44 protein-coding genes (1 of these 44 cut by a window edge) are annotated in these 53,397 nt (G+C 41.0%); 19 read left to right on the forward strand and 25 right to left on the reverse strand.

The features are described from left to right. A protein-coding gene (locus HQM11_07040; protein MBF0350770.1) for a hypothetical protein crosses the window boundary here: on the reverse strand, positions 1-344 show its 5' portion. Its footprint begins 10 nt before the window's first position; 344 of the gene's 354 nt are visible here — the first part of the coding sequence; the start codon lies at positions 342-344; the stop codon falls past the left edge of the window. 10 nt (positions 345-354) lie between these two features. Next, on the reverse strand, positions 355-963 hold the full coding sequence (gene pilO, locus HQM11_07045; protein ID MBF0350771.1) for a type 4a pilus biogenesis protein PilO: 609 nt from the start codon (positions 961-963) through the stop codon (positions 355-357). A 504-nt stretch (positions 964-1,467) separates the two neighbouring features. On the opposite strand from pilO, the gene HQM11_07050 reads away from it, so the two are divergent. Beyond that, positions 1,468-2,907 carry an LTA synthase family protein gene (locus HQM11_07050; GenBank protein ID MBF0350772.1) on the forward strand — a complete coding sequence of 480 codons (1,440 nt, stop codon included), beginning with the start codon at positions 1,468-1,470 and terminating at the stop codon, positions 2,905-2,907. Positions 2,908-2,911: 4 nt separating this feature from the next. Here HQM11_07050 and HQM11_07055 read toward each other — a convergent pair whose 3' ends face one another. From HQM11_07055 to HQM11_07085, 7 genes are read right to left on the reverse strand one after another with little or no spacing between them, the layout of a single operon-like run. Beyond that, complete coding sequence (locus HQM11_07055; protein MBF0350773.1) at positions 2,912-4,153, reverse strand: hypothetical protein; 1,242 nt, start codon at positions 4,151-4,153, stop codon at positions 2,912-2,914. Between the two features lie 28 nt (positions 4,154-4,181). Then, positions 4,182-4,961, reverse strand: coding sequence for a prepilin peptidase (locus HQM11_07060; protein MBF0350774.1), 780 nt, complete (start codon positions 4,959-4,961; stop codon positions 4,182-4,184). A gap of 2 nt (positions 4,962-4,963) precedes the next feature. Next, positions 4,964-5,962: a FecR domain-containing protein gene (locus HQM11_07065; GenBank protein MBF0350775.1), complete on the reverse strand. Its 999-nt coding sequence runs from the start codon at positions 5,960-5,962 to the stop codon at positions 4,964-4,966. A gap of 12 nt (positions 5,963-5,974) precedes the next feature. Next, positions 5,975-6,748 carry an alpha/beta fold hydrolase gene (locus tag HQM11_07070; protein ID MBF0350776.1) on the reverse strand — a complete coding sequence of 258 codons (774 nt, stop codon included), beginning with the start codon at positions 6,746-6,748 and terminating at the stop codon, positions 5,975-5,977. Positions 6,749-6,796: 48 nt separating this feature from the next. Continuing rightward, positions 6,797-7,561 carry a nickel pincer cofactor biosynthesis protein LarB gene (larB, locus tag HQM11_07075; GenBank protein MBF0350777.1) on the reverse strand — a complete coding sequence of 255 codons (765 nt, stop codon included), beginning with the start codon at positions 7,559-7,561 and terminating at the stop codon, positions 6,797-6,799. A 3-nt stretch (positions 7,562-7,564) separates the two neighbouring features. Further along, complete coding sequence (locus HQM11_07080; protein ID MBF0350778.1) at positions 7,565-8,566, reverse strand: hypothetical protein; 1,002 nt, start codon at positions 8,564-8,566, stop codon at positions 7,565-7,567. A 7-nt stretch (positions 8,567-8,573) separates the two neighbouring features. Continuing rightward, positions 8,574-9,956 (reverse strand): threonine synthase, encoded by a 1,383-nt coding sequence (locus tag HQM11_07085; GenBank protein MBF0350779.1) that lies wholly within the window; start codon positions 9,954-9,956, stop codon positions 8,574-8,576. Between the two features lie 176 nt (positions 9,957-10,132). Between HQM11_07085 and HQM11_07090 the strand changes: the two genes are divergently transcribed. Continuing rightward, the gene (locus HQM11_07090) at positions 10,133-10,690 is read left to right on the forward strand and encodes a hypothetical protein (GenBank protein MBF0350780.1); all 558 of its coding nucleotides are present in this window, start codon (positions 10,133-10,135) and stop codon (positions 10,688-10,690) included. On the opposite strand, the gene HQM11_07095 is transcribed toward HQM11_07090, so the two are convergent. Continuing rightward, positions 10,691-13,114 (reverse strand): hypothetical protein, encoded by a 2,424-nt coding sequence (locus HQM11_07095; protein MBF0350781.1) that lies wholly within the window; start codon positions 13,112-13,114, stop codon positions 10,691-10,693. It lies immediately after the preceding gene. A 58-nt stretch (positions 13,115-13,172) separates the two neighbouring features. On the opposite strand from HQM11_07095, the gene HQM11_07100 reads away from it, so the two are divergent. Next, positions 13,173-15,125, forward strand: a complete 1,953-nt coding sequence (locus HQM11_07100; protein ID MBF0350782.1) for a 1-deoxy-D-xylulose-5-phosphate synthase — start codon at positions 13,173-13,175, stop codon at positions 15,123-15,125. On the opposite strand, the gene HQM11_07105 is transcribed toward HQM11_07100, so the two are convergent. Further along, entirely contained in the window at positions 15,104-16,780 is a 1,677-nt protein-coding gene (locus tag HQM11_07105; protein MBF0350783.1) for a methyl-accepting chemotaxis protein, read from the reverse strand. The two genes, HQM11_07100 and HQM11_07105, sit on opposite strands and share 22 nt — an antisense overlap. A 402-nt stretch (positions 16,781-17,182) precedes the next feature. Here HQM11_07105 and HQM11_07110 point away from each other — a divergent pair, with 402 nt between their 5' ends. The 4 genes from HQM11_07110 (at position 17,183) to aroA (ending at position 21,375) form a co-directional block, all read left to right on the forward strand. Continuing rightward, positions 17,183-17,506: a hypothetical protein gene (locus tag HQM11_07110; protein MBF0350784.1), complete on the forward strand. Its 324-nt coding sequence runs from the start codon at positions 17,183-17,185 to the stop codon at positions 17,504-17,506. 616 nt (positions 17,507-18,122) lie between these two features. Then, positions 18,123-19,172, forward strand: coding sequence for a tetratricopeptide repeat protein (locus HQM11_07115; protein MBF0350785.1), 1,050 nt, complete (start codon positions 18,123-18,125; stop codon positions 19,170-19,172). Between the two features lie 6 nt (positions 19,173-19,178). After that, a complete protein-coding gene (gene lipA / locus HQM11_07120; GenBank protein ID MBF0350786.1) occupies positions 19,179-20,099 on the forward strand; it encodes a lipoyl synthase in 921 nt (306 codons plus the stop codon). Then, complete coding sequence (aroA, locus tag HQM11_07125) at positions 20,089-21,375, forward strand: 3-phosphoshikimate 1-carboxyvinyltransferase (protein ID MBF0350787.1); 1,287 nt, start codon at positions 20,089-20,091, stop codon at positions 21,373-21,375. The genes lipA and aroA overlap by 11 nt, the downstream gene beginning before the upstream one ends. A 2-nt stretch (positions 21,376-21,377) precedes the next feature. Here the strand turns inward: aroA and HQM11_07130 are convergent, their stop codons facing one another. The 9 genes from HQM11_07130 to HQM11_07170 form a co-directional block, all read right to left on the reverse strand. Next, entirely contained in the window at positions 21,378-22,463 is a 1,086-nt protein-coding gene (locus HQM11_07130) for a hypothetical protein (protein MBF0350788.1), read from the reverse strand. Positions 22,464-22,567: 104 nt separating this feature from the next. After that, positions 22,568-23,590 (reverse strand): glycosyltransferase, encoded by a 1,023-nt coding sequence (locus HQM11_07135; GenBank protein ID MBF0350789.1) that lies wholly within the window; start codon positions 23,588-23,590, stop codon positions 22,568-22,570. Positions 23,591-23,652: 62 nt separating this feature from the next. After that, on the reverse strand, positions 23,653-24,516 hold the full coding sequence (locus HQM11_07140) for a hypothetical protein (GenBank protein ID MBF0350790.1): 864 nt from the start codon (positions 24,514-24,516) through the stop codon (positions 23,653-23,655). A 49-nt stretch (positions 24,517-24,565) separates the two neighbouring features. Continuing rightward, positions 24,566-25,705, reverse strand: coding sequence for a DNA-protecting protein DprA (dprA, locus tag HQM11_07145; protein ID MBF0350791.1), 1,140 nt, complete (start codon positions 25,703-25,705; stop codon positions 24,566-24,568). 1 nt (position 25,706) lies between these two features. Beyond that, entirely contained in the window at positions 25,707-26,177 is a 471-nt protein-coding gene (smpB, locus tag HQM11_07150; GenBank protein MBF0350792.1) for an SsrA-binding protein SmpB, read from the reverse strand. After that, positions 26,159-26,488, reverse strand: a complete 330-nt coding sequence (locus HQM11_07155; GenBank protein MBF0350793.1) for a PilZ domain-containing protein — start codon at positions 26,486-26,488, stop codon at positions 26,159-26,161. The genes smpB and HQM11_07155 overlap by 19 nt, the downstream gene beginning before the upstream one ends. Positions 26,489-26,506: 18 nt before the next feature. Next, complete coding sequence (locus HQM11_07160; GenBank protein ID MBF0350794.1) at positions 26,507-28,801, reverse strand: DnaJ domain-containing protein; 2,295 nt, start codon at positions 28,799-28,801, stop codon at positions 26,507-26,509. Between the two features lie 10 nt (positions 28,802-28,811). Next, positions 28,812-29,750, reverse strand: coding sequence for an SDR family oxidoreductase (locus HQM11_07165; protein ID MBF0350795.1), 939 nt, complete (start codon positions 29,748-29,750; stop codon positions 28,812-28,814). A gap of 272 nt (positions 29,751-30,022) precedes the next feature. Then, the gene (locus tag HQM11_07170; GenBank protein MBF0350796.1) at positions 30,023-31,195 is read right to left on the reverse strand and encodes a glycoside hydrolase family 57; all 1,173 of its coding nucleotides are present in this window, start codon (positions 31,193-31,195) and stop codon (positions 30,023-30,025) included. A 144-nt stretch (positions 31,196-31,339) separates the two neighbouring features. On the opposite strand from HQM11_07170, the gene glgA reads away from it, so the two are divergent. Both glgA and HQM11_07180 read left to right on the forward strand, forming a co-directional pair. Continuing rightward, positions 31,340-32,812 carry a glycogen synthase GlgA gene (glgA, locus tag HQM11_07175; GenBank protein ID MBF0350797.1) on the forward strand — a complete coding sequence of 491 codons (1,473 nt, stop codon included), beginning with the start codon at positions 31,340-31,342 and terminating at the stop codon, positions 32,810-32,812. Positions 32,813-32,829: 17 nt separating this feature from the next. Next, positions 32,830-34,293 (forward strand): glycosyl hydrolase family 57, encoded by a 1,464-nt coding sequence (locus HQM11_07180; GenBank protein ID MBF0350798.1) that lies wholly within the window; start codon positions 32,830-32,832, stop codon positions 34,291-34,293. On the opposite strand, the gene HQM11_07185 is transcribed toward HQM11_07180, so the two are convergent. Next, positions 34,281-35,183, reverse strand: coding sequence for a response regulator (locus tag HQM11_07185; GenBank protein ID MBF0350799.1), 903 nt, complete (start codon positions 35,181-35,183; stop codon positions 34,281-34,283). The two genes, HQM11_07180 and HQM11_07185, sit on opposite strands and share 13 nt — an antisense overlap. Further along, positions 35,180-35,533 carry an STAS domain-containing protein gene (locus HQM11_07190; protein MBF0350800.1) on the reverse strand — a complete coding sequence of 118 codons (354 nt, stop codon included), beginning with the start codon at positions 35,531-35,533 and terminating at the stop codon, positions 35,180-35,182. Before HQM11_07190 ends, HQM11_07185 begins: the two co-directional genes overlap by 4 nt. A gap of 390 nt (positions 35,534-35,923) precedes the next feature. Between HQM11_07190 and HQM11_07195 the strand changes: the two genes are divergently transcribed. The 9 genes from HQM11_07195 to glpK are packed head-to-tail and all read left to right on the forward strand — an operon-like array spanning position 35,924 to position 49,977. Then, positions 35,924-37,267 carry a peptidylprolyl isomerase gene (locus tag HQM11_07195; GenBank protein MBF0350801.1) on the forward strand — a complete coding sequence of 448 codons (1,344 nt, stop codon included), beginning with the start codon at positions 35,924-35,926 and terminating at the stop codon, positions 37,265-37,267. Next, positions 37,264-40,542: a peptidylprolyl isomerase gene (locus HQM11_07200; GenBank protein MBF0350802.1), complete on the forward strand. Its 3,279-nt coding sequence runs from the start codon at positions 37,264-37,266 to the stop codon at positions 40,540-40,542. The genes HQM11_07195 and HQM11_07200 overlap by 4 nt, the downstream gene beginning before the upstream one ends. Positions 40,543-40,559: 17 nt before the next feature. Continuing rightward, positions 40,560-41,294 carry a competence/damage-inducible protein A gene (locus HQM11_07205; protein ID MBF0350803.1) on the forward strand — a complete coding sequence of 245 codons (735 nt, stop codon included), beginning with the start codon at positions 40,560-40,562 and terminating at the stop codon, positions 41,292-41,294. A gap of 25 nt (positions 41,295-41,319) precedes the next feature. Continuing rightward, positions 41,320-42,963: a 2,3-bisphosphoglycerate-independent phosphoglycerate mutase gene (locus HQM11_07210; GenBank protein ID MBF0350804.1), complete on the forward strand. Its 1,644-nt coding sequence runs from the start codon at positions 41,320-41,322 to the stop codon at positions 42,961-42,963. A 29-nt stretch (positions 42,964-42,992) separates the two neighbouring features. After that, entirely contained in the window at positions 42,993-44,363 is a 1,371-nt protein-coding gene (locus HQM11_07215) for a nucleotide sugar dehydrogenase (protein MBF0350805.1), read from the forward strand. A 9-nt stretch (positions 44,364-44,372) separates the two neighbouring features. Next, complete coding sequence (locus HQM11_07220) at positions 44,373-45,503, forward strand: DUF2322 family protein (GenBank protein ID MBF0350806.1); 1,131 nt, start codon at positions 44,373-44,375, stop codon at positions 45,501-45,503. Positions 45,504-45,520: 17 nt separating this feature from the next. Beyond that, positions 45,521-46,483 carry a KpsF/GutQ family sugar-phosphate isomerase gene (locus HQM11_07225; protein ID MBF0350807.1) on the forward strand — a complete coding sequence of 321 codons (963 nt, stop codon included), beginning with the start codon at positions 45,521-45,523 and terminating at the stop codon, positions 46,481-46,483. A gap of 50 nt (positions 46,484-46,533) precedes the next feature. Further along, positions 46,534-48,453, forward strand: coding sequence for a HEAT repeat domain-containing protein (locus tag HQM11_07230; protein MBF0350808.1), 1,920 nt, complete (start codon positions 46,534-46,536; stop codon positions 48,451-48,453). 30 nt (positions 48,454-48,483) lie between these two features. After that, entirely contained in the window at positions 48,484-49,977 is a 1,494-nt protein-coding gene (gene glpK, locus HQM11_07235; protein ID MBF0350809.1) for a glycerol kinase GlpK, read from the forward strand. 9 nt (positions 49,978-49,986) lie between these two features. On the opposite strand, the gene HQM11_07240 is transcribed toward glpK, so the two are convergent. From HQM11_07240 to HQM11_07250, 3 genes are read right to left on the reverse strand one after another with little or no spacing between them, the layout of a single operon-like run. Then, positions 49,987-50,694, reverse strand: a complete 708-nt coding sequence (locus HQM11_07240; GenBank protein ID MBF0350810.1) for an ABC transporter ATP-binding protein — start codon at positions 50,692-50,694, stop codon at positions 49,987-49,989. After that, complete coding sequence (locus HQM11_07245) at positions 50,694-51,482, reverse strand: ABC transporter ATP-binding protein (protein ID MBF0350811.1); 789 nt, start codon at positions 51,480-51,482, stop codon at positions 50,694-50,696. Before HQM11_07245 ends, HQM11_07240 begins: the two co-directional genes overlap by 1 nt. A 1-nt stretch (position 51,483) precedes the next feature. After that, the gene (locus HQM11_07250; GenBank protein MBF0350812.1) at positions 51,484-52,695 is read right to left on the reverse strand and encodes a branched-chain amino acid ABC transporter permease; all 1,212 of its coding nucleotides are present in this window, start codon (positions 52,693-52,695) and stop codon (positions 51,484-51,486) included. Between the two features lie 366 nt (positions 52,696-53,061). Here HQM11_07250 and HQM11_07255 point away from each other — a divergent pair. Then, positions 53,062-53,397, forward strand: a 336-nt coding sequence (locus HQM11_07255; protein MBF0350813.1) for an AAA family ATPase, incomplete at its 3' end; no start/stop codon positions are given.

Consider the following 53,397-nt stretch of genomic DNA (forward strand, 5'->3'; position numbering starts at 1 on the left):
ATCCTGAGTGTCGTTTGTGTTTCCTGATGCCCAAGAATAACGAATCCAGAATCTATTTTCAAAATCCTGTAGGATTTTGCTTCTTCTCCTGTTTTCAGAATATATTTTAGGTCGTTAATCTGAATATAAGCGTGTGCAATGCCATCAATTCTTCCAATCGCCAGAAGTTTTGGTTCTGACTGATTTGCTACAGATTTTGCTGAATCTGAAGGTTTTGGTGCACTTGCGGGAACAGGCTTAGTCGGTTGAATCAGGCTGGAAAAAGGATCCCTTTCCTGAGCCGATGTTGATGATGGGAACATTAATAAAAAAAGGATCAGCGTAGTTGGAATGAAGGGTATCATGGTTCAAGGATTATTGAAGGTTGATCGCATTCGGCGATTGAGTTTGGGATAAGGCATAACGATGATAGACACTCAGGGAAATGTTGATTTTTAAATCTGGTGTGACTGTTTTTGAAACCTGATTCTCAATGTGAAGTTTTCGGATGTTGATCAGGATAGGAAGTTCCTGAATTTTTTTAATAAACTGGATCAATTGACGGTATTGGCCGGTTAGTTCCAGAACAATGCTAAGTTCAGCATAATGTTCAAACGGTTTTTCAGGGGGGATAACCTGCCGTAACAGTTTGATTTGGCTTTCTTTGACTACTTTAAAAAGATGCTGATTTAATTCAGCAATATTCCATTCCAGCGGGAGCGCTCTGTCGATAAGTTGCATTTGCTCCTGAATCCTTTGTTTTTCAGCCTCAAAATGTGTTTGATGCCGCTCATATTGTTGTAGTTCATTCAGAGCCTGAACAGATTCCGTGAGTTTTTTTTCCAATCGGGTTTTGTCGTTTAATGCGGGTCTGAGTTTCAGATTATAAAACATCATCATGCATAATATAATGCCCAGAATGATTAGAAGCAGTTTTTTTTGTTCATGATTCCAATTGCCTGGAATTGATAAAATAGTATTCATCAGGATTGTTCAGTTATGTCAGTATTGATATTAGTTCAGCTTATTACATTTATGGGGATATTCTTTCTGGCTCGCCTGGTTTTCCTTATATATTACTGGGAATTTTTTGACAAATATTCTTTCAATGAATTGTTGTGGAGTTTTATTCATGGCGTCAGGTTTGATCTGGTTGTGATCCTTAAGTTATCACTCGTACTGCTAATACCAGTGTTGTTGAGCTATGGAAAGATTCAACGTATATTTCTCAGAATTCTCCCCTATTATCTTTGGGGATGCATGTTCTTTTTTCTATTATTGCATGTATCGGATCTGACATATTATCGTACAATCGGAAGACGACTTTCTTTTGAGTTTTTCACAATTGGGGGAGACATCCTGCCTGTTGCTAAGTTAGCGTTTACGTCATTTTTTTGGGAGTCCGCAGGGGGTGTGCTGGTTACAGTTCTGTTTACATGGGGCTGGTTTCGGTTATGGAGAGCAATCTCTCAGAATAGAAATTCTGGTTTGAAACCCTCCCTTGTGAACTGGGGGCAACGGTTGGTTTTACTTGTTGTTCTGGCTATCGGGGCTAGAGGTGGGCTACAGAGCAAACCGTTATCCCAATCAATGGCCTTTCAAAATGAACCACTGCCGCTTGGACATCTGACATTGAGTGCTCCATTCACGGTGATGGAGCAAATGACCATGGACAGGATCCATAAATTAGCATGGTTATCAGAGGATGACTCTTTGAAAATTGCCAGGAATCTGGTGAAAAATCACAAAACCAATGAGATTTTTCTGGACAAGGAACATGCGTTTTATCGGATATCCCAACAGGAACATACCACCGGACAAAAGCCATTGAATGTGGTCGTAATTATGCTGGAAAGCTGGACTGCACGGTACATGGCGTCTTTTGGGGGACCTGTTGCATCGACTCCAAATTTTGATAGTTTGTGTAAAAAAGGCCAGGTCTTTGATCAATTTTATGCCAATGGATCGCGTTCCATTATTGGTATTGCCTCAGTTCTGGCCTCTATTCCGGGATTCACGGACGCTCAGGTTATCATGGGGGCGTTCACACAAAATACCATGACTTCGTTTCCACAAATTCTGGAACAAAATGGCTATCAAACGCTCTTCCTTCATGGTGGGTTTGAAGGAAGCCTGGGAATTCATGATTTTGCGAGAAAACTTGGTTATGATAAGGTAATCGCTAAAGAAAATTTTGAAAATCCTGACAACAAATGGGATGGTTTATGGGGGATCTGGGATCATTTTCAATTTGAGAGATTCAAACAGGAACTGGATTCGTTACAGGAACCATTTCATGGGGCAATTTTTACATCATCGTCCCACCAGCCCTTTCATCTTCCTGATCCTGAATTTTCTGTTTTTGATTCTTCAGTTCCAGATTATGAATGGTTAAATGCCCTGCACTATTCAGATTGGGCTCTAGGACAGTTTTTTGAACAAGCCAAGTCTTCATCGTGGTTTAAGAATACGGTGTTTGTTATTACAGCGGATCACACCATCTGGGCACATCGTGGAAAGGCGGTCGAAAATGCTCACATACCGTTGTTGATATATTCACCCTCAGAAGTCATTGCTCCGGGAATAAATCATACCATAGGTTCCCAAGTGGATATATTGCCATCCATGATAGATTTGCTAGGCCTTTCGACGGCTCATTCGTCTATGGGGAAAAGCCTGTTTTCAGAAACCAGTGAGTCCTTTGCCTTGTTTAATTCTGTCATCTATTTGTGGATCACACCAGATTATGCACTCAGCTTTGTGGATAACAAGTTAGCATCCATCTATAATAATCATACAAAAGTTTTGCAGGAAAAAATCAATTTTACAAAACTGCCTTCGGACATTCAGTCTGAAATCCGCACATACCTAGGCTATACCCAGACAGCGCATAATACGCTCATTACCAATTCTATTGCGCCCTGGTAGGTTGTTATTGAAAAATTGTATGTTTCAATTCGATATTCAAAACAAATTCTGTGACTTCTCTCTGATAAAGTTCGACTTTTTGTTGTAATTTAAAATGAACGTTTTGGATGAGTGAATTACTTTTCAATGAGACAAGCACTTGCGGAATTAATTCCGGATCAATCGTGAAGAGTGCCACCTCTACTTTGCCATCCTGATAATCCAGCGATTTAACCCAGACACCTTGAATGGGCGAAATGATTTGATCCAGAACAGAGTGCGCCAGCGAAGAATAGGTCTTTAAATGTTGATAAAGCGCATTGACCTGAAGAAAATGGTTTTGCTGTGCGGTATAATCATTGAGAAGTTGGAGTTGAATTCGACGTTCATCCGTTTTAAGCATGGCCTGCGTCAATTCGGTTTTGATATGATCTATGGAATTGCGAGTGTATTGATGCCAAATAAGAATTCCTGAAATTAATAGGGAGGGGACTGCAATTAACAGGGATTTTTGATATTTTGCGAGATTCTGTGATTTCTGTACATTCCAGGAAAAAGGATGTCGGGTTGAGGTTTGGGAAAATTGCCCTTGGGAAATTAAATTTTCAATGGTCAGAGTATTTGTCGCCTCATCTTGATTAACAGAGATCGTTAGACAGGTTAGTTGTTGAGTCTCCAACTGTTTCATATCTGCGAGCAGCAGTAATGCCTGTTGCCGGTCAGTTGCATGGATATTTACCCATTGCTGAATTTTTCCTCGTTGGGTTTGGATAAACGTGTATTTAGCGGCTGTTTCGAGAAGAATATGATGGTTAGGATATTGCTGTAATTCTGGAATGCACAAATAAGTGAGTGGTATTGATTCAATAGGGGTTCGAGACAGTTTTTGCAGAACTTTAATCAATGCTTGTGTTGCGAAGGACATCATCGAACAGAATAACGCACCGAATTGTGTGCCATCTTCTAAAAAACAGAAACCCACAGAAGAATCCAGTATATGAGGGGTTTGGAACCGATTCCTGATATATTGGGTAATTTCTTCGTTGTTTAAGGATGTGAATAACTGTTCATGGGAATTCATCACCCAGGGATATTCAAGCAATAGAATAATTTTTGAATATTTTTTTTGAGGGAATAGTTCGGCAATGGATTGGGGTGAATTATCGGATGGATACGTGGTAGAAAATATTTGTTTTCCATTTGATAGCCCCCACACTTGGTGGGGCCCCAGGATCAGATAAAAAATATCTTTTGAGAATAACCGCATCAGTATTCGGCGTTAATATAAATCACAATTATTCAAAAATGAAAGGCTTCATGATATTGGTCAATGGATGATCAATATGTTGAATCAAATAGACCAAACTGCCTCCCAGACATAAAAAAGGAGCAAAAGGGATTTGAGTGCTTCCAACGGGCTGTTTTTTGATGATCAACACACCCACACCTATTATTAAGCCACTGATTGCCGCCAGTAAAACCACCAGACTTAATCCTTGCCAACCCGTCCATAGTGCAACCAGTCCCAGCACAGCCGCGTCTCCATCGCCCAATCCTGGCCGGCGCCTCAGGGTTTCATAAAAAAAACCAATAAAATAAAAAGCTCCCGCAGCCACTAGCATGCCTGTCAGAAAAGATAAAAGCTGATTGGTTTCAAACAGAATAATCCAGGTGACACGCAGACAAATTCCTCCTACAATGATCCGTGGTTCTATGGTCATTGTATTCCAGTCGATGACGGCAATGATGATCAGCAGATATAGCAACAGCAATTCATTAATTATTGACAGAGAATAGCCACGCCAGAGAAACAACCCAATAGTTCCCATGAACGTCAGACATTCAATCAGCAATGGTTGAAGGGGGAGTGGATTGTCGCAGGATTGGCATTTTTTTCCAGCAAGCCAGTATCCTGCCAGTGGAATATTCAACAAAACCGGGAGTTGGTTCTGGCAGGAGTTGCATGTGCCGAGAGAAAATAAGGGGAGATCATCAGGCATACGTTGAATACACCGGTTCAGAATAATGCTGCTGAAACCTCCCAGAATGATAATGCCTAAAAACTCAAGGATCATGTTTATTTTACAGGAGAAATTTCGCCTGTATTACCATCAATATGATAATGACGAGTTTTTGAAGCTGATTTTATTTTTATCAATATGCTTCCTTCTCCAATGTCATCTGCTTTTGCATCATCCGGAACGGCCCAGATTGTGACGTTTCCATCAAATTCCTGGTCTTGGTATCGTGGAGAGTTTATTTCAATAGGAAAACGGACAAAACCACTTGCATCCAGTTCCACACTTTCCGGGAACTGGATATTGGGGTAATTGCTTCGTAGATAGAGTTTTCCAGTTCTTCCCAGATTTTGACCTGTTTGCACGTTGCCAAGCTGGATAGACAAGCGGATTGTTGATTGCTGTGTTTTTGTGAAATCAACGTCATAGGAATCGGCTGTGATGAATAATTTATAGGGAATATCTTCAATTTTTTTAGATAGATCATCAGTGCTGGAAATGGAAACCACTCTTTTTCCAGGAACAAGTTCTATGGAGGAGTTTTTGTTATCCACAGAGATCAGCCCTTCTGTCAGCGCAATAGAGGAGGCTGTTTCATTGGTTGAAACTCTAAGAGATGTTCCTTTAACTCCAATTGTTGCAGTGGGTGTTTTGATGGAAGTTTGCTGCCGACTTTTTTGCATTTTCCCCCAAAAGGATCCCATTTTCATAAAAAAATTGTAGCGAAAAGAACGTTGTTCAGTTTCTTGTTCTTTTCCTGTTTCAATCATGAACTGGGTGTTTTCAAAAAGTCTAATTTCAGAACCATCTCTGAACAGGACTGTCACTCGTCCGCCCTGACCCGTTATGATGGTATCATCCTGATAAAGCAAGAGCCCTTCTCGGCCCATTGTGCGTTTATTCATTTTTGAAATTTGCACCTCCACTTTTCCATTAACCTTGGTCAAGGTCGCGACAGCCGTGGGATTTTGAGCGAAAAGAGTGTTTGTCATCAATGTGACGGTAATCACTACAACCGAAAGAATTAGTTTTGTTGGATATCGCATATATTTTTTCATAAGTCCTCTTGGTTAATGGCCACGTTGTCTTTTTGTAAATTCTAAGAGTGGAGGAACAACTGAATCAGCATTCAATAATCCGTTCATATAATCAATTTTTGGTAAAATCAAATATCTTCCATGGGGCATCGACCGCCCGGCTTCACGAACCGACAAAAATATTGGTTCTGATGTGCTGGTAAACAACATCGCATGGGTTGTCATTGCGGGTAGATGCGATTCAACACCTTGCCATTGCGCACTTGTCTCCAAGGAATTGATGTAGGCCTGACTAGAACCGCAAATAATTTTCTGCTGAATATCTTCTGCAAGATTCCATTCCTGATGATTATTCAAATAATTTTTGATCAATCCTTCACGGATCAGTTGGATGTTTGCTGTTAATGAAGAATTTTCTCCAGTATTGGCATAAGGATGCATTCCAAAAATTGAAAGAGAACGTAAATGCTGTGTATGATAGGCTGCCATCATGAATCCTACCTGTGCGCCTATTCCAAAACCTAAAAAATGAAAGCTGTCAATTCCGAGTTCGGCTTTGATGGCCAACACATGCTCAATTCTGGATTCAATTTTATAAAACTCAGGTTCTTCCGGTGAATCACTATTTCCTTGTCCCAATGGGTCAATCAAGACCAGTCGGAAGTGATCTCCCAAAAGATCCACATAATAAGATTTATACCAGCAGTCCAGAGTTAGGAATGCTGGTGCATGCAGAATCAGGAATGGGCCTTTATCTCCTTCAACTTCATAGTAAATACGCTGTTTTTGACTTACAACAATAGGCATAATTCTCGTTTAAATGGACATGCGAAGTAAAATTAGGGTTCAAATAAATCAATGGGTTTGAGCAGAACCTGGATGATTGATCATACTGGCAGCATATCCCGCTCCAAATCCATTGTCGATATTAACAACCATGACTCCGGGAGCACAACTGTTCAGCATGGCTAATAATGCGGCAATTCCTCCAGTGCCAGTGCCATATCCAATAGAGGTTGGAACGGCAATCACTGGACATGAAACCAATCCCCCCACAACACTGGGTAAGGCTCCATCCATTCCAGCAACCACAATAATTACCTTTGCCTGATTTATAAAATGCATCTGGTCAATCAGGCGATGAATTCCTGCGACACCAACATCAGCGATGATCTCAGTTTTATTTCCCATGATTCGGGCCGTTTCAAGAGCCTCTTCAGCTACTGGTAAATCAGAAGTTCCGGCTGTTAAAATCAGAATATTTCCGTGGTTAGATTCATGACGACCTTGTATCAGCGATAATGTTTGGGCAACAGAATTATAGTGTCCTGAAATATTCTGCTTTTTGAGATTCTCCCATTTTTCAGGGGCTAACCGGGTGACAAGCACTTTCATATGAACAGCGCAATGGGCCTTCAAAATTTTCGTAAGTTGATCGACAGTTTTGTCTTTGGCATAAATCACTTCGGGAAAACCTTTCCGCAGTTCACGCCCATGGTCCAGTTTTGCAAATCCCAGGTTTTGGTAGCTCATAGACTGGACCTTGTCTAACGCGTCAACAGGCTCGATTTGCTGGTGTTTTATGGCTTCAAAAAGTTCTAGCCAGGATGTTTGCTTCATACCTTAAATTGTTTGAGAAATTTCATGTTCCATTTCAGCAATAAACTCCAAATCTTCAGGTTTCGGATGGTGTCGCCAACGTCGATGAAACCAGGCCCATTGAGATGGATTTTTTTTGATTAAAGATTCCATGTGCTGATTTAATTTATAAGTTAATTGATAAATATTGGATTTTTGTGGAGAACGGATCACCGGGATACGGCCATAACGTTCAAAATGCAGATGAAAGGTCCCATCAGGTTGCCGTAAAATGGTGTAACTCACTATCACAGAACCATATCTGAGTGCGAGGGACGAGACACTGATCGGTGTTTGCGCAGGTCGTCCAAAAAAAGGAATAAACATGCTGGGAACATTGGTGTCCTGATCAATGGCAACCAGAAAAATTTCTTTGTTTTTAAAACATTCCAGAATGGATTTGATGGTATTGTCAGCCCCCCGTGGAATCAATTGGATATTTTGCCTTCCTCTTGATTGCTGGAGTTTTGTGTTGATCCGTTCATCCGGATAATTGGTAGTGGCCGCTTTGGCGGGGTATCCCTTCTGGATCAGATAGGGAACAATCAACTCCCAGTTGCCCATATGCATGGCAAGCAATACAACCCCCTGTTGTTCTGCATAGGCCTGATCCAGAACTTCAGGATTATCCACATGAATGTATTGATCAACTTTGTGAATCAATTGTTCAATAGCAAAAAACTCCAGCATGCCCTGCCCAAAATGCATAAAGCAATCTTTGGTGCATTGTCGGATCTGTTCGCTCGAGAGTTCCGGGAAAACCAGAGAAAGTTGTTTCTCAGCAATTCCACGATCTTTTTTGAGCAGAATGAAAGCCAACAAACCAATTATTTTCCCGGCTTTCTGGAGTGTTTTCAGTGAATATGTATTTCCGATTTTTTCAAAAAAACAAAAAAAGGCGAATTCAATATTTCTGCGGAACCGCAAAGTCCATTTGGGACGCTTCTTTTTGAACTGTTCATAGGAAACAGGGTTTGTTTCTGTCATTGCAATATCAGACCTTCAGTGTTTGAAGAATAAACGCTTTGATGGCGGATGCTTTCGCTGGCAATACACTAACCCTGGATTCCTTGTCAGTTAATTCTGCTAAAGATTCAGGCAGTTCAGGATTTTTTCCGATAGCTTGTGTGACAGCATCTCCAAATTTTGCAGGATGTGCTGTTGCCAGACAAATGACAGGTCCTGATAACTGTATTTTTTTAGCGGCACAAATGCCTACGGCTGTGTGTGGGTCAACCAAATATTGATGGATTGAATATTCCTGTTTGATGGTTTCCAATGTTTCTATCTGACTGGCTCGTTCAGCAGTCATTTCATTGTTTGCTTTTTTGAGCCATGAGTCATCCAGCGTTAGTTTTCCAGTATCATGAAATGTGTTCATCCATGAATTCAATTGTTTGGAAGAGTTATTGCCCAGGTAATACAAGAATCTTTCAAAGTTGCTGGATATTTGAATATCCATAGAGGGACTCCAGGTTGGAACAACTGTGTCCGTATGATATTTTCCGGTGGTGAAAAGACGGTATAAAATATCATTCTGATTGGTTGCGACAATCAGTTTGTCAATGGGGAGGCCCATTTTTTTTGCATAAAATCCTGCAAGAACATCACCAAAATTTCCTGTGGGGACAGAAAAATTAACAGGATCTCCGACGCGAGGCACTACTCGAAAATAAGCATAAAAATAATAAACAATTTGAGCCAGGATCCTGGCCCAGTTGATGGAATTGACCGCACCAAGATGATACGTTTGTTTGAAATCCTGATCATTGAACAATGTTTTAACAATGTTTTGTGCGTCATCGAAAGTGCCTTCAACAGCAATATTGTGAATATTTTTATCCAGGACAGTTGTCATCTGTTTTTCCTGAATCAGACTCACTCTTCCTTGGGGATGAAGCATGAAGACTTCAATATTTTTTTTACCTCTTAAGCCGTAAATGGCCGCACTGCCAGTGTCGCCAGAGGTCGCACCAAGGACCGTCAGTTGATGGGCTCGTTTTTCCAGAAAATATTCAAACAGGTTGCCTAAAAATTGTAAGGCAACGTCTTTGAACGCAAAGGTGGGGCCATGAAACAATTCCAGAATCCATAGTGAGCCTGACTGCCGAACGGGTGTGATCTCAGCGTGGCGGAAAGACTGATAACTTTTCTGGATCATGAGCTTGAGTGTTGCTGAATCAATTTCATCTTCGATAAACATGCCAAGAATTTTGTGGCTTAATTCGGCAAAAGAAAGTGACTTGAGTGCTTGGAGTTGATCAACAAATGGAATTTCAGATGGAATGATAAGTCCACCATCATCCGCCAGACCTGTCATTACGGCATCTTCAAAAGATAAATTCTTTACCTGACCACGAGTGCTTAGATATTTCATTTGCTCCTTTTATCAAAAAGATGATCAATGAATCAAAACGGTTTGTTGTTAACCAGAGCGTTGGGAAAAGTCCAGTTCAACCCTGATATTCATGGGAGAAGGTACGTAAATAGCCTTGAAACATCTCTGAGGATACCTATGATTTATCAAAATATTGACGTATTATCGGAGATTACATGCAATTTAGTTCATTAATATTAAAACTCTTTTTGCTGATTATCGGAGTAGTCGGTGCTGTCAGTGGCACCTATGCGGCATTTCCTGTAATGCCAGAAATTCAGGCCTACCACAGTTGGGGAACTCGAAACAGCAATTACAGTTCAATCGCGGCTGGAATATCGCTTTTTTTATCAACAAATTATGCTTCGGCAGACCGAACACTCCATATTCTGAAAATTACAGTTCCTGCTGACGTAGCGGATGTGAATATGAGGGTTGGCGGCTGGTTTATGGATTCTGAAGGCAATGGCGTTGAACTTGGAATACATGACCAATGGCACAAATCGGGTGAAACACGTGGTGCATCTCTTTCTCTCAGGCACATTCGCTGGGACAAAACCCATATAGGTGCATCACCCCTGGGAAAAACAACGGCAAACATGATTCATCTGGGATGGAGTTCAGGAAAGACAGTCATGAGTTTTCTGTTTGGAATTGATTTTGTCTCAATCAATACGCCCAACGATTCGTTTGCGGAAGCTCAATTTATGGCAGGAGCCCGAACCGCCTTTTGATCACGGAATAAACGGTACAAAGGATTTGAGTCTCGCTTGTTCATCTTTACTCAAAATATGATCTGATCGTAAAACATCAATTATTTTTTCATGCTCTCTGTGTCCCATTACATCCACTCCATCATATCCAAGCATCACTCGTATTAATCGTCGGTAAATATTTTTAGGGGTTTCAAGCATTCTTTGCGTGAACCGGATGAAGGGTTCGGCGTTTCTTGGAATATCAAAAGATTGATTTGAATCATCAAAATGATATTTTTGTCCATGAGAATCAAAATATCCATAGGGCATGAATTTCATTTGTAAAAAGTTCATGATAAGATCTCTGGCATCCTGACTGCTAAGAACTTCCTCGAGATAATCCTGTTCTGATTCTGTGGAGTTAGGATCAAATGCTGATTCCAAGCGTTCCATATAGTCAACCACAACATGGGGTTGTTCAAGAACTTTCAATAACGCCAGCGAGCGTTCTGAGCCTATCTTGGAGCATGCATCTTTAAGCCGACGCATCACATCGGAGATAAAGGGTTCAAAGCTTGCGCCTGTTGTTTTCTTTGTTAATTCAACAATTGATGGTGAGGCGAAAGCGTCTTGGACAACGGCGGTCTGTGCGGCCGCGACCTGTTTTTGTGAGGATTCAAATGCTGCGGCGAGTTTAGTTTTTTCCTGTAACTCATTCAATCGGAGACTTATCTGATCCTGGATTTGTGACATTTGCGTGTGTAATTCTTCACAAAACATTTTTTCTTTTTTTGAATTATCCAACAAAACATTATCAATAAACCAATCAAGATCAGAGGCCATGTTGCTAATTTTTTTAAGCAAAGGATCTGGTGCAGTGGAGTGTTCTTTCAAAATTTGGCTGACAGATTCAATAAATAGAGATGGTGTGCTGGTTGATTTATAGCATGCCAGGACTTTCTGATAGACAATAAAAATAGTTTTGATGGCTTCAGTCATCAAGGAAAAGCTACTGGTAACATTTCCGAGTGCGATGCAGGCAGAAGTGAGTTCTGCCTGATCTTCGTAAGCTTCTCGAAGTAATTTTCTGCTGGTGGTGGGTGACAGGGACATGATATTGTCCAGATTTTTGATGGTACCAATAATTTTTTCATCATAATGGTTAATATCTTCACCTGCCTGCTCCAGAATTTTCAAATCATTGAGGAGTCCATTCTCAATATTTTTCTGGAACAGACCTGCCTGACAAATCACTTGTTGCAATTTTTGAATGTGTTCTTTTCTTGAATCAAAAACATTCAGACTTTTTCTGAGCAGTCCATGGATGACTGTAAGTGCCTTATTTAAAAAATCGGGTAACAATTGAGACGTCGTGGAAAGTTGATACACTTTTCCGAAAGATATGGACAAATTGTGAAGCAGTAACGCCATTTTCCTTAAATCATTGTCCATCGAAGAGAGTGTTAAAACAAAAAATTGCAAAAGTTTCATCTCTCTAGTAACTTGTCGTAAAAATTGCTCGACAACCGATTCTGGTTCTTTTGAACGGGCTTGGGATAATTCAACCAGAATATCTGAACGTTCACGAAGAAATCTCACGGACTCCAGTGGAATATAATATTCACGGAAACGGATCCATAGTTCTTCCAAGGTTTCTTTTTTGAGATGAATGCTATGCCGCAGTAAAGAATTAGATGATTCTGATTCATAGGTGCTGATTTTTAATTCAAGCTTGCCAAGAGTCATAAAAACATCAGAAACATTGGTTGGTACAATTTCTTGTGCAGATTGTTGTTTTAATACTCCTGAAAAATATTGTTGCTGTATCCTGGTCAGAGTTTGAACTTCCTTGAAGTATTTCTGGATATTTTGCAAATCGTTCAATGAAAATGTGTAATTACTTTTGCTCCATTGGGTTTGCTTCATGAGTTGACTGCAAAGCTGTTGAATGCTGTTACATAAACCCAGTATGGTCGTCTTTTGGGCAATCGTGATGCTCACAGGAAGTGAAAGATAGGTAAACAGGTTTTTTCGCTCAAGATTATCTTTTATGATCTGGGCTTCCTGACCCGATTGTTTAATTTTTTGTAAAATACTGATTCCTTCTGGAAAAACATGGCTGATTCCGTATTCGACATGAAAATTAATGCTGTATATCAGATTTTCGATATTTTTTATCAACGATAAAAAAAAATCTGATTGAAGCTCAAAATGTCGTGGAGTTCGACATTTTTCGTTGATTTCATTCATGAGTTTATTGATCTGATCCAATGCCATTGCAATGTGTGTCTGGTCATCTTGATGCAAGACACACAAAGTTGGTTCCAGAATGTTTTTTACAAAGTTATTGATTTCAAGAACTTGATGTTGCGCTTGTTGAATGGGAAAGATTGTCTGTTTATTTTCTCTGATAACAGACTGCATATTTTTTAAACGATTCAAGACTTCAAAATTATCAGACACAATCCCTCTTTTTATATATTTTGATCAATCCAGCCTTTAAGAGCATGGAGACTATTGTATGAAGACCTTATTAGATAATCTGACAACTCCCCAGGAAATTCAACAATTTACTATTGATGAACTGGAACAGTTGGCTTACGAATGTCGACAACGTATCGTGGAAGTTACCAGTAAACAAGGCGGACATCTGGCATCATCCCTAGGCGCACTTGAAATTACGGTTGCCTTGTTCAAATTGTTTGATTTTAGATTCGACCGTGTTGTCTGGGATGTTGGACATCAAGCCTATGCACATAAATTATTAACAGGCAGGCATAAAAATTTTGATAGCCTTACTCAAAAAGGAGGTATCAAAAAATTTCTATCTTCTCAAGAAAGTCCTTATGATCATTTTGGAGCCGGGCATGCTTCCACCTCGATTTCAGCCGCCTTAGGCATGGCGATTGGTCGGGATCTGAAAAACGAAAAACATCATGTAATCGCAATAATCGGGGATGGTTCATTAACTGGCGGATTAGCCTTTGAAGCCTTGAATCATAACGGCTATCTCGGAAAAAACCTCATCATTATTATCAATGACAATGGTATCAGTATTGACCCAAATGTTGGAGCGCTTTCCAAAGTGATTACCAATCTGACCTCATCACATCCTTATAATAATTTTCGTAACACCGTTTGGGAGTTTACAGGCAAGATTCCCTTTTCAGGAATTGTTCGGGGAGGATTGCATAAGTTTATAGCCTCATTAAAAACATTTTTAACGCCAGGTACTTTATTTGAACAATTGGGGTGGCGGTATTTTGGTCCGGTTGATGGACATAACCTGCATGATCTGCTTGAAATACTGTCCAGGGCTAAAGAATTGGAAGGTCCGATTGTGATTCATGTGCTCACAAAAAAAGGAAAAGGGTATCTGTTTTCTGAACAGGATGCGTATAAGTATCATGGTGTGACTCCGTTTGTACCTGAGAGTGGAGAGTTTATAAAGAAAGCCACTGCGAATACCAGTGAAAAAAGCTATACGGAAATATTTGCTCAAAAACTGGATGAGATCATGGCGGAAGATGAACTGGTTGTTGCAATCAGTGCCGCAATGATGAGCGGGACTGGTATTAGAGGTCTCCAGGAAAAATATCCTGACCGAATTTTGGATGTCGGCATTGCTGAAGGTCATGCCGTGACCTCTGCCGCAGGAATGGCTACAAAGGGCATCAAACCTTTTGTGACGATTTATTCAACTTTTTTGCAACGGGCCTTTGATCATATCATTCATGATGTAGCCCTTCAGCAGTTACCTGTCAAATTCATGCTTGATCGCGCAGGACTGGTAGGCGCGGATGGTCCGACTCATCATGGGGTGTATGATTTGACATATTTACGCATGATGCCTTCCATGGTGATTATGGTTCCCAAAAATGGTGCTGAACTGCGTTTGATGATCGATTTTGCTTATCATTATTCACAGGGACCGATCGCATTGAGATACCCTAGAGGTAGTTCTGATGAACTGGATGAAAGTCTATGCGCCCCCATTGAACTGGGATGTTCGGAAATCATTAAGCAGGGATCCGATATTGCAATTTTTGCAGCGGGTACAATGGTTCAGAATGCCATAGATGTTGCTCAACTTTTGGAGGAACAAGGATATATGGCCGCAGTCATCAACATCCGTTTTGTGAAACCTCTGGATGTGAATATGGTCAAAAAATTTGCCTCAGAAACAAAACTGGTTGTGAGCCTGGAAGAAAATTCTGCAATTGGTGGGATGGGAAGCGCGATTCTGGAATGTTTGTCAGAAAACAATATATTGGTTGATTCTCTGGTTTTAGGCGTGCCAGACAATTTTATCAGTCAGGGAACACAATCTCAGCAAAGAGAAGAGTGTGGCCTTGATGTTGCGAATATTTTGTCATCAATTCTTGGTAAAATCGAGCACTCGGCAAAATTTGAAAAGAAAAAGACCAAACCTCTAAAAAAAACTATGATTGTTCATGATCCGATTTTGAATTGAGAAACAGATGATATCAGCGCACTTGTGTTTTCCTGTAATCCCTGAACAGAAAGATCTTGTGCTTCAACAATGGCTTTAATGTCTTTAGTAGAGCTTGCGTTAGTGGAGGACAATTTTCTCAATAAAGTGATTTCATTGAAGGTTTCATGCACCAGTGTGCTTTGTTCTTTGGCCGCTTGGGTGATTTGAGCCACACTTTCAGTGGACGCATGTACCAGTTCACTCACTTCATTGAGTATGCTTTGGACATTTTTGACAGCCTCATCGCCATCATGCACCCTGTCGACACTTTCTGTAATTAATCCCTGAATATTTACAGTGGCGTTGGTTGAACGTTCAGCCAGTTCTCTCACATGCTGAGCCACAACAGCAAATCCCTTTCCATGTTCGCCTGCCTTGGCCGCTTCAATAGCCGCATTCAATGATAACAGATTTGTCTGTTTGGCGATGCCACGGATATCACCAAGAATCCCACCGATTTTTTTAGTACTGTCATTGATTCTGTGCATGCTCTCAACCATGTTATTCATGCTCTCAACACCAGTTCCCACAAGATCTTCCATTTCTCTGGAGCGCCGAGAAGTCACCGCCGCGTTTTCAGCAATTGCTGCACTGGCAATATCTAGTTGTGTAATTTGCTGGTTGACACGTTCTGTACTTTGATCCGAACTATCAAGGCTTGCTGCAATTTCCTGTGTGGAGACAAGCATACGGTTGGATGACTGGACAAGGTCTGTGGTTGATCGGTTAACCATGGATGTAATTTCAGCAATGGCTCTGACAATATCATATACCTGACGAAGAAATCGATTCAGATAGACGCTGATATTTCCTATTTCATCCCGTGTTTCGACATAAAGCCTTCTGGTCAGGTCTCCCTCACCTGAGGATATTCCGGATAAAGCCCGGGAAAGTTGTTGAACAGGAATAATCAACATTTTGAGTGTTTCATACAGACAATAGGAGAATACGGACATCAACATGGCAAATGCGCAAAAAAGACGCATGAAAATCAATTGGGCAGAATTATCTGAAATGCTGACAAGATATGCGGCATCAATCATGTAAAGAATGGAGAATCCTAACGGTAGAATCGTGTTTAAAACCATTCGTTTCGTTAACGAACCATAGTTGATTTCTGTATACTGCCGAACCATTTTTTCAACATTGACGTACCCTAAAAGAATCATGAAGTATGTAAGCGTTACCATATGAGCCGGAACAGAGAAGGCTATTTCAATGGTGAGCAGACCTCTGAGTTGTAAGAGTCCTACCATTGTGATAATGCCCATAACCAGGAATATGCTCACCGTTTTTACAACTTTTGAAGGAACTTGATAAATGTTTTCAGGAGTCAACTTACGGAACACCGCAAAATACAGAACAATATTCATAAGTAAAATCATGGTGGGGCCTGAAAAAAACCATGCGCTCCACAAAGATTGGGTATCAGGACCAAAAAAATCACCACGTAAAAAGGCGGCCAGAATTTTTTGTGAGAGCGCAAAACTGGAAAGCGTTCCAAACACCGGCATCACATACACGGTACCAATAAAAAATTTCCATTGGATCGCAGATGCCAGTTCGTATTTTCTTCTCGAAAAAAACCAGGCACCCATGGCCAGGGTTAAAAATAGAATGATTAAATGCTTCATAGCAGGACTCCTGTTTCCTGGAGATAGTTAGTCAATTTACTGTTGTGTGATGTTCTTCAAATCGCATACCAAATTCTATCAATTCCCACAACTGATTTGCCAGAATAAAATCAGAATTATTGTTTATTTCATGAAAATGCTCTGAATCAGTATCATCCCAATAAATGCGCTTGAAATGTTATTCTCTTATCTTTATGGTGCGCCAAGCCAAAGCTGACTGCTGGTTAGCTTGGGGTTTGGGCTGATACTTACTTGACGTTCCTTCATGCGATTTTCCTTGCCTGAAGGGAAATCGACAGAGTAAACAGCTTGCATTTCCTGGCCGGGGCAGACGCAGGTCAATTTAACCAGATTTCTCCGAAGCTCCATTATTTTTTTAATTCTTAGCAAGGGAATATCGCTATGTCGAACGATTTATTGGCAAAATTGGGAGAAAAAGTACAAAACGCTGTTGCAACCATTGAACAATTGAAATCAGAAATTGATGAATTGCGAGAGCGAAATAGTCAATTAGAAGCAGAAAAAGAAGAATGGGATAATAAGTTATCCGCTTTACTGGATCAGTTCGACAATCTGGATACTGACGAAGAAGAGTACGAAGAAGACGAAGAGGAAGAGTACGAAGAAGATGAAGATGACGAGGAATACGAGGGGGAAGAGGACGAGGAGGAGATCCTGGAAGAAGAGGATTCCGCAGAAGACACATATACCGAACGCTCAGCCTGAGAAATGCTATAAAAAAATTACTTTCTCTGGATTGATGTAAGGAAAAATAGAGGTGCTCTATCGGTGTGGTCAAATTTTAACTCTTTGGATGGCCTTGTGGACAATTACCTGCGTTTATTCAGGAGTTGTTTATAGTGCCTCGGAAAAACCTGGAGTTGGGGTATTATCGGTTCAAGCGGTATATCCCTCAAATGGTTTTGAATGGCTGGGAGACTTTATCCAGGAAGAATTGACCCATCAACTGCTTCTCAATGAAAAATATGCGGTGATGCATACCTCCGTTATGCATCAGTGGCATCATAGCTTATTTTTTTCATCTGCCTCCTCAGTATCATTTGATAGTCTTCAAAAAATGGGGCTCCAATTTTTAATGGAGCTCTCATTTCAAAAAGTGATGAATCACGTGGCACTCACGTGGCACTTATATTTTTTTGAAAACAATCAATTTATCGTTCAAACCCACCAAAGTTTTCAAAAATTTGCTGATCCAGACACTTTTATCCAGAGTTTAGTCAGCAGTTTGGTCTTATATCATCCTGCATTTTCTACTTTACGTTTTTTCCCTCAGAACACACAATGGTCAGGTATTGAAGCCTATTATCAATGGCGGCAGATTATGCCTGAATCTCCTCAGGACCCTGAATGGCTGTCATCCGAAAACCAATTGAAATCATTTCAGGTAACTTATCCGTTTCTGACACGATTGGTTCAATATGATCTGGCTAAACATTATATTATTGAGAGTCAATTTTCAGATAATTCATCATCGATAGTTCAGGCCTTACAAGCAATTCAGGAAGCTGTGAAATCGGATCCTAAAAATGATCAGTACCGACTTTTACTGAGCTTGATTTACTGGTATCAGGATCAAAAACACCTGGCCAAGGCCGAGTCTGTCATTGCAAATGCGTCAAATCCCTTGAATGGTATTGCCTGGATATTATATGGTATGACAATAGGAAAGCATCTTTTGGATGGGGAACAATTCATTCGTAAGGGGTTGATATACTACCCGTTTTTAAAAGATGAAACAACGCCATTTTCGGTGTACTATCGTTTGTATACTACCTTAAAACCATGGTTTTTTGAAAAAACCGTCAACGATTCCTCGATTAAGAAAAATCCTTATGAATTGGGAGTTGAGGCGTTCAACAATCAGCAGTGGGAACAGGCTCAAAACTATTTCGAAGAGTCGCTGAAAACAGAAAACTCACTGGATGTACAATTATATTTGGCCAAGATCAAAATCGAACGTAATCTTTATCATGAGGCCTTATCTCAATTGACAGATCTGCAAAAAAGTAATCCTCAACATGATCTCATTATTTATTATTTAGGATACATTCAGGAACAATTAGGCTATTTCAAGGAAGCTGAGACGCTGTACCGTCAGGCTCTTGAAATAGCACGAGACAATCCTCAGATTTTGTTTCGTCTAGGGACTGTTTTGATCAAGGTTGGTAAACTGGATGACGCACAGAATATAATGGAAGGCGTTAGTAAAAAATATCCGGATTATCCAAAAATCTGGTGGAATTTGGGGATTTTATATATGCAAAAAAAAGCATTTTCTAAAGCACAGGTTGCATTGGAAGAATCTCTCAGACGTGATCCTGACAATAAAAAAATTCAAAATTTACTCAACAAAGCAAAACAATCTCAATGAGTGTATATGGTTCAACCTGTATCAGCATCTAAAAAAATCCAAAAACCAAGGTGGCTGAAAGTTCCATTTCCAGGAGGTCCCCGTTATGCCTGGATCAAAGATAAAGTAGTCTCTCTTGAGTTGAGTACTGTTTGTGAAGAAGCACGTTGTCCCAATATTGGTGAATGCTGGAACGGTGGTACTGCAACCTTTATGCTGATGGGCGACACTTGCACAAGAGGGTGCAGGTTTTGCTCAGTACATTCTGCAAAGGAACCCGCTCCTCTTGACGAAAAAGAACCTCAGAAACTGGCTGAAACCTTGGGACAAATGAAATTAACGTATGTTGTTCTTACAACCGTGGACCGTGATGATTTGCCGGATCAGGGGGCTGGACATATTGCGGGCTGTATTCGTGCGGTCAAAATTAAAAATCCTGAGTTGCTGATTGAAATTCTGATTCCGGATTTTAGGGGTGAGATGCCACTGGTTCAAAAAGTTTTGCAGGCCAAACCGTCAGTACTTGCTCATAATATTGAAACTGTGGAGCGGTTGACCCAGAAAGTCCGTGATCGAAGGGCCGGATATCATCAATCGCTGGAAGTACTGGGATATATAAAAAAAATGAATCCAGAGCAACTGACAAAATCATCAATCATGCTGGGACTTGGGGAAACCCGAGATGAAGTGATTCAGACCATGCGGGATTTGAGAGATCAAAACGTTAACTTTCTGACTATTGGCCAATATCTTCAGCCATCCACCAAACATCTTGATGTTGAGCATTATGTGAGTCCTGAAGAATTTGGGAATCTGGAAAACCTGGGGCTCGAAATGGGGTTTGAATATGTCGCATCCGGGCCGCTGGTCAGAAGTTCCTATAAAGCAGCAGAATATTTTATTGCACGTAAATTGAAAAACTCTTCATCAGGCAATTATGCTACTTGATGCACCTCTTACACTTCCACATTTGTCCGGTATTGGCGGCCATGTTTGTCTGCCGGGATCAAAAAGCATGTCAAACCGGGCCTTGTTATTAAGTGCTTTGGCTCGTGGAGAGACAATTGTTGAAAATATTCTGGATAGCGATGATGTCCGGTATATGGTTCAGGCTCTGGAAACATTGGGGCTTCAATTAACCAATAACTGGGACCAGCATTGGATAAAAATTCAGGGCTGCGCTGGAATTTGGCCAGTCAAGGGAACCGAGTTGTTTTTAGGAAATGCTGGAACGGCGATTCGTCCTTTGACGGTGGCTGTCGCATTGGGGGATGGACGTTTTGTTCTGGATGGTGTTCCCAGAATGAGAGAGCGACCGATTCAGGATTTACTGGACGCAATGAATACTTTGGGCATGCAGGTCAGAAGCCTTCACGAGACAGGCTGTCCTCCAGTTGAGGTGATTGCCAGCGGGATTCCCGGGGGAGTAACAGAATTGAGTGGTGCGATCAGCAGTCAATTTCTGACAGCGCTTCTCATGGTTGCTCCTTATGCCAAAAAAGATGTGACCATTAAAATTAAAGACAAGCTGGTTTCAGTTCCCTATGTTGTTATGACTCTTGAAATGATGAAACACTTTGGTGTGAAGGTTGAGCATAAAAATTTTGAACAGTTTTATATTCAGCACGGTCAGGTTTATCAATCACCAGGACATTTTTATGTCGAAGGTGACGCCTCCTCAGCGTCTTATTTTTTGGCTGGGGCCGCGATTACTGGAAAAACTGTAACAGTGGAAGGCTGTGGCAAGATGAGTCTTCAGGGAGATGTCAATTTTGCGGATGTTCTTGCTCAAATGGGGGCAACGGTAGAATGGACTCCGCATTCTGTGACGGTAACAGGAAATGGATTGCAAGGTGTAGATATTGATATGAATACCATGCCTGATGCCGCCATGACGTTAGCTGTTGCGGCGTTATTTGCCAATGGGCCGACACGAATCAGGAATATCTATAACTGGCGATTGAAAGAAACAGAACGCTTGCATGCTGTTTCAACAGAATTGCGAAAATTGGGTGCTGACATTGAGGAAGGTGTTGATTATCTGGTGATTGAACCGCCGCCACAAATAAAAAGTACGTCAATTGAGACTTATGATGACCACCGGATGGCAATGGCGTTCTCTTTGGCAGCCTGTGGTGAAGGGCAAATCACTATTAATCAACCGGATTGTGTTTCAAAAACTTTTCCTGATTATTTTGATGTATTGCTATCACTTCAGTGCTGATGTCAATTGATGGTCAAGACTCCGTAATCGCCTGCGGCAGTAGTGCTTGAATACTTTTTAACCACGCCATTTGTCAAACTGTCAACACCGCTGTCTGTTCTTTTAGGATCATGGTGGCATAAAAGAACCATCCCAACACCTGCCATTTTACACAGAGAAACTGCATACTCATCACATCCATGTCCCCAGCCTGTATACATTGATTTGTACTCATCAATTTTATACTGACAGTCAAGCATCAAACAATCTGCTCCTTTGACGTGTTGCAATAAGCTTTGGGAAACACTTTCTTGTAATTCATGATCTGTCAGAAATACAAATTTTTGTCCTCCCGGCATTTCCAACGCATAACTGATAGTAGTGTCAGGATGAAAAGTAGTATGCATGAATACTTTGACACATTCCTTGAGCGGAACAGTGACTTTGCTACGCATTTCATTTTTATAATGAATTCTGGAAATGTTGACTGTGGCATTGGGATGTTCTGTTTTATTCAGATAACTGACTTTTGAGATCCAGCCAATACCAAGAACATCTTTATGCAGAAGGCCGACCTGGGTGGTTGGCTGAGCAACGTTTTGAAATTGAAAATGATAACCGATTTGCTGAAATGGGATAGGAAAAAAAGGTTTACGAAAGGCTCCATTAGCCACGGCTTCTTGAGGTCCAATGAGTTTGTCCTTAGGACCGAACATATATAAACATGTCTGTTCAATAAAAGGAAAGCCTGTGAAGGGAAGGCCTACAATGTGATCCCAGTGATAATGGGTAAATCCCACCATTACCGCATGATCAACGCTTCTAAAAATGTTGCTGATAAAAGGACCTGCCGCTTCTCCGGCTGGTTGCATGCCGCCACCGGCATCCAAGAAAAATTTGAGATCGGGATGAAAATACTTACTCTTGATTTCAAGACAGGTGGTGTTACCACCATAATGCATTTTGTTTGGTGCACAAACATCTTTAGAGCCTCTGGTGCCCCATGTGACCACACCGATAGCATCTGAGCAAGGTTGCTGTACATACTGAATGGCAGATTGCTGACGTCTGACTAAATCTGGATCCAGATAATATTTTTTTGTAGACATCCATCCCTTTGTGACAAATCAAAGTCGGTGAATATAACCTGAATTTCAAGAATTATTGCTTTATAACTTGTTCAATATAGATGCGCAACCAAAAATTCATGGAGTCATGTATTTTGGAAAGGAAGAAAGCGGGTAAGACTGACCGCTGTATTAATCATGGTCTGAAGTAATTTTCCTCCAACTGGCCCTAATAAAATCATGGTTTTAAGAAAATCGCATATGATTGAATTTTTATATCCAGCAGGAAGTTCCTGCAGAAATACCAATTTTTTTTGTGCATCATGATTCAGTTTGTTGATCAAATCGTAGCTGATATCCAAAATGACCGTTTTTTGAATAATGGTATAATCAATTTTTTCATGATGGACCCAGTTCCGCATTACTCCTTCACGGTGTGCCCAATCCAGAAGTTGCTTTTCTTCTTTATATCGCATCAATGATTTGCTGTTTGTTTGAGAAGCATTTGCATTGTGTCTTCGATATCGAAAGACGGGTGTAGCCGTCGCACAGATACGATATCCATGGAATAATACACGAAACCAGTACTCCCAATCCTGTACTTGTCCGTATGCAGGATTAAAGCCTCCTATCACATCAACCATTTTTTTTCTAAAAAAAACACTGGGGCAATTAATGTAAGCTCCTGTTAATAATTTGGAAAATTCAAATTCAGGAGAATGATAAATTTCTTGTTGGCGAAAATATTTATTTTGTTTATAGAGTTCAACAGGCGAATTTACAGGTTCCGATTTTTCGTTGATTGTGATGGCTGGACAATGAGCAAGGGCTGCGTCTGGATATTTAAGGATGAGACTTCTCATTGTTTCCAGATATGTGGGTTCATATTCATCATCAAAGTGCAGAAGTGTGAAAAATGGTGTTTTGACCAAATCCACGGATCTGTTCCAGTTTGAGGTAATTCCTGCATTGGCGTATTCAAAGATCTCAAGATGAGGCAATACAATTTCAGAATGACGAACTAGATCTACAGAATTATCCTTAGAACCATCGTCCACCACATATATTAAAAAATTTTGATATGTTTGCTGGCTCAGACTTTTAAGTGCACGAAGTATATAATGTGCACCATTATAATTAGGAATCAATACAGTGATGTCTGGTTGCATGAGGCGATTATAGCAGGAATGAATGGAAAATCTTGAGTCAGGAGAGCAGATACTGACATGCTCTATTGGGCATTTTGTACGGATTCAAGCGGATAATACTGGTCCAGAATCAAATCATGATTGCGATTCCATACTGTGACTCTCACGGCTTTGTATTTTGGAGAATAAGTATATTCCTTGAAAAAACGTTTGAACCGGCGGATGGAATATGAAGTAGCCTCTGTTTCCTTAAAGGGAATATCCATTTTTAGTTGAGTCTGGTTCACCAATAGCACACGGATATAACCAGACTGTATATCATCAGTCAGATTGTAGAGGTGGAGTTGAATTGCCATCTTGGTTTTTTCAGGGTCGATTTCGAATTGGAACTGATCAATCTTAACTTCAAAAGCATCTTTGGTTCCAATATTGATTGCACTGACACTGGCTTGAGGGGTTTGTAAGGAAGGCCCTTCACTATCTTCCTGTTGTTGGTATTGCATCAACTGTTTTTTGAGAGATTCAATCTGTTGCAGATAAAGCGTTTTTTGTGTTTGTAGTTCTTTGATAAAACCTTCTTTTTTTTGAAGCTGTTCCTGGACTTCCGTGATTTTGGCAACAAAGACATTCTCTTTGCTTTGAGATTCAGAATTCAATGGTTGTTTTTCCGCAATCATTGCCTTCAATTTTTGTAATTCAGTGTCATAATGGCTTTCAAGCTGACTTAGTGATTCCTGCAATTTTTCGGACTTTTGTTTTTCATCGTAATTAAGTTGCTGTACTTCCTGTATTTTAGCGTTATAGGCAAAGTACTGGTAGGTTGAAAAACAAGCCATGATCACAAAAATCAGGCCGATCAGCAAAAAAATTGATTTCAAATGATTGCTGTTCAATTGCCAGTTCTTTTTTGATCCAATGATATAGATTGATGTTTCCAGTTGTCCCATATCCGCTTCAGGATGAAATAATAAAAAGTCACTGTTCAATCAGACTTGTCTATGGCAAGTCCATGTTCTCCGCCAGACGATAAATTTGTCCACCGACAGAGTCAAGAATTCCGGTGAGTTCTAATTCAACTAGTATGCCTAACAATCGATCAATCGGAATTTTTGACGCAATATGAATGGAATCGATGGTTTCGACCCCATGATGAATGGTTTCAAGAGCCAACCATTGTTCAGCAGAATAATTACTTTTGTCCAGCAATTGTTTGTTTTTTTGTGCAAAGTCAAAAGAGGTTTGGTCTGATTTATTGCCGCACAGTTGGAGTTCTTCAAGAATTTCTGAGCCTGATACCACCAGTTTTGCCGCAGATGATGCGATTAATTGATTGGGCCCGGCACTGGTGGGCGAATCTACAGGTCCTGGAAGCGCAAAAACCTCCCGATTCTGGTTCAGAGCAAACCCGGCAGTGATTCGGGCACCGCTTTTAATTTTTGATTCAGTGATTGTGGTCCCCAGAGAAAGTCCGCTGATAATTCTGTTGCGAATAGGAAAATTACGGGCAAGAGGTTTCAATGCCAGGGGAAATTCAGAGATCAATGCACCTTGTTTAGTGATTTCATGGGCCAGTGGAATATTTTCAGGCGGATAGATATGTTGTAGACCTCCAGCCAGAACAGCGATTGTTTTTAGCCCCAATTCCAGGGCGGTCTCATGGGCAACCGTATCAATTCCCCGTGCGAGACCACTCACCACAACCGTGTCTGGACGAATTTGGGCAATTTCCTCAATCAGCCGTTTGGTGTGGCGTTTGCCATAAACAGTACAGGTTCGCGAACCTACGAATGCGAGGCAAGGGGCTTGGGGCGATGGCAGAGAGCCTTTGCAGTACAGCACAAGTGGGGGCGATGCGATTTCTTTCAAAAGTTTAGGATAATTTTCAGATTCATAGCATATCAATTTGAGGTCAGAATCTGATTCAAATAACCGTTTTTCAATCAGAAAACTTCTTGTATTTTGAGCTTGGGTAATGGCCAGGGCCAAACTGTGAGGGATACCTGACTTTTGTTGAATTTGTTCTGCAGGCGAATGAATCAGCTCTGATACTGAAGAGTATTGGGATAGTAATCGGTTGAGGGTTTTTATTCCGAGTCCTGAAACCAGATTGAGTGCAAGCCAGTCTAATTCAAGCATTTTAAAAACCATTTTTCATATTGCGGGCAATTTCTATTTTTGCCTCATCTTTTTTGAGACTTTCACGTTTGTCATGAAGTTTTTTACCTTTGACCAGCGCAATTTCAACCTTTACCAGCCCATGTTTGAAATACATCTTCAGAGGGATCAGCGTGAGTCCTTTTTCGCGGGATTGACCATAAAGTTTACGAATTTCCTGTTTGCGAAGCAGCAATTTTCTGGCTTGAAGGGGATCATGGTTATTGCGGTTTCCAAAATCGTAGTGATTGATATGTGCGTTGATAAGAAAGACTTCCATTGCAGGACTTACCGCACAATAACTTTCTGAAATATTGGCCTTGCCCAGGCGAAGGCTTTTTACCTCTGTTCCTCGCAGTTCAATGCCGGTTTCAAATGTCTGAACGATTTCATATTCAAAATGTGCCTTGCGGTTAGTTACAATGATTTTGATATTCATGGCACCCTTTTCAATAAAGTCTGGATATATTCTCCCAAATATATTGAGGCAACTTCATCCACATCAAAAAAATGAACTCCGATTTCATTACAATCATTATTTTTCTGAAACCAGCGAATCTCACTTTCAAGAACCAGATCTGTAGAAAAACAAATATTCAGGCGATCTCCAGGCTGGCAGGGTTCATTCCAGTCCAGACAAGCGCCACCAAGGGAAATATTTCTAATTGTCACCCGGTGGTTGTTCCCTGATGCTGTTTTTACAAGGAATTCCTGGTTAATGATAAATCTTTGCTGATTGCGCTGATGGATGTTTTTCGATGTCATTGGATTATATGAAATGGTTTATGATTGTCTGCGAAGATCATATTTCTTGCGTGTTTCCTGGTTAGACAACACTTCATACGCATTTTTAATCTGTAGTGTCATCTGCTCTGCCTGCTGTTTTACCCATTCAAAATCCGAACTTTGATGACGATCAGGATGATACTCTTTCAGTTTTTTATAGAAAGCTTTTTTAATGTCATCTGCACTGGCAGATTTTGGAACTCCGAGAATTTCATAGTAATCAGGTTTAATGCTTTCTGAATTCTTTTCCATTTTCGGGGGAGGATCTTCTTTTTTTTGTTCCTGCTGTTGTTTTTCAAATTTAAAACTCCGGAGAGTCTGCAAAATAAACAAAGTTTGTGAGGTGAGTTGATTATAATTTGCGTTGGGAGATGACGCTTTTTTTTGAATAATGCGTAATTCAGCCTCGAAATCCAGGAACTGTGTGCCATATTTTTGATGAATGTCCGCTTTTTGTGCCAGTTTAAGAAATTCCATGGTTTTGGACCAAGTCTCCTCATAGTGTTTAGGATTACCAAGGGGTTTTTGTGAGGTCGCTTGTTGTTGTTTAATTTTTGTATGCAATGGCGGTTTGAGTTTGGGTTCATCGTCATCCGGCTCCATTTTGAACCGGTGTATCCACAAATGTCGGGATCGATAGGCAAATATTCCTGCTCCTGCAAGGATTGAAAGTGCCACCATAGTGGTCAAAATATCCCATGCAAGATTTTGCTGGTCATGGGTTTCCACCTCATCAAGCAATGAAAGAGCCTGAGGGTGTTCAGGTGCGAGTTTCAGCGCATCATTGAGCAAATTTTTTGCCACAGTCCAGTTGCTGGAACGCATCCACTTTTGAGCACTCTGGATTTTCAGTTCAATTTGTGATTCTTTTTCAATGAACTCAATTTGTTGCCTGGCCTCACTGTAAAACTTACTTTGTTCCGGTACCTGTTGAAATAATTGAATTGCCTGCTGGGAATCGGCGTTCTTCATGGCTGTTTGAGCCTGTTCCATTAAAATCTGATCCTGATGCTCTTTAATTCGTTGAAGTGCGTCCATCGCTTCAGGATGTTGAGGGGATAGAACCAGAATATCATCAACCCAACGTTGGGCTTCCTGCCATTGTCCTGCGATTTCAGCCGCATTGAGGCTGTCCAGTAAGGATGATAATTGGTTGTTGGTCAAGGTTGTTGCGGGAATAGGCAGAATGTCAGGAAGTTCATCCAGATGGTTACGGTATCTCCGGGCTGTTTCATTGGCGCCCGCTAATTGAAGTTTCCGAATATAATCTTTGGGATCTTCATGTGTGACTGTGGAAGATACCACCATTTTTTGCTCAGGTGTAACGGTCACAATATATTTTCCTGTTGGACTCACAGCCAGAGCATTGGCGTGCGCCAAAGCCAGTTTATTCAAAATCTGCCCATCTTTTTTGATAATATAAGCAGAAAATTCATTGGATTTATTCCTGGTTGTGATCACCATGATTTTATCGTCATAAACAGGATACAGTCCCAAAGCCTGCTCATCTTTCAGATTGGCTGAAATCTGATGGATTTTAATTCTACTTTTCACATGTCCCCATACAAGATTGTTTTCACTATCGAGGGACAGCAGAATATTTGGGCGCACAAAGTAAGCGCCAACGACAGGAAAATGATGATAATCAATTTCTGCCAGTTTGTCTGATTGATAGGGGGCGTAGGTTAGAATTCGGTTGTTATGGGGAAAGAACACGGCCAATAGTTGTTGTTCCGGAGAATAAGCAAATCCGGAAGCTGGCATTTCACTTTTTAAAATTACACGTGATTGCGGTGTGTTTGTCTGGAGTTCATGAAAATTCAAGTCATCAATCCACCTCAGTGATTTATCAGGAAAATTGAAAGACGGGCGGGCTATGTGGGATCCCTGATACTCAAAAACTTGATGACTAACTGGATCAACAGGCTGGGAAGAAACAGAAATCGCATCGATGTTCCATATCTGGATCTTGTTTTGATGAGCCAATACCAGTTGCTGTAGATAGGGAGCAAAAGTTAAAAACTGAAAATTTTCACCACGGGATTTGAAATGAGAAATTTCTTTAGCGGTTTGGCGATCATAAAGATATATTTCGGTCTTGCCATTGATGACCAGTCCTGCGGCTATAAGCGACTCATCATAGCTGATCGCAAGCGAAGCAGAAGCAGGTAATTTGATCTCCTGAACTGTCTGGAGAAAAGTTGTCGGGGTTTCCGCTGTTGTGGACATGGCCGATAACAAGCAAAGTCCAATAGCGGTAATCCATGAGAACACATATTTATTGAGAGACATAAGGCCATTGTTATGTACTGCTGAGAATGCGATCAAAATAAGCAATGGTGTGTTTCAAGCCCTCATCCAGAGAAACTATTGGTTCCCAGCCAAGTTCTTTTTTTGCGAGGGAAATATCAGGTTTCCTTCGCGTCGGGTCATCCTGACGCCGGTCAATTTGTTCAATCACAGATTTTGAATTGGTCAAGTTGATGACTTTTCGGGCCAATTCCATCATAGTGAATTCTCCAGGATTACCGATATTGACAGGTCCAGTAAAATTGTCCTTGTTCATCATGCGCATGATAACTTCTACCAGATCAGAAACATATGAAAAAGATCGAGTTTGTTCACCATCACCGTGAAGCACCAAAGGTTGCCCTTTCAAGGCGGCAACAATAAAATTACTGACGACCCTGCCATCTTCAAGATGCATACGTGGACCATAAGTGTTAAAAATACGGACAATTTTTGTATCCACATGATTTTGTCGATGATAATCCATCATAAGAGTTTCTGCGACTCTCTTCCCTTCGTCATAACAACTCCTGATTCCAATGGGATTGACAGACCCCCAGTAGTTTTCAGTTTGGGGATGGATTTCTGGATCTCCATAAATTTCTGATGTGGATGCTTGAAGTATCCTGGCTTTTACCCGTTTAGCGAGTCCAAGCATATTGATTGCACCCATGATGCTGGTTTTAATCGTTTTGACGGGATTGTATTGGTAATGTACGGGTGACGCCGGGCATGCAAAATTAAAGATCCAGTCAACTTCCAACAGAATTGGTTCAACCACATCATGACGAATCAGTTCAAATTGGGGGTTGTCGAGCAAGTGAGCGATGTTTCGTTTTTGTCCTGTGTAAAAATTATCCAGGCAAATCACTTCATGCCCATCGTCAATTAAGCGGTCACATAAAAATGATCCGATAAATCCCGCACCACCAGTGACTAATACGCGTTTCATAGTAAACCTTGAAAAATAGTTGAAAGATTAATCCGTTAATTCATTTACTGAGCCAACTCGTGTTGTAATTGCTATTTGCCAAGGAGGATCTTGAATAAATACAGATTAATGCTTGAAGTTGTTTCATTTTCAATAATGAAAAAACGGAAATATTCCGGAAGGTCAGACGACCTTGTCGATCTGTTGATGAAATGATTTTGGGAAAAGCAATGATCCATAGGCAAAAAAATCCACCATGCAGAGCTGTTTGCGATAGTTCATAGGCCTGATAATCAATTCTTCCGGAGTTCATCCAGGTTAAACCAGACGGTGTCCAGATCTTTATGAACCCGGTATACCCATGATTCTCCCCAGTAAAGATAACAACTGGTTTCTGCTTTGAGCAAATGCCACATGGCTTCTTCCATCTGATACTGTCGATGGGGATCTTGGAGTTTATCACCAAGGACCTCTTTGAGGTAATATAAAGTCGCGCTAGTGTCATGAATTCGTCTTAACGCGTCTTTTTGTGCTTCAGATCCAGTCCATTGGACAAAACCAATTCCACTATGTTCTCCAGTATTCCATGAGCCAGAATGAACACGCACTTCTCCCCACCAACCATGCTGATTGATGTATTCATGAATAAAAATCGGTTTGGCTGGTGCCGTTCCCAGACGCACATTGTTTAGAAACTCAAGGTAAAAAGAATTCCAGAAATTGGCGGAATTGGCTGCGTTTCTGAACCATTCTCCATTTTCTCCATCAGTGCAAGTTACCACCAACGACGGGAAATCACACCATTGGGTTCGTTCCTGGAGTTCATGGGCAAACCATTCATAATTCATCCCTGATTCCTGAGCCTTAGACAAATCACGATCCCGGACAACAACGATAATTTCATCCTGTCCATAACGGGCAATATGGGGACGATATCGTAATTCTTCCCATTTCATTGGATGAAGGGGTTCAACATGTTCGCAGTCCACCAGGACATATTGGTAGCCAAAATGTTTGAGCAACGGGATCATTTCCATACAAAAGCCCATTTCAGGGGGCCAAAATCCGGGGAAATAATTTCGGAAAAAAATATGTTTGGCCAGCCCGATCCATCTCAACAGATGCTCTTCACGGTCTTTGGAAGGAATAAGCGGAAGTACAGGGTGATAATAGGCATTTCCTAAAATTTGAATAATTTTTTCATTTTGAAGAAACCACAGAAGATCACCACATTTGATGGTGTTATACACAAGATCTTGAAATTGCCGATTCGCTAAAGTTTCCAACAAGGTACCGGACATTGCCAGATGCACACGGGCAACATCCTCGAAGGCCCATAAGGTCCTTGGGATACGATCCAGCGCATACAAAATATCTTTTGCTTCCCATGGCTGGTTTTCCCATAAATCTTCCAAGTTTCTAGTTGGTTGATGTAAATTAAGAACTAGTCCATGATAATGTTCCATAAAAGACCTTCCTTTTTACCTGGCGAAATGTTAATCATCCCAATGATTTGAAAAGCATCTAACTCTGACAATCACTATTTTTCAAACCAAAAATTTATAGTGCTGTTTATTAATTCACATAGTCTGAATGATTTGTGAGGTTTTATGTATATTGTCATGATTGCGTCTGAATGTGCTCCTGTTGCTAAAATTGGGGGTTTAGGTGATGTTGTGTATGGATTAAGCCGCGAAATGGAATTGCGAGGCAATACAGTCGAAATTATCCTGCCAAAATATGATTGCATACAATATGAACATATTGGGGAGATGAAAATTGATCACCAGGATCTTTGGGTTCCCTGGTATGATGGGGCCATACATTGTACAGTATGGAGTGGATATGTTCATGGTCGGAAATGTTATTTTATTGAACCTCATTCTTCGGACCATTTTTTTGATCGGGGTGCTTTTTATGGCTTTGCGGATGAGGCGATGAGATTTGCGTTTTTCAGCAAAGCATCCTTGGAGTTTCTCTTGAAATCAAATAAACGTCCTGACATCATTCATTGTCATGATTGGCAGACAGGATTGGTACCTGTCATGCTATTTGAAATCTATAAATATCATGGTTTGTCTAATCAAAGAGTTTGTTACACAATTCATAATTTCAAGCACCAGGGAATAGTCGGTTCTGAAATTTTACGGGCGACAGGTTTGAACCATGAAGCCTATTATTATGATTATGAGCGCCTCAGAGATAATTTTAATGCCAATGCAATCAATTTTATGAAGGGGGGAATTGTCTATTCCAATTTTATTACCACCGTATCTCCTCAGCATGCATGGGAATCTCAGTATACGGATCAGGGACACGGAATGGGCCACACTATTCATGTGCATCGTCACAAATTTGGCGGGATTCTAAACGGATTGGATTATGAAGTCTGGAATCCTGAAAGTGATCCGCATATTCCATTTCATTACTCAATGAACGATGTGGAACTAAAATATAAAAACAAGGAGGCATTGCGCCGAAGAATGATGCTGAAAGATGGTTACAAGCCGATTGTGGCGTATGTCGGTCGTCTGGATACTCAGAAGGGGGTTCATCTTATCAGGCATGGTGCCTTTTATTCCTTATGGAAAGGGGTTCAGTTTGTATTGCTGGGCGTGAGTCCTGAGTTGGGCATCAATGATCACTTCTGGCATCTCAAAACATATTTGAACGACAATCCCGACTGTCATTTTGAAATAGGGTTTGATGAGCAGTTGGCTCATTTGATATATGCGGGAGCTGATATGATCATTGTGCCCAGCATTTATGAACCCTGTGGCCTGACACAGATGATCGCACTGCGTTATGGCACGGTTCCTATTGTGCGAGCCGTTGGTGGATTGGTGGATACTGTGTTTGACAGGGATTATTCCTATAAGCAACCTGCGGAACGTAACGGCTATTTGTTTGAACATCCTGATTTTGAAGGGTTGGAATCAGCCCTGAACCGGGCTATTGGATTGTGGTATTCCTGCCCGGAAGACTTCAGATATCTGATGCAGAATGGGATGCGTTATGATTATTCATGGAATCATTCAGGTCAGCATTACCAGAATATTTATAATTATATATGTCACAAATAATCGTAGAGGAGGAAACCATGGCAGCTATTGAAGAATATGTAAATAACCTTCCTAATATATCAGGACAGGAATCATTGGTGGAAGCATCAATCCAGCAAAGTAGAGGCAAAAAGCTGTTTGTGGACAAGGCCGGGATGAATTTTGAGCATTTAAAAAGTGTATTTGCGGTAGCGCTTCATATGCAACAGCCTTTAATTCCTGCTGGAGGGAACGATCTCAAGACCGCTGAAATTATCAGTAACCTTAAATATATGATGGACAATCAGCATCTTGGCGATAATCATAATGCCCCTGTTTTTCAATGGTGCTACAAACGAATGGGCGAAATAATTCCACAACTGATTTCAGAAGGAAAAAAACCAAGAGTCATGCTTGAATATACAGGCGTCCTCTTTCATGGACTGAGGAATATGGGTGCGCATGATGTGATTGATGCCTTGAAAACAATTACATGTCGGCCTGAATATCAGGACTGTGTGGAATGGTTGGGATGCCCATGGGGACATGCCGTGGCTCCTTCGACTCCTGTCCAGGATTTTCGTCTGCATGTAAAAGCCTGGCAGCATCATTTTGCCGCCATTTTTGGTTTTGAAGCATTGGAACGGGTAAGAGGGTTTTCTCCTTCGGAAATGGCTCTGCCCAATCATCCTGATGTGGCCTATGAATTTGTGAAAACGCTCAAGGATTGTGGGTATCAATGGGTTCTGGTTCAGGAGCATACTGTAGAAATGGCAGAAAATGGAGGGGGTATTCAACAGAAACATCTTCCACATCAACTTGTTTGTAAAAATTCAAAAGGTGATTCTGCCAGTATCATCGCCATCATCAAAACACAGGGGAGTGACACCAAACTGGTTGCGCAAATGCAACCTTATTATGAGGCAAAAAGCCTGAATCAATGGCAGTTGTGCGGCAAATCAATTCCTCCACTGGTTACTCAGATTGCGGATGGTGAAAATGGGGGGGTGATGATGAATGAGTTTCCATCAAAGTATATTGAGGTGATCCGGGAATGTTCCCATTCACAGGTTCCGGCAATGAACGTGAGTGAATATCTGGAATATTTATTCGGGATGGGGATTAAAGAACAGGACTTACCCAAAATCCAACCGGTGATGCAACATCATATCTGGGCACGTTTTACCCCTGGTAATGGTGCCGACCGCCTAAGAGAGGTGATTGAAGCATTGAAAAAAGAGGACCAGCGGTTTCATATGGATGGTGGAAGCTGGACCAATAATATTTCATGGGTACATGGATATGACAATGTGTTGGGGCCTATGGAGCAGGTGAGTTCTCTCTTTTTTGAAAAAGTATTGAAAACTTCAGTTTCCACCAATTCTCATGCCTATCGAAATGCCCTGTTTCATTTGTTGTCCTCGCAAACCAGTTGTTATCGATATTGGGGACAGGGACTATGGACAGACTATGGACAGGAAATTTGCAGAAGGGCTATTGAGATCCTGAATCATGATTTCTGAAAGGCTGTGACAGGAAGTTTTTTTTCAAAAATAACGCAATTCCCTTTTTCGTTCCATCGCAGAGAGTCTGTCATGGAACGGACTAAATAAAGCCCTTTTCCAGAACTGGCCAGTAGAATTGTCGGATCTGTGAGGTCTGGTAATTTTGAGGTGTTAAATCCGTTGCCTTCATCTTCAATCTCAAATACAAATCGATCGCTCATTAAAAGATATCGAATCAAGACCTTTTTGTTTGCGTACTCTGGTAGCAGTTCCCGTTCTTTTTTTAAGCGGTTATATTCATCCCAGTTGTCTTCTTTGACTTGAGATGACAATCCGAAATTTCCATGCATGATCGCATTCGTAATGCATTCCGTCAGACATAACACCAAATTGAAATCATGCATCTTGTAGCATTTGATCAAGGGCTCAATCCTGGCTTCAAAGTATGCAATAATGCGATAAGCCAGATTCATTTGACTGGGAATTTCCATTTGAGTCTGATCCTGGATCAAATAATTAATGGCATTATGAACCAGTTTTTTTCCATTGATTTTATCGGAAACTTTTTCAAGGGAATCAGCGAGAGCTTTGATTTTGAAAGGTTTGAGAATAAAATCTTCAGCACCCAGTTTAAGGGCTTCTATGGAAAGGTTGATGTCCCCGTGACCTGTGATGAACATGACTGATAAATCAGCATAGTCCTGTCGGAGTTTTTTGATAAACTCAATACCACTCATGACAGGCATTTTAATATCTGTAAGTACCAGCTCTACTGTATCCGTTTGAAGATACTTAAGTCCTTCCATAGCATTTCCTGCCTGAATTACATGATGATGATAACGATCAGTCAATGCTGTTGCCAGCATTTGACGAAAGCTGTCTTCATCATCAACAAGCAGAATCTTCATTCTTCACCTCTTGTGAAGATCAGTCCGTTATCCAGTGTGTCGAAGATACTCAAGATTTTATCAAGGCCCAGCATATTGAGAATCCGGGATGTTTTATTATTAAGCTGGCAAAGTGCATATTTTTTGTTGGAATCCTTGGTTTTTTTAAACGCAAAAACAAGAACAGCGATTCCATTAGAATCAATGTTTGTCATTTCCTCACAATCCAGCAATATGCTTTTGATTGTAGAATCCTGAAGAATTTTGATTAAATATCCTTTAAATTCATCACCTTTTTCCAGAGCCAGATGCCCTTTGATTTTGACTACACAACAGTCATTATTCATATAATGTGAAACTTCAAATTCCATAAAACCTCCTGAGTATGAATAAGAATACATCTAGACTACAGAAAAATGAAAGCATCAGTCAAAATAATTCTCTCATGATCAATAAACTTTAGTTGATGGCTGAGAAAAAACATTGTTTTTCCGTTGGAAATGACAACTCTCCGCAGGTTTATAATTAACTTGTGAACCTAAAATATGTTGAGTAAGTTCTGGTTTCAAGGGGTTTAATAAAATAACGTATTAACATATTGTAATTGTTTATTATTAAAAATGTTAAATGTTTTTTTTGAGGAGTCTCTGGTGAAGGAGTATCACAAAATAAATGAATAAAAAATTGTAAGTGATATGCAATAAAGAGGGGGGCCTGATGCTAGAGGCACTCAATCCTATAATTTTCTAAAAAGGAACGCAATGAAAGGGCGATGGTTGTTAGCGGGGGTTATTTTATTGAGTCAGGTTTTTGTCTTAGCGGCTCAGGAAAAACTGGATGATGGTTTATATGCTAAAATGGAAACAGGCAAAGGCCTGATTTTGATAAGATTGTTCTATGAAAAAGCACCCATGACCGTTGCTAACTTTATCGGCTTGGCTGAAGGTAAAAAAGCATGGATTGATCCCATCAATGGCGAATCCAAAAATACAAAATTTTATGATGGTCTTACATTTCATCGTGTCGTGAAGGATTTTGTGATTCAGGGGGGGGATCCTTTAGGCAATGGAAGTGGTGGTCCAGGGTATCAGTTTGGGGATGAGTTCAATGAGGATCTCAAACACGACAAGCCGGGAATTCTATCAATGGCTAATGCCGGACCTGGTACAAATGGAAGTCAGTTTTTCATCACACACAAGGCGACGCCATGGCTGGACAACCGACATTCTGTTTTTGGTGAGGTTGTACAGGGAATGGATGTGGTGCTGAAGATTGAACAAGGTGATTTGATTAAATCGGTGACGATTCTCAGGGAAGGAAGCAAGGCCAAGGCCTTTGATATAGCGGAAATTGATAAAAAGGCACAAAAAGACGCAGAAAAACAGGCGGAAGCCAACAAAAAAACACTTCCCTCTTTTTCCGGTGTGATTGACCCGCAAAGAGTTCCATCCGCAGAACAGACCGAGGTGGATGAAGTGGCGCTGGACATGCTTGTGATTACCTATAAAGGTGCTAAAACACCTAAGCCACATATATATTATGATAAAGCCGGGGCCTTGGACGTCTCAAAAAAATTAGTTCAACTGGCTCGGCAAAAAAATGGAGATTTCCGTGATCTTATCCAGAAATTTTCGGACTTACCCCAACAAACTACGGTTCCTGTATTGAAAAAGTCCGACCCTCAATTGCCCGCGTTTCTGCATACTGCGTTTCGATTGAAAGAAGGACAGGTGAGTGATCCCATTGATAGTCCAATGGGGTATTTGCTTTTTAAAAGAATTCCGTTGGAATATGCAAATGCCAGTCATATCCTGATTTCTTATCAAGGTGCTGTGGGTTCAAAACAGAAACGTACCAAGGATGAAGCTATGGAGCGGGCTCGCCAGGTTCTAAAAGATGCGTTGGCAAAAAAAGATTTTGCGGAACTTGCCAAAACTTATTCTGATGGCCCAACAGCGCCGAATGGTGGTCAATTGGGAAAATTCGCAAGAGGTATGATGGTTCCTTCCTTTGAGGATGAAGTGTTTCGAACAAAATCAGGTGATGTCAGCGCCAATATTGTAGAAACTCCTTTTGGTTACCACATTATAAAAAGAGAGGAATGAAGTCTCTCTATCGGCGTATTGCTATTCTATTAGTACTTTTGTGCTGGGGGACTTCAGGATTAGGCAGTCCCGCGGAAAAAGGATTGTATGCCGAAATCAATACACCGCAAGGAACGATCTGGATTGAATTATTTTTTGAAACAGCCCCTGTTTGGGTTGCCAATTTTGTCGGGCTGATCAATGAGACTCCTTCATGGAAGCTTCATTTTCCAAAGTCTGCGGGAAAATACTCAGAATCTATCCAGTTTGATCGGGTAATTCCCGGCTTGTTTGCTCAGGCGGGAAGTTCCTGGAATCTTGGCTATGTGATCTCTCCTGGAACTCAGGAACCTTTGTATCAGGAAAGTGCTGGCATGTTGTCCATGATCAACCGTGGCTCTTATGTGGATCCCGGGCAATTCATAATCACTCATCAAGTCATTCCCAGATACGATGGAATCCATCCATTTTTTGGAAAAGTCATCGAGGGCCTGGATATCATTATAAAAATGAGGCAGGGAATGCCTGTCACAGGGATAAGGATTGTGCCTGTGGGCGACAGGGCGGGTTCTTTTGATCCAGAACAATATGGACAACATATTTTTTATCAAACGGCTCTCATTCAATCCGGGATAGATTCGGCTTATTTTGAAAAGCCGGTTGATCCAGCTAAGATTCCTTCTCCCAATCAGCAAGTGGTTGATAATGTTTCGCTGGAATTGCTGGTCGTTGGATATCAGTCTGATGCGAATTCCCCTCCGTTGAATCTTTCACGGGACCAGGCACAACACCTGGCAACTCAATTGACTGATGCCGGCCGACGAAAAGAAGTAGATTTTCAGGAATTGATTCTCAGGCATTCAACCTTACCTCAGCATAATATAATTCCTTCTCTTCAGTATTCAGATTCTCTTCCTAGTTTTTTGTATGATGCGTTTTCATTGAGACTTGGTCAGGTGAGTGCCCCGGTTGATTCTCCACTTGGATTTGTAATTTATAAAAGGGTATCTCCAGTAAATTTTGAGATAAATCAAATTTTGATCACTCATCGTCAAAGTGACCCGGTGCAATCCAGGAGTCGCATGGAAGCCTTGGAATTGGCTGGTCAGATATTGGAAGAAATCCAATCGACACAATATTACAAAATAAACAACGATGTTTTTTCTATTCTCCAGTCGGTAGAAATTCCCAGAGAATATTTAGCCCGCTTAAAAAGTCTGAATGGACGGAATTTTCGTAAAAAACATAAATTTTTATGTGCGGTTCGCCAGGCAATGTATCCAATATCTACAAAAGAATATTCAATTATTAAAAGTTTTTTAACGTCATTTCCTCAAGTAAAGGTGAGCGCAGAAAAATTGAAAGAATTGTCGGAAATGGATATCTCATCCCAGACCCTTGAGGCATTGATCATTAACAATGATCGTGTCTATTTAGATCAGAACCAGTTTTTTTGTGGACTTGCCGAAACGTTGGAGACACTGGAAAATGAACATTTCAGTATGCAGATTCTGGGTTATTCAGATTTTGGTGTTAAGTTCAAAATCACCCCAAGCACTCTTGAAAAAATTAAAAATAATAGTGGTTTTTATCAGCTCTTGGTGAATCTTGAAACAATGAGAGGTCAACAGTTTTTATCAGAAAACACACTGTTAGATGCAATTGAAAAACAGGTTGGAAATGAGATTAAAAACCGCTTTTCGATTATCGTATTACAACATGTGGAGCGAAAATTTGAGTTAACGGAAGATTCCATTGAACAGATTCAGGAATCTCATGATTTTGCAGGATTTCTTCAAAAATTGCGTTTTTTAGATAAAAAGGATTTTCAGAATAAGTATGATTTTGATGCTTCTTTAAGAACTGCTTTAGGACAGAACTCTGCGGATCGTTATAAGAAACTGATCTACAAACATGTTAAAAAAGTCTTTTCAATGTCGAGTACAATCATGTCCGCATTGGATGAATCTCTGTTCCCTGGTGATGTGGCTGTGGCGTTGAGTGCTCTTCAAGCACACAAATATTCCACAAAAAATGAATTATGGGCGACTATTCAAAAGATACTTGGAACTAATCCTTTATGGATGTATCAAAGTTTTTTTGAAACTTATATTGAGCATAAAATCTTTTTAAGAAGTACAGATCTTTCCAGAATGCAAAAAGGGCTTTCCTCAAAGCAGATAACAGAAAAATTATCTGGGGTTCTGAATCAGTTTTATAAAGGGCGCTATGCCTTTATAGGCGCGATAGAGAGAAGAATTGGAAAAGATGCGACAAATCGCTATAAAACGTTGCTGCTTAAAAAGGCCCAAACTAAAAATGGGTATAAGTTGACATCCACGATGCTTCAGGAAATTCTGAATAATCAGGATTTCGATACTATCATTGGGAAACTTCAACCAATTATGGATATGGAGTTCGATGGAGATATTGCCTTTGAACAAACTATTTCTCAGTATCTTGATGCGGAATCGCTGCAAAACTACAGACCTTTGTTGAAGGAATATACTGAATCCTACTTCAAACTTTCAGATGGTTTGTTCAGTGATATTAAAAAAATACCTGATAAAGAACAGTTTTTCAAAAAACTGGCGGCAATCATCAATCAGGAGTACACCTCTAAAACTGCGTTAGTTTCAACGGTTCAGGCATCATTAGGACCATACTTGTTTTTGTGGTATAAAAATGTTTTTGATGAATCTGTTCAAACCATTTACAGAATAAATTCTGATGTGATTGAACAAATTGCGAAGGATGGTGATTTTGACAGGATTCTTCAGGGGGTGAAAAAAGTGGAAGGTATTCCTTTTGCGACTTTGGCTTTATTTAAGGATGCTCTGGTAAATATGATAGGGGTTGAAGCGACTGAACGATATATAGACCTCTTGGCTCAACAAGCATCAATACCCGTTCCATTGATTCTTTCTTCCACATCAATGCGTAGCATCCAGAAAGAAGGGGATACCGATGTTTTGTTAAACAAATTGAAGTTGTTGATGGATCAAACATTTAAAAGTTCGACGGAATTGGCTGAAACTCTGACTGAAACTCTGGGGCATAGTATGGCAACATGCTATTCCTCATTAGTGCGGGATTATTCTCATTATGGCTTTGCTGAACTTGCTCAAAAATACTCAGAAGCTTTATCATCAGTTCAGGGAGGTCAATTGGGAATGATATCACAAGGTATGTTGATGCCTGAAATGGAAAATGAAATTTTGCGTCTGGAATCGGAGGAAATAAGTGATATTATTGAATCAAACACAGGGTTTCATATCATTAAAAGACTTCGATAATTAAGCATAAAGGCCTTATGACACGAACTCCAGATACCGCCGCAATTGTAGTGATAGGGAACGAAATACTTTCCGGGAAGGTAAAAGACAGCAATTCCTATTATCTATGTCAGGAATTACGATTTCTGGGTGTGGATGTGCATAGAATCCTGACAGTACCGGATGAGATTGATTTAGTAGGGAAACTTGTCAAGGAGTATGCACAACAATTCACGTGGGTGTTTACCAGTGGTGGAATTGGCCCAACTCATGATGACATCACCATTGAGTCGATTGCGAAAGCGTTTGGGGTGGCAACAGAAGAGTCGCCACGTTTGGCTCAACTGATCAGAGATTATTACAAAGATCAATGCACCCCGGCTCATTTGCGGATGGCAAAGATCCCTAAAGGGGCACAGTTGCTGGAATATGAAACGCTTTCTGCTCCTCAACTCCAGTTTCATAATATAATTATTTTTCCAGGTATTCCTGAGTTATTGCGAGAGCGTTTCAATGGGATCAAGGAAATGTTTCGTCAAGATCCAATTTTTTTACGTGAAATCTTCATGAAAATTGATGAAAGCCTGATTTCAGAATTATTGGATAAAACCATGATGAATTATCCTGCATTGTTGTTAGGGTCTTATCCCACGTTATGGCGTAAGGATTACACCTTGAAATTGACTCTTGAATCAAGGGAAAAATCATATTTACAGGAAGCTTTTGATTATCTCATGGACCATCTTCCTAAAGATAAAATGGTTCAATTTTAGAATAACCTTTACTGGCGGGTAAGCTATGACTCCCAAACAATTGGCTGAACATTTTCGTCGTCGTCTGCCTCTGATTCATGTTGTCCTGGATGGATGGGGAATTGGGGAACAGAATGAAACCAACGCAATGTATCATGCAAAAATCCCTGTAATGAATAATCTGATGAAACAGTTTCCCAACACACAATTATTTGCACATGGCAAGTATGTAGGTTTGCCAAGCGAAACAGATCTTGGTGGGTCAGAAGTCGGACATCTGACTATGGGGGCTGGAATGGTTTTGGAACAAGGTCCCTCTTTGATTCAGAATATGATTGAATCAGGTGAATTCAACAATAGTCCAGTTCTGAATAAAATGATCCAGAACTGCTTATCTCACCAGACACCGCTACATCTCCTGGGATTGTTATCGGATGGCAATATTCATAGCCACATAAGTCATTTTATCGCCATTATCAAACATGCCTTCAATAGTGGTGTCAAACAACTTTATGTCCATGCTCTGCTGGATGGCCGAGATGTCGCTATTCAGTCAGCTACGGATTATACGCAGGTTCTGGAGCAATTGTTTCATGAACTTAAATCCCAGAGACCTGAAGTGGATTATGCGTTTGCCAGTGGGGGCGGCAGGGAAGCCGTCACAATGGATAGAGATGAAAACTGGAAAAGCGTTGAAGCTGGTTGGAATCTGCATATTCGAGGGAAGAGTGACCATTATTTTGAGTCAATGGATCAGGCGATTTCTTTTTTTAGAGAGCAGGACCCTAACATAATAGATCAGGCCTTGCCCGGTTTTGTGATCACTCGGAATGGAAAACCAATAGGTCCGATTCAAGATAATCATTCATTAATTTTTGTGAATTTTCGGGCGGATCGGGCGATTGAGTTTACAAGAGCTGTTGTTGATGATGATTTTAAGCATTTTGATCGTTCACCTCGTCCCAAAATAGAATTTGCTGGCATGATGATTTATGACCAGGACACTCAAACTCCAGAAAATTTTATTGTTGGATCTGTGTCAGTTGAATCTCCATTTGGAAAAAGAATCCTTGAACACAATAAAATGCAGTTCAGATTGACTGAAACTCAAAAATTTCCTCATGTTACTTTTTTCTTTAATGGTGGCTATCGTGAACCGTTAGACAGAAAAAAAGAGACATACCACTTGATTGAATCTGATAAAATTCCTTCGTTTGATCTAAAACCTCAAATGAAGGCCATGGAAATTGCGGATCAGGCTGTAAAGTATATACTGTCAGATCAATATGACTATGGATTGATTAATTTTGCCAATGCCGACATGGTCGGGCATTCAGGTAATTTGGAAGCCGCTATCAAGGCGGTTGAATTAGTTGATATTCAACTGTCAAAAATTATAAAAGCCATTGAACAAAAAAATGGTTTGCTTGTCGTTACCGCAGATCATGGAAATGCGGATCAGATGAAATCATTCAATAAAAAGAAACAGTGCTGGGAACCAAACACCAAACATTCACTCAATCCAGTACCATTCATTATTTATGATCCGCTGTATGATAGCAGTTATAAACTGAAACCCCTAAACCATGAAACCCAATTGAATTTGAGTAATATAGCCGCAACAAATTTTATTCTTATGGGAGAAGAACATCCATCGGATATCAATGAGTCTTTATTTGATTTCAGTTGATTTTGATAAACCTGATTGAAAGTTGATTTATGAAAAATATTGTATGCATTGGTGCCGGGTACGTTGGTGGTCCCACCATGGCTGTGATTGCGGAACATTGTTCAGCATATAAAATCACAGTAGTAGACATCAATCAGAATCGAATTGATCGTTGGAATTCGCCTAATCTTCCAATTTATGAACCTGGTTTGCAGGAAGTTGTAGAAAAACAACGTGGTAAAAATCTGTTTTTCAGTACGGATGTTGCCGGGGCATTGACCGAGGCGGATATTGTATTTGTTGCCACGAATACTCCTACCAAAACATTCGGAGAAGGTGCTGGCAGAGGTGCTGACCTGCAATATTGGGAAAAAACTGCCAGATCCATTTTACAAAATGCCAGAAAACCCTATGTGATTGTGGTTGAAAAAAGCACACTTCCTGTTCGTGCCGCCGCCGCAATGGCCAGGATCTTACAATCAGGAGCCAGCAATACCAGATTTGAAGTGATTTCAAATCCGGAGTTTTTAGCGGAAGGCACAGCAATCATTGATTTAAAAAAACCTGATCGGGTGTTGATCGGAGGGCGAGAAAATCAGGAAGGAATCAATGCCTGCCAAGCTGTTGCCCAAATATATGCCCATTGGGTACCTCAAGAGCGTATTCTTATGACCAACGTATGGAGCAGTGAGCTTTCCAAGTTGGTGGCCAATGCCATGCTTGCTCAAAGAATATCATCCATTAACAGCATTTCTGCTTTATGCGAACAAACTCAGGCTGATATTAGTGAAGTTAGCAAGGCCATTGGTATGGATCAACGCATTGGACCACGTTTTCTGGAAGCCAGTGTGGGGTTTGGTGGATCCTGTTTTCGGAAGGATATTTTACATCTGGCATATTTGGCCGATTACTATGGCTTGCCGGAAGTCGGTCGTTATTGGGAACATGTGGTATTGATGAATGATTATCAGATCAATCGATTTTTCAGAAATATTCTGATTAATATGTTCAATACTCTGGCAAGTAAGAAAATTGCTGTTTTTGGCTTCGCTTTTAAACCCGACACAGGTGACACTCGGGATACTCCCGCATTGCCTGTATGTATGAAACTTTTGGAAGAGAAAGCAGTGGTTCATGTGCATGATCCGCAGGCCTTGGAAAATGCAAAGGAGGAACTGAAGGATATCACTGGGGAAATATATTTTGAATCAGATCCCTATCAAGCGGTGGAAGGTGCTCATGCAATCGCGTTAGTGACCCATTGGAAAGAATATCGGGTTTTGGATTATGAGCGGATTTTTAAATTGATGGCCAAACCCGCGTTTATTTTTGATGGTAGAAATCATCTGGACCATCAGGCACTTTATGACATTGGATTTAATGTGTTTCCTATTGGGAAATCTCCTCTTAAGCATTTTTAAGGAAAAATCATGGCAATTTTTGAAGAAAATCTGAAAAAACTTCCAGAAATAGATCAAATAGTTATCATTCGAGTGTATGATCAAAATGATCAGCTTGTCTCAATTATTCCAAATCTGAAAGGCTTTCAGGGGGCGTTGAAAATTTTCAATCACATTGTCAATGCTCAAGGGCAGATTGGTTTGGAAGAAGCCAAGGAGGGAATTCGATTATTTGGAGAACATGTTGATGCCGCCAGACAAAACCCGGAAAAGCATCCTAATTTAAATCTATTATTGACATTGGAGTCGAATAATTTTTTAAAACTTAAAAAAGTTGAGAGTTCTGTCAAAAAATTGATTGAAATTATGTCCACACGTTCAGGATCTTCAGAAGATTGTGATGTGTTTATCGAACTAATGAACAAAGGCCTGTTAAGAGCCGCAGAAAAAATTCGTGGCATTTGGCAGCCACAAACTTATGTGATTGATGGTATTCTGAATTATTTCAGTAGCCACTCCAATCACCGGATTCATGAAAAATATTGGGATAAAATTCCTTTGAAAACCACAAAATACAGTGATGAAGACTTTGATGAAAGCGGAGTGCGATACGCTCCCGGATCCATTGTCAGAACGGGCGCTTATATCGGGCCTCAAACCGTGATCATGAACATGGCTTTTGTGAACATCGGGGCATATATTGCAGGAAAAGGAGTGATGATCGATGGTGCTTCCCGGGTTGCTTCGTGTGCTCAAATCGGAGAAGGCGTCAAATTTGGCGCAGGCTCCGGAATTGAAGGCGTGTTGGAACCAGCGGGGAGATTGCCTTCAATTGTTGAAAATGGCGCCAAAATTGGCGCAATGTGTGAGGTTGCGGGAATCATTGGCGAAGGGGCGATCGTTGCCAGTGGGGTTGTCATGGCATCCGGGAAAAAAATTCTGGATCAGGATACAGGTAAAATTGTCCCTCCCTATCCATGTGTCGTTGGTGATAAAACATTTTTATTGCCGGTGATTCCTCCTTATCGTCTGGCTGTCGGGGGTGTGATGATGAGTGAAGATGGAAAATGGGGAACAGATGCGGTAATTCTGAAACCAGGTGATCTAAGAGATTCAACAACAATACGCCATTTTGAGAAACAAGGTATTTTGTATCAATAAAATTATTATCCGGGTCCATGTCTGCTGTATTACAACGAGCAAAAACTACATTTGCCATAGAAATTGAAGGTCTTCAGGACATGATGGAACGACTGGATCATGCGTTTGAAGATGCGGTGGAACTGTTATATGGTTGCCAAGGTAAGGTCATTATTACCGGAATGGGGAAAAGCGGGTTGATCGGTCGCAAAATTGCGGCGACTTTGACCAGCACAGGGACACCTTCCATTTTTTTACATCCTGCGGAAAGTATTCATGGAGATATGGGTGTCATTGGCCCCAATGATACAGTAATGGCAATTTCCTTCAGTGGTGAAACCGCGGAATTAGTTCCAATTTTGGGGCATGTTCAGGCTGCCGGAGTACCTTTGATTGGTGTGACTGGAAATGCGAATTCCGCATTGGCTCGTCATGCCTCTGTGTTTCTCAATATCGCTGTTCAGAAAGAGGCCTGTCCTTTGGGGCTTTCGCCGACAACCAGCAGTACCGTGACCTTGGCATTGGGGGATGCGTTAGCCATGTGCTTGCTGGAAAAAAGAAATTTTAAGTCAGAAAATTTCGCTGTTTTTCACCCTGGTGGCAGTCTGGGCAAAAAATTGACAATCTGTGTCAAAGATGTAATGGTCACAAGCCAGTTGCCTTTTGTGGTAGATACCATGCTGATGCGAGACGCGTTGGAAGAACTTTCAGAAAAAAACTTGGGAATCCTGGTGGTTGTTGACAAGTCTGGCCGATTGCAGGGCGTATTCACTGTGGGTGATTTGATGCGTCTGGTGAAACAGCAATTCAATTTTCTGGATAACAAAATAAGCCAGTATATGGTTCCCCATCCCAAAATTATTTCCAGAAATGATCTTGCGGCAAAAGCATTGCATATAATGGAAACCCATTCCATCACTTGTCTGATTGTGGCGGATTCTGATAATATACCTGTTGGAATTATTCAGATTTACCATATTCTCCGGGCTGGAGTTTATTAGGTGATAACGTACCTGAACTTTTAATCAATAACCTGTTTTATCATCCGATCATGAGTAACCTGAAGCAATTGATTGAGGAGTTACAGCATCCGGACGAAGGTATTCGCAGAATGGCCTGTGAAGATTTGGGTTATTTACGGGATGCTGACGCAATTCAGCCCTTATCACTGTCCTTGTCCGATAGCTCACGTGCTGTTTCTGAAGCGGCCGCGGAATCATTAATCATGATTGGTACGGAGGAAGTGGTTAACGCAATGTCTCCGCTGATGGGGAGTCCTGAGATTTCTGTTAGAAATTATGCCCGGGAAATTTTGTCAGACTTAGGTGAAATTTCTGTAGACGCACTCCTGAAAGAACTCAAAAATCCAGATCGGGATGTCAGAAAATTTGCTATTGACGCATTAGATCATATCAATAGTAAACGTTGTATACCCGCCTTATTGGATGCCATAAATGATGAAGATGTGAATATCTCTTATGTGGCGGCTGAAATGCTGGGCCGTCTGGGAGATGAAAATGTGATTCCATATTTGCAGTCTCACATGGCCGATATTCCATGGATGAAGGGCGCATGCCTGCGCGCTCTTGGTGAAATTGGAACACCATCAGCTCATGAGATTGTGACTCAGGTACTGGATTCAGAAGAAGATCCTCTTGTTTTATTATCCGGTATTCAGGCACTGGGGCGGATCGCTTCCCCCAAAAGTATTTCTGTTCTTATAAAATTTCTCAAAGAAAAACCCCAATTGTTTGCGGAAGAAATCGTTGTTTCTCTGGAAAAAATTCTTGCGGAGAACAGGGATGTTCATGTGATTGATTACCTTGATGATTTATCGATTGAACCATTGTACAATGTAGCACTTCAGGGTGAGTCTTCCATAAGAATAAAAGCGGTTCAACTGATTGGTCAGATGCGATCTCAACACTCGATTCCTTTTTTAACACAGCTTTTTTTTGATGAGGATGGCGAGATTCGAAAATCAGCTTTGAAAGCTATGGTTGATATTTATCCAGTGGATATTAGTCCTGTCCTTAAAATTCTGGACAATCCTGAGGCGCCCATGACCGCCAAGGCAAATGCACTAGATGGATTGGGGCGTCTGAAAAAACAGGAGAGTGTTTCCTGGATATTAAAATTTTTAGAATCTGACCATATCACACTCCAGCGAGTTGCTCTGGATGCTTTGTTTCTTCCAGTCAGTGATGAAACAAAACAGTATCTGGCACGTATGTTGACATCGCCCATTGATGAAATTATAGAACACACCCTGACAGCCATTCAACGGCTTGATATTCCCGAATTAGAACAGCAAGTGATTGAATGTCTGGGGCACCGTTCTCAGGAAGTGTGTGAGGCGGCTAATGCTGCCTTGCTTGGAATAATCAAACAAAAGAAGACCGCCTACGCCTATCCATATCTGCGTTATTTTGATGCCCGAGAACGGCATCTGGCCTATAAATCATTTGGAAATCCTAGCGAAATATCACACGATGAGATGCTCAACCGTTTACAGGAGGGACTGAGCAGACCTGAAATCAATATCAAAAAAATCGCGATAAAAGGGATCGCCAATCTTGATCTTGATCATGCTGTCAAATGGCTCGAGCCATTATTAAAAGATCCCATTCAGGAAATTGTATTATCTGTGATTCAGATTTATGGTCATCTTGGAACAGACCATTGCAGACAGATTTTGGAAAACATGCTTGAAGTTGATTCACCCGTTAATCTTAAATCGGCGATCATTGACGCGTTGGGCGAAATCAGAAATCCTGCCTCTGTTTCCTGTATTGTATCAAATTGGAATTCGGAAGATATGGCGGTAAAATTTCATATTTTAAAAGCACTTAAGATGATTGGCAGTTCAGAAGCCTCTGAGGGGCTTAAAACAATATATTCGGAGGAAGAAAACGATGATATTCTGGAAGTGATTGAAGATCTCCTTAATTCTCTGGATAATGGGGTTTAGCAGAATGACTCTTTCGATGAAAGGAAATGAATGTCTCGCATTATAATGGCTTTAGATCAAGGTACCACCAGTTCCAGAACAATCTTGTTTGATGAACGGGGAAAGATTATCGCGTCTGATTCCGCTCCCTTGACGTGTTATTATCCTCAATCAGGTTGGGTTGAGCAAAAACCAGAAGAAATTTGGGACTCTCAAAAGCAGACTATTGAGGGGGTGCTTAGGAAACAGAATTTAAAAATGAAAGATATCACAGCGATCGGGATCACTAATCAGCGAGAAACCGTAATCGCGTGGGACAGAAAAACCGGAAAATCGGTGGGGCACGCAATTGTTTGGCAGTGTCGCCGTACCGCTAACTATTGTGATCAATTGAAACGTGAGGGATTCGATGAGGTATTAAAACGAAAAACCGGATTGGTGACCGATGCCTATTTTTCTGGAACAAAGATGCGGTGGATCCTTCAAAATAATCCGGATGCCAGGCAACTGGCAGAAAAAGGCGATTTGTTATTTGGGACAGTAGATTCCTGGTTGGTATGGAACCTGACAGGAGGAAAAAAACACATCACAGACGTGAGTAATGCCTCCAGAACCCTCGTGTTTAATATCGAAAAACTGGAATGGGATGAAGAAATTCTGAATAAGTTTGAAATTCCAAAATCCAGTTTGCCCCAGGTCATGGCTTCGAGCGAAGTGATGGCTCATACGGATGAAACCCAGTGGGGGGCCTCCGTTCCAATTGCTGGTATTGCAGGCGATCAACAAGCATCTCTATTCGGTCAAGCCTGTTTTGAGTCTGGAACCGCAAAAAATACTTATGGAACTGGATGTTTCATGCTCATGAACACCGGGCATCAGTTGACTATTTCACAGCATGGACTGTTGACAACAATTGCATGGAAGATTGGGAACAAAGTAACGTATGCACTGGAAGGATCTGTTTTTATAGCAGGTGCTCTGATTCAGTGGCTACGTGATGGTTTACAACTGTTTAACGACGCAAAAGAAACCGAAGAAATGGCTCGATCTGTTGATTCCAGCGGAGGGGTATTTGTGGTACCTGCATTTGTGGGATTAGGTGCTCCGCATTGGGACCCCTATGCCCGGGGAACCATCGTTGGATTGAGTCGAAATACCAACAAAAACCATTTGGTCCGTGCAGGCCTGGAAGCAATTGCGTTTCAATCCTATGATGTTCTGAAAAGCATGGAAAAAGATACTGGAATGAAACTGAAAACACTCCGGGTAGATGGTGGTGCCTCAGCAAATAATTTTTTATGCCAGTTTCAGGCAGATATTCTGGGATTGATTGTCAGTCGCCCTGAAGTGGTCGAAACCACAGCCATGGGTGCCGCTTTTCTTGCCGGTCTCGCAACAGGTGTCTGGAAAAATCTGGATGACATTCGGTCAATGTGGAAAGAAGATCAGCAATTTAAACCCTCTCTGGTGGCATCCGATGTGCAACATTTTATTGAAGGATGGCAAAAAGCTGTAGGCCGTTCCAGGAACTGGATGAGCGATTGAACATTACGGTCAAATCCCCAGATAAGCCGCCTTGACTTGAGGGTTGTTCAGCAAGTTGGCGGCTGTATCCTGTAGAACAATTCTCCCTTGTTCCATGACATATCCCCGATGAGCTATTTTTAATGCCAGATTGGCATTTTGTTCTACCAGAAAGATGGTGGTTTTATGCTCTCTGTTGATTTTTTGAATGATTTCAAAAATATTTCGGACAATCATTGGGGCCAACCCTAAAGAAGGCTCATCCAGCAACAGCAAACGAGGACGGCTCATGAGTGCTCTTGAGATGGCAAGCATTTGCTGTTCACCACCGCTCAAGGTACCTCCAGGTTGTTTTTGTCTGTTTTTTAAAACAGGAAATAATTCAAAGACATATTCCAGATCAGATTTGATTCCAACTTTGTCCTTACGCAGGTAAGCGCCCATTTCCAGATTTTCTTTCACCGTGAAATCAGGGAAAATACGTCTTCCTTCAGGCACTTGACAAATTCCTTTTTTCACAATTTGATCAGGTTTCAAGTGGTGAATTGGCTGTGATTCAAAAAAAATTTCTCCTTTTTTAATGGGGACTAAACCGGAAATTGACATCAGTGTGGTTGTTTTTCCCGCGCCATTGGATCCGATCAATGTGATAATTTCCTCTGGAAAGATCTCCAGTGAAACGTCTCTGAGTGCATTGATATTGCCATAAAAGCTTTGGATATTGTTCAAGGTCAACATCAGTCTGTAATATCCTCTCCTAAATAGGCTCTGATAACCGCTGGATTTTTTTGAATTTCGCCGGGGGAACCTTCCGCGATTTTTTTTCCGTAGTCCAGAACATAAATTTTATCAGAAATATTCATCACCAGTTTCATGTCATGCTCAATGATCAGGATGGACAAGTGATATTGATTTCGAATTTGGACAATCAATTTGTCCAGATCACTGGTTTCTTGATGATTCATTCCCGCGGCCGGTTCGTCCAGAAGCAGCAACAATGGTTGCGTCGCAAGTGCCCGTGCTATTTCAAGACGTCTTTGTGCGGCATAGGGAAGGTTTTTTGCCATCACAGACGAATAGGTAGCAAGTCCTACTTCCTTTAGTAAATGATAAGAATTATGAATGACCTGCTGTTCCTCTGTCTTGAAATGTTTATTCCGAAATATTGCTGAAAAAATGCCACTGGTTGTTCGGCAATGAAAACCAACCATGACGTTTTCCAGAACAGTCATATTGGCGAATAGTCTGATGTTTTGAAAGGTGCGGGCTAAACCGGATTCTGTGACCTGATTGGGCTTCAAACCAATAATATTTTTAGGCGGTTGAGAGGGGGCGGTGATCCAGATATTGCCCCGGGTGGGATGATACATACCGGTAATGCAGTTGAACAAAGTTGTTTTACCTGCGCCATTCGGTCCTATGACCGCGACAATTTGTCCCAATCCCACTTCGAGATCAATATCGTCAATAGCTCGTAACCCACCAAATTCCATGATCAAGTTTTCAATGTTCAGCAGGGCGGTCATTTTATCCGTAATTCTGTTCTTCATGAAGTTCGTAACGTCGCCGGACATTGCTGATCAATCCTTCCGGTTTGAATACCATAACCACGACCATAGCGGCTCCGAATACCAGCATTCGGTAATCAGCCATAAATCTGAGATATTCTGGTATCAAAATTAGAAATAACGCGGCCAGAATAACTCCAGTAATGGAACCCATTCCTCCTAAAACAACAATACACAGGATGATTGCGGATTGCATGAACGTAAAACTGTGAGGATTTACAAAACTGTTCTTGGCAGCAAAAAAAACTCCAACGAATCCTGCCCAGCAGGCGCCAAGTGCGAAGGCCCTCAACTTGGTTCTGGTTGTATCAATTCCCATGGCTTGACAAGCCAGCTCATCCTCTCTTAAGGCAATCCATGCCCTGCCTATTCTGGAGTGGTCCAGTCGTTTAACGACAACAATGGTGACAGTGACCATCATCAGCATCAGGAGATACATATAAATGGCCACTTGTTCATATTCAATGTGTACTGGAAAATCAGGGGAAGGGATGCCTGACACTCCCTGAGGCCCTTTGGTGACTTCACTCCAGTTTTCCAGCACCAATCGGATAATTTCTCCAAATCCAAGTGTGACAATGGCCAGATAGTCTCCCCGTAGTCTCAAAACTGGAATGCCTAACAGAATGCCAGTCAATCCGGCAAGAATACCTCCAACCGGCAGAACGGCCCAAAATCCGAGTCCAAAATATTCATGGAAAAGCGCATAAGAATAGGCTCCAACCGCATAAAAGGCGACATATCCCAAATCCAGCAACCCAGCCAAACCAACCACAATATTCAATCCTAATCCTAAAACGACATACATCAGAGCGGTGGTCAGGATTGAAATTTGATAGGGTGAAAGGATCCATGGCAGAAAAATCAGGCCAGAGAGCAGTAAACAACTCATGATCGCAGGATGTTGGATCACTTGAAGTGCGAGGGGTTGAAAGGGTTTTTTAAGGGTGTTGATTGCTTCAAAAAAACGGGGGGATGGATGATGCTTCAATAAGCGCCATAGACAAGTGCCTGTAAAACTGTAAATGGTTACCCATAATAATTTATCCCACTGCCAGTCAATCAGCTCCTCAGCAACATCCACCTTGAGGACGACCAAAGGGAGGCACAGGAGTGATAACAGGCCAGAGATCAAAAGGCATTGCAGGATTTCCCAGAAAATTTTTTTCATGGCTCATTATTATGCATGAATCGTTGTTGAAAAATATTCTTATCGGTAGTGGGTTTTCCTTATAAAATCAAGTGCTGGTGAGCTTTGATACGATCTTTTTAAATTTATTTAAGAATAATAAACTCACTCGAGTGTTGTGTTTTGGATAATACATTGAAAAAATTGTGGTTTTTAAAGACGTCAATTTTATTGAAGCTAATATTTTTAGTGATGTACCGTTTCCACAACATCAAAGGGACTTCTGTATATGCCTGAAGAAAGGCAAAACACAACACTCGAATAATGATTTTTATCGGGTGCTTGCCCCTGGGGTTTTGCGTTACAACACGGATACGATTTCATTCCATCATCCACAGGAGGTTTTCCATGCTCAAACCCGGTGTTCGCAACATCGCTTATGGCGCGTCCGACTTTGAACGCATCCGTAACGAAAACCGTTATTACGTTGATAAAACCCGTTTCATTCCGATTCTGGAAGAAAACTTTTATCTGTTTTTCATCCGACCCCGCCGTTTTGGGAAATCGCTGTGGGTCTCGATTTTGGAGACCTATTACGACATCGCCAAGAAAGACAAATTTGATTCGTTTTTCAAGGGACTTTGGATTGGGGATCATCCTACCTCCGAACGCAATTCCTATCTGGTGCTGCCGTTCAATTTTTCTGCGGTACGGGCGGATGTGGAATATGTGGAACAAAGTTTT

It is taken from the genome of SAR324 cluster bacterium, assembly GCA_015232315.1.
GTDB lineage: Bacteria > SAR324 > SAR324 > SAR324 > NAC60-12 > JADFZZ01.

Excerpts from the sequence above, each read along its gene's own strand:
- pilO (MBF0350771.1), bottom strand. The coding sequence starts at position 963 with ATGAATACTATTTTATCAATTCCAGGCAATTGGAATCATGAACAAAAA.
- HQM11_07055 (MBF0350773.1), bottom strand. The coding sequence starts at position 4,153 with ATGCGGTTATTCTCAAAAGATATTTTTTATCTGATCCTGGGGCCCCAC.
- HQM11_07060 (MBF0350774.1), bottom strand. The coding sequence starts at position 4,961 with ATGATCCTTGAGTTTTTAGGCATTATCATTCTGGGAGGTTTCAGCAGC.
- HQM11_07065 (MBF0350775.1), bottom strand. The coding sequence starts at position 5,962 with ATGAAAAAATATATGCGATATCCAACAAAACTAATTCTTTCGGTTGTA.
- HQM11_07070 (MBF0350776.1), bottom strand. The coding sequence starts at position 6,748 with ATGCCTATTGTTGTAAGTCAAAAACAGCGTATTTACTATGAAGTTGAA.
- larB (MBF0350777.1), bottom strand. The coding sequence starts at position 7,561 with ATGAAGCAAACATCCTGGCTAGAACTTTTTGAAGCCATAAAACACCAG.
- HQM11_07080 (MBF0350778.1), bottom strand. The coding sequence starts at position 8,566 with ATGACAGAAACAAACCCTGTTTCCTATGAACAGTTCAAAAAGAAGCGT.
- HQM11_07085 (MBF0350779.1), bottom strand. The coding sequence starts at position 9,956 with ATGAAATATCTAAGCACTCGTGGTCAGGTAAAGAATTTATCTTTTGAA.
- HQM11_07090 (MBF0350780.1), top strand. The coding sequence starts at position 10,133 with ATGCAATTTAGTTCATTAATATTAAAACTCTTTTTGCTGATTATCGGA.
- HQM11_07100 (MBF0350782.1), top strand. The coding sequence starts at position 13,173 with ATGAAGACCTTATTAGATAATCTGACAACTCCCCAGGAAATTCAACAA.
- HQM11_07105 (MBF0350783.1), bottom strand. The coding sequence starts at position 16,780 with ATGAAGCATTTAATCATTCTATTTTTAACCCTGGCCATGGGTGCCTGG.
- HQM11_07110 (MBF0350784.1), top strand. The coding sequence starts at position 17,183 with ATGTCGAACGATTTATTGGCAAAATTGGGAGAAAAAGTACAAAACGCT.
- HQM11_07115 (MBF0350785.1), top strand. The coding sequence starts at position 18,123 with ATGCCTGAATCTCCTCAGGACCCTGAATGGCTGTCATCCGAAAACCAA.
- lipA (MBF0350786.1), top strand. The coding sequence starts at position 19,179 with ATGGTTCAACCTGTATCAGCATCTAAAAAAATCCAAAAACCAAGGTGG.
- aroA (MBF0350787.1), top strand. The coding sequence starts at position 20,089 with ATGCTACTTGATGCACCTCTTACACTTCCACATTTGTCCGGTATTGGC.
- HQM11_07130 (MBF0350788.1), bottom strand. The coding sequence starts at position 22,463 with ATGTCTACAAAAAAATATTATCTGGATCCAGATTTAGTCAGACGTCAG.
- HQM11_07135 (MBF0350789.1), bottom strand. The coding sequence starts at position 23,590 with ATGCAACCAGACATCACTGTATTGATTCCTAATTATAATGGTGCACAT.
- HQM11_07140 (MBF0350790.1), bottom strand. The coding sequence starts at position 24,516 with ATGGGACAACTGGAAACATCAATCTATATCATTGGATCAAAAAAGAAC.
- dprA (MBF0350791.1), bottom strand. The coding sequence starts at position 25,705 with ATGCTTGAATTAGACTGGCTTGCACTCAATCTGGTTTCAGGACTCGGA.
- HQM11_07155 (MBF0350793.1), bottom strand. The coding sequence starts at position 26,488 with ATGACATCGAAAAACATCCATCAGCGCAATCAGCAAAGATTTATCATT.
- HQM11_07160 (MBF0350794.1), bottom strand. The coding sequence starts at position 28,801 with ATGTCTCTCAATAAATATGTGTTCTCATGGATTACCGCTATTGGACTT.
- HQM11_07165 (MBF0350795.1), bottom strand. The coding sequence starts at position 29,750 with ATGAAACGCGTATTAGTCACTGGTGGTGCGGGATTTATCGGATCATTT.
- HQM11_07170 (MBF0350796.1), bottom strand. The coding sequence starts at position 31,195 with ATGGAACATTATCATGGACTAGTTCTTAATTTACATCAACCAACTAGA.
- glgA (MBF0350797.1), top strand. The coding sequence starts at position 31,340 with ATGTATATTGTCATGATTGCGTCTGAATGTGCTCCTGTTGCTAAAATT.
- HQM11_07180 (MBF0350798.1), top strand. The coding sequence starts at position 32,830 with ATGGCAGCTATTGAAGAATATGTAAATAACCTTCCTAATATATCAGGA.
- HQM11_07185 (MBF0350799.1), bottom strand. The coding sequence starts at position 35,183 with ATGAAGATTCTGCTTGTTGATGATGAAGACAGCTTTCGTCAAATGCTG.
- HQM11_07190 (MBF0350800.1), bottom strand. The coding sequence starts at position 35,533 with ATGGAATTTGAAGTTTCACATTATATGAATAATGACTGTTGTGTAGTC.
- HQM11_07195 (MBF0350801.1), top strand. The coding sequence starts at position 35,924 with ATGAAAGGGCGATGGTTGTTAGCGGGGGTTATTTTATTGAGTCAGGTT.
- HQM11_07200 (MBF0350802.1), top strand. The coding sequence starts at position 37,264 with ATGAAGTCTCTCTATCGGCGTATTGCTATTCTATTAGTACTTTTGTGC.
- HQM11_07205 (MBF0350803.1), top strand. The coding sequence starts at position 40,560 with ATGACACGAACTCCAGATACCGCCGCAATTGTAGTGATAGGGAACGAA.
- HQM11_07210 (MBF0350804.1), top strand. The coding sequence starts at position 41,320 with ATGACTCCCAAACAATTGGCTGAACATTTTCGTCGTCGTCTGCCTCTG.
- HQM11_07215 (MBF0350805.1), top strand. The coding sequence starts at position 42,993 with ATGAAAAATATTGTATGCATTGGTGCCGGGTACGTTGGTGGTCCCACC.
- HQM11_07220 (MBF0350806.1), top strand. The coding sequence starts at position 44,373 with ATGGCAATTTTTGAAGAAAATCTGAAAAAACTTCCAGAAATAGATCAA.
- HQM11_07225 (MBF0350807.1), top strand. The coding sequence starts at position 45,521 with ATGTCTGCTGTATTACAACGAGCAAAAACTACATTTGCCATAGAAATT.
- HQM11_07230 (MBF0350808.1), top strand. The coding sequence starts at position 46,534 with ATGAGTAACCTGAAGCAATTGATTGAGGAGTTACAGCATCCGGACGAA.
- glpK (MBF0350809.1), top strand. The coding sequence starts at position 48,484 with ATGTCTCGCATTATAATGGCTTTAGATCAAGGTACCACCAGTTCCAGA.
- HQM11_07240 (MBF0350810.1), bottom strand. The coding sequence starts at position 50,694 with ATGTTGACCTTGAACAATATCCAAAGCTTTTATGGCAATATCAATGCA.
- HQM11_07245 (MBF0350811.1), bottom strand. The coding sequence starts at position 51,482 with ATGACCGCCCTGCTGAACATTGAAAACTTGATCATGGAATTTGGTGGG.
- HQM11_07250 (MBF0350812.1), bottom strand. The coding sequence starts at position 52,695 with ATGAAAAAAATTTTCTGGGAAATCCTGCAATGCCTTTTGATCTCTGGC.